This window comes from Bacillus cereus group sp. MS39 (assembly GCF_040448665.1).
Classification (GTDB): domain Bacteria; phylum Bacillota; class Bacilli; order Bacillales; family Bacillaceae_G; genus Bacillus_A; species Bacillus_A wiedmannii.
In genome coordinates, this window is the sequence record NZ_CP123058.1 from 2,528,963 (window position 1) to 2,586,633 (window position 57,671).

Below are 57,671 nucleotides of genomic sequence, written 5' to 3' on the forward strand. Positions count from 1 at the left end.
GCTTTATTAATAAAAGGAGCTTTAAATGTTGCTCATATAAATGCAGTGGAAATTGGTTATTTACCCGAAATTATCAATAATCCTTCAATAGCTATTATGATATTTATAGTAGGAAGTGTTTTCATCATACAAGACGAGCTGTTTCGTTTAGCGGTTTCATTCGGTGTAACGAGAACACAATATTTTATCGGAGCAATTTGTTATATTGTACTTCAATCTGCATTATTTTCATTTCTTCAAGTTATGCTTTTACAAGATTTAAAATATAACGTAGTAAATGTTAACTTTTGGGAGCAATTGGTACAACAATTTATTTTACAATTTTTATTTTATGTTACGACAGCATGTTTCTTTCAACTAGTAGTCGTGTTTAAGCAAAGATTTAAGTGGATCGGTCTTATGATTGGTGGGACACTTTTCTTATCAATGAATAGTGTACTTTATGGAGAAGCGGGGATAAAAGGTTTAATTTTTACAAACGATGCATCTTTAATCGACATTCCTTATTTTACTGTTATTTCAATCGGATTAACTATTCTTTATATCATAACTAGTAGTATATTTATTCGTAAAGTATCATTTGAACGAACGGTTTAAAATAGTACTAGATTATTATTTTAGAGAGAAGGAAAAGTAAATGGGAGACACTTCTTCACTAATTACAGTCTTTTTATGCATTGCACTGCTCATATTTTGGCGTCGTTATCGTTCTATGCACAAGCCAATAAAAGGAACAGGAAAACGTATTTTATGGCCATTACTATTTTTAACACCAGGTATTGTATGGTTTTTTGGGCCCGTACATCCAGCTATCTTACAAGTTATAATAGCAGCATTCATTGGAATTCTTTTCGCCGTACCACTTATAGTTTTAACAAATTATGAGCGAAGAGATGATGGGAATATTTATACGAAAAAAAGTGCAGCTTTTTTAATTACTTTTATTGCACTTGTTATTTTAAGATATGGTTCAAGACAATTTATTGTGGATTTAGATCAACAAACGATTGGTTTATTATTTTACGTAGTCGCAGTATCGTATATCATTCCGTGGAGAATTGCTTGTTATATAAAGTTTAGAAAAGTTTGGCGGGAAAATAGTAATCATGCTATATGAAAACTTCTCATTTGAGAAGTTTTTTATTTTTACATGTAAGCAAAACTATTTGTTGAAGTGCAAGGCTGTCATAGAATATGATACAAATTAAGATGAGGGAAAGTAGAGGGTATAAAAATGCGTACAATTTTAGTTTTTCTAAATAACATGTCCATCAATAAAATAGAGAACATTAGACAAAAACATGATTCTTTATTTGGATTAATTCCACCACATATAACAATCGTATTTCCATTTAAGAGTAATATTTCAAATGATGAATTAAAATCTCATATTTTTAATGTATCAAAAGGGGTAGGCAAAATTGAAATTGAGTTTGCAAATCGTATCACTAATGTAGGAAACTATTTGTTTTTAGAAGTTGAGGGAGGGAAAGAACAAATAGAAGAACTACATGATATGCTCTATACAGGACCTTTAATACAATTTTTGAAAGAAGATATTCCGTACATACCGCATGTAACAGTCGGGAGAAAAGAAAGTGTTGAGTTAGCTGCTGAAGTAGCTAAGGATATTCATAGTTTCCCTGAAAAGTTGCAATGTGTAATTGATAGAATTAGTGTAGAGCGAATTGGGAAGAACGGAGAATCAATTATTGAATTTGAAGTGCCGTTGAAAAAAGGCTGACAAAAGTCAGCCTTTTTTATTTGTAACATGGAGTAAAGCACCAATCGCACCGCTATTGCCACCATCTTGTAAAAGAATAGGTGTTTTATTTTGATATTTTGTGTAGCTACTAATAATATTTTGAAGGTGCACGTTATTACATAGAGTCGAACCAATATAAATAATATGGTTAATGTTTTTTGTTTCGGCGAATTGAAGGCTTAATGCAGTAACGACTTCACCGACAAGTCCTTGTACAGTAGCAAGTATATCTGAGTTATTATAATTTGATGCTGTAATAGCGGCTTTACCAAAATTGCTTGCAGTTAAGCTATTATCAATAGGTGAGAGAATTCCACCATAAATATCTCCAACCGTAATATCTAGTTCTTTTCTAGAACCTATTTTTGTTAAAGGGATCACATCTTCAAAATGATCTATACTTGTTAACAATTTTGAAAGTCCCATAATAGTACCACCGCCAACACCAGTTCCACCAGCTCGAATATATTTGTCATTATAAACGTAATGAATAGAAGTACCTGTACCGATATTTGTTAAAATAAAGTTGTTTATATCATATTTCTCTTCTTTTAAAATGTATCGGACACCTATAAGAGTAGCTTCAAATTCGTTTAGTTCTACTATTTTATATGAGTCTGAAAGTAGTTGCTGTAATTGTTTTGCTTTACCACCTGTAATACATATTTGTTTTTTACCAGTGTTTTTCTTAAGCCAATTTATTATTTTATCTTGTTCATTTGAATAAAATTTTTCAAAAGCTAATTGCTTTTTTTCGTTCAAGTAAGCAATTTTCGTTAATGTTCCTCCAGCATCAATACCGATAGTACTTTCCATCTTCCTGCTCCTAACCAAGTAATTTGTTTACTCTGTTCATGTTGGTGAGACGAATTTGTAGGAGATAGATACCCGGGTGAATTACATCGTCTCTATTCTGCTTGATATATTAATAGCTTTTCTATCGTTACAATCGGCTGGTTATTAACAGTTGCGGTGCCTTTACCGAGAACAAAACCTCGGCGATTGCGAGTTAGCTCATAATGTAAATCAAGTTTATCACCGGGATGTGCTTTTCCGTGGAATTCAACCCCATCTAATGAGGAGAGGAAGCCTAATCCTTGAGAGTCACTTGTATGTACAAATGCACTAAGTTGAGCAAGTGCTTCTACGATTAACATATGAGGCATATGTTTTTGACTATCATTTAAAAACCACTCATTATTTGTAATGAGTTTATATCCCGTAACGGATTCACCATGTTTTACATTTGTCACTTTATCAATCATTAAAAATGGATAACGATGGGGAAGAGTGTCTTTAATATGCATATGAAAATACCTCCAATGAATAATACCCCTGCTACAGTTAAGCAGGGGAGTTATCATTAATTTTTAACTAATTCATTTGCTTTTTCAAGAGAAAAAATACCGCTATTTCTAATGTTTTCCACAACTTGTTGTAACACCTCTTTATCTTGAACTAGTGCAATACGTACAAAGCCTTCCCCGTGAGGTCCAAATGCATGACCTGGTGTAACAACGACATTCGCATGATCCATTAATGCATAAGCGAAGTCTAGAGAAGTCCAGCCTTGTGGAATTTCAGCCCAAACGAACATACTACCAGCTGGCTTATCGACGTTCCAACCAAATGTTCGGAAACCGTCGACTAAAGTATCTCTACGCTCTTGATAAATACCGCGATTTTTCTCACAAAAAGCAGCCCCATTTCTCAGTGCAGCACATGCTGCTTTTTGAATGGGTAAAAACACTCCGTAATCTGTATTTGATTTAAACTGAGTAAGCGCACGAACTATTTCTTCGTTTCCGATCATATATCCAATGCGGCTACCCGCTAAACTATAACTTTTTGACAAAGAGTTGATTTCTACGCCAACTTCTTTAGCACCAGGTACAGAGAGGAAGCTAATTGGTTTATTACCATCAAAATAAAATTCAGCATAAGCGAAATCATGAACAACGATAATATTGTGTTTTTTCGCGAATGAGATTACCTCTTTAAAGAAATCTTCATGAGCCATTGCCGGAACGGGATTCCCTGGGAAGTTCAAAATCATCATCTTCGCTTTATCGGCAATTTCTTCAGGGATGGCTTCTAAGTTAGGTAAGAAATCATTTTCTTTCCTTAAAGGCATGTAGTGGGATGTTGCACCAGCCATTTGAATTCCTGTTTCATAAGCTGTATATCCTGGATCAGGAACTAATATAATATCTCCCGGATTCGCATAAACCATAGGTAAATGAACGAGTCCATCTTGTGAACCCATTAATAATAAAACTTCTTTATCAGCATTTAATTTAACATTATGAGTGTTATTATAATATTCAGTTACAGCTTCGTGAAATTCTTGAATACCACTTAATGTGTATCCATAGCTTTCTTTTTCACTTGCTGTATGTACCATTTCTTCTCTTACGAAGTCAGCAGGCGGCATATCAGGATTCCCGATACTTAAATCAATCATTTTGTGACCTGCTGCAATTTTTTCTTTTTTATAGGCCCCTAATTCACTAAATATAGAAGATTGGAATGCTTTCATTCTAGTTGCTAACGTGTAAGTCATCAAAACCCCTCCTAAAAACAGTGTTTTCTTTCCGCGTTTTTAATTATTCTGAAAACACATGGTTCCATTTTATCATTTTTTTATGAAAATTAAAACGATTGACAAATTTAGAGGGAGGATTAGTCTATTTTGAAAGGGGCGGTGTAAATAAGGTAGATCGGTTAACTGAACTGTCTATTATGTTTAGGAAGTTTTGTAGTTTTTGTGAAGTATATCCCGCATATTTTGGATAAAAAAGAACACGAAAACGAGGCCTAATATACCACTAAGCCAATAGTATGAATCTCCTGTCGTGAATTTTTTATAAAATGAAAATGTATTCCATAGGATTAGGATAATGGAACAGATTGTTGACACAATTAATGAACTTAAACTTCTCAAAAAAAGCACCTCACAGTAAAAATATTGTTATTGTATAATATTACATTTAAATTAAAAGATTTAAAAGAGGGAAACCTTTTGAGAAAGCTTTGTGAAATAAAATAACGCAGAAAATATTTTCTGCGTTTCATATGAGGTGTAATCATTTCTTTTTATATGTACATAATCTTTCCACTGCATAAAAGTATACATTTAATGTACCATCGACAACTTTTATAGTTTGATCTGATGTAAATGAGTTACCATAATCAATGTGATATACATTAGAATCTTTTATAAATGAACCTTTGTATAAATCTTCTTTTTTCTTCGTTGTTTGCATTTCCACTAAGTTTTGAACAATTTTTTCTTTCTTTTCTTCTTTTACAACTGTTTCAAATTTATAAGATGCAGGGCAAAGACCGTTTTTGTCGTCAATGATCTCCCAAGAACCGTATATATCATTATTGCTACATCCACTAAGTAGAACGATGAATATTGGAATAATTAATAGAACCTTTTTCATTTTGTACTCCTTTCTTTTCTTTATCAATAAACGTGCGAATACGATACGAACATTGTAATAAATAAAGTTTAAATTTTTATAAAGAATTATTTAATTTCATATAAAAATTTAGGGGGAATTGAAAAAGCATGAATCTAGTGTAAAGTCAGATTCATGCCTAGTGTACTATCTTATGTTTTGTTTTTTGTGGATAAATGAAGCGGAAAGAAGAATGACAATGCCATTTAAAATATATACATTTACAATAGAAAAGGTTAGGTTGACTGCTCCAAAACTAGCTTTATTGAATATAGAAGTTAAAGCTGAAGTAGTCAAAAAGATAATGGGAGTTAACAGTAAAAATATGAAACCTGCCACAATTCTTCTTTTAAAGTTATGTTGAGAAAGGGAAATAGCTAAAAAGTTTATGATGCTAAACAGAGCTAATACAAAAATAAAGATAATAAATAACTGCATACCATCAGACAATTTCGCACCTCCTGTATATATCATGTTAGTATACTGTATTCGAAAGTGAAAGAGGGTACTCCTTTAAATAATTACAATAAGCGTAATAAATAAGGTTTTATATAACAAAGACACATGGATTAATCTAATATGATTCATGCGTCTTTGTTTATGTTATAAATTCGCAGATTGCGAAGGTTGTTTTTCATATTGTTTCTGTTTAGATAATGAAATGAAAATAATTAATAATGAAATGACGCCGAAAATTAAGACCATGTACTGCAATCCAATCGTATCTAAGAAGAAGCCTGTGCCGAGTAAGACAATTTGGAACATCACTCTCTCAAACATATTACGGAATGAGAAGAGACGGCCGTGATAGCTTTTTTCCACTTTTGTTTGGAAGATTGTCGACATAATAGGGAAGAAGCAGCCGACACTAAAGCCAAACAAGCCAAATGATGTAAGAGACATCCATTTTATATCACTAAAGAACAATGATAGATGTGCAAAAGCAGTACAAACTGCGAAGAAATATAGTAACTTTTCAGGTTTGAAATGATCAGATAGACGTTTAATAACGAAGGCACCTAACATAAATGCGACGCCTTCAATTGTATATATAAATCCTTTAATTGTCGGATCATGTTGCATTTCACTAATGTTAATTACCATTAAATTAAATCCAGCTATAAATAATAGAGGGATAATACTTAATATAAGTGCTGTAAAAGCAATTGGAATTCCTTTTAAAATACGAAATACTTCCATAAAACTATTATCTTTTGCAGCTTGTTTACTTGGTGTTGTTGATTTTTTATCTTCAAATTGTAGGAAGAATGTTGAGAGGAATAATAAAGCGTATGCTGCCATTGAGAAGGCATACATATACTGTAAACTCATTACAACTAAAAGAATTCCACCTAGTGAAGTACCTGCAATACGAGCGATTGTACCTACATTCATATGTACACCGTTCATCTGTAATAATTCATGCTCACGTACGATAAGTGGAATTACAGATTGTAATGCAGGAAAATAAAATGCTGCTGAAATTTGAAGAGCAACCATAAATGCAATCATAAAGGCGATACTTTCAAATTGGATAGCGAAAAACATGAAAATAACACTAATAACACGACCGAATCCGGCATAAAGAAGAACTTTTTTCTTTTCATACTGATCAATAATGCGACCAGCCATAGGACCAACTAGAACACCTGCTAATAGTCCGATAAATAATATAACTGATTTCATGAAATCAGAAGGGACATATTTTTGCATAAATTCAAGGTTACCAAGAATACCAAGCCATAACCCTAAACCAGCAATAAACTCCCCAATTAATACAATCCAAACATTTTTATTACGCCACATAATATAAAACCTCTCCGTCTTTTAAAATGAAAAACTCGTATATAAAACCTCCTTATTTTATGTATAATTTATAACGAATTTTTTAGAGTCAGAGTCTATATTACGTGTTTCATGAATGGATTTCAATCTTTTTGATTTGTTAAAAAATTGATTTATTAGTTGGTGAAATAAGCAATAAAAATGTGAAAAATTAATGATGAAGTGTCTATTGAAAGTAAGGATACATATAAAAAAGCAAGAACGTACATAGTACGTCTCGCTTTTCTCAAGTACAAAATTAAATATTAGATTGGCTTAGCAGCATTTACGTTCTTGTCCAATAGCTAATGCGCTAAAAGATAGAGGACCAATAACTTCTGCACTTGCACCACTAGTTAGGTTTTCTACAGTTAATGAATATTGGTGTGTTCCACTGCCAACGTTTTGATCTATAGCTTGAAATGTTTGAGCATAGAATTGTTCAGAATCTGTAGATTCAATACCTACTTGTGTATTAAAAATTTCAATGTTATCACGGAAAATTCGGAATAAAATTTGTGAAATCTCAGTTATACCTTTTACGCCAACTGTAGCGATTAATTCTACTCGATTATTACGTGAATCTCTACTTGAAATTCTCAATTTCAAATTTGCTAGAATTGCTTTATTTGGAGAAGCTGGGATTGCAAAAGTTGTTTCACCAGTTTTACTTATAGGTTGAGTAGCTTGGTAATCAATGATATGAGTCATATTCGTCACCTCCTCATATACTAAAATATGAAAGTAGCAATGAAATAGCTTGGACAAATAATAGAATGTATTAAGAGAATGGAGCACAATTGTTGAAAAGAGGGAAATCGAATAAAGGCATCAAGAATATACCACAATTAGGTGATATTTTTCTTGATGCTTTTTGTAATTAAGCAGAATATTCTTCTTTACGCACTTCGAAAAATTCATTACGACGTAAGTAATTATAAACTTTCTCGGAAACCTCTTCTTCTTCAGACATTAAGAAACGATGATCAAAAGCATAGAATGATTGACCTTTAATTAATTTTACGTAGTATATTTTACACGCCTCCTCTAGCATAATTGGAACTTACCTAAACTTATGATGGCCTATATGCTTGTTAATCATACTTGGAGTTTCAAAGGATAGAAGCTAAACAAATTGAAAAAGCTTACAAAACTGTAATGCTGTTGTCACGTTTTCTGATAGTAAAAAATAACTAATTTCATCTATACTACAAATAAGTTACATAAAATAAGGGGGTAAAAAAGATGGATGAAGTGATTGGAGAAGTAGTAGCAGGTATTTGTGAATTTGTAGTTGAAGTAACGGCTGATGCTATTGGAAATTTAGTTTCTAGAAATAATGAGGAAAAAGAAAAGATATAAAAATATAAAGGCTGATTTCTAAAGGGAAATCAGCCTTTATATTTTTACATTATATTAATATTATTTAAATATTTGTTTGTTAGGATGGAGATGAAACCAATATAGGAGGTGATTAAAATAAATATGCCGAGTTTGGGATTAGATTTATCTAATTCCCGTTTAATTATGGCGAATGTAGACGAAAGGGAATATCATTTTATTATACGTGAACATCCAATTTTAGGGAAAATTATATCGCTACTTGAAAATGGAAAAGAATACGGCTTAATGGATAAACAAATCGCTAATAAAGATAAATTTATAAAATCGGAGCTTATTAAATTAGATTATTTTAACCTAGATGTTCTACAGCATACACCTGGATGGATATGGATCGGCATGGATCAATTTGGTTTACATGCTCGTGAGGCTACTTATAACGAAGTAGACGTTATTATGAAGTTGAAAGAGGATTTATATTATATAGATGTATATGAAAAAGTAAAAATGTAATAAATATTTAGTCGGGTTAGGGGACAAGTTCCCGTAGCCTTTTTTGTTTAGTATATTGATGATAGGACAGCATGGTAAGAAGTGAGCCGAAAAGAGGATTTGAAAATACATAAAGAGAACTTTAATTATTATATGAATCCTATATGTAAATAACAATAGAAAGAAGATGATAAAATGAGTAAAGAAGAGCTTGTAAAACAACAGTTTGGTAATAATGCGGAAAAATATGTGAAAAGTAAAATTCATGCTAATGGACCAGACTTACAATATGTGGTTCAACAAGTTGAGTCTCGTCATAATAAGCGTCTTCTTGATATTGCTACTGGCGGTGGACATGTTGCGAATGTATTAGCTCCATTGTTTAAAGAAGTAGTTGCCTTAGACTTAACAGAAAAAATGCTAGAGAATGCGAAAAACTTTATTATAAGTAATGGATATGAAAATGTATCTTTTGTCGCTGGAAACGCTGAAAGTTTACCGTTTGCCGATAGTTCTTTTGATACGATTACGTGCCGAATTGCAGCACATCATTTTACGAATCCAGCTCAGTTTATATGTGAAGTAAATCGTACGTTAGAACATAATGGATTGTTTATTTTAATAGATAATGTTTCACCGGAAAATAATGAATACGATACATTTTATAATTTTATAGAAAAAAAGCGAGATCCGAGTCATGAACGAGCGTTGAAAAAAACAGAATGGATTACTTTGTTAGAAAAAAACGGTTTACAAATGCAGTCATGTCTTACTTTTGACAAGAAATTTGAATTTGACTGGTGGTGCGATATGATGAATGTACCTTTGCAGAAACGCGTGAAGTTAACAGAATGTATGATGAAAACATCAGTTGAAATGCAAGAGTTCTTTAACATTCAATATGAAAATAATAAAATTATATCGTTTTATACTGAAATGGCATTGTTTGTATGCAAAAAAAGCGCGACATTAAAAAGATAAATTTCTTGCAGTCTTTTCAAAGTACGTTATACTTAGTACAGAGAAAATGAGAATTGAGGAAAAGTAATAATGATTCGCGTACGTATTGAAGGAACTGAAGAAGAAATGCTTGAATTTATGGAGAAAATGCCGGATATTCCTGGATTTGAAAAAACACATTTGAGAGAACCGAGAAAAGGAAATAATCCAAAATACGATTCAAGTAAAAATGTACTAGCATATTTATCTTATAAAAAGATCGAAGTCGCCAATAAATAGGCGGCTTTTTTAGTTTGCACCGTTTCACAGCCTTGTCTTTTTCACATAATAATAATAGTAGATTATGTTGAAGAGGGGTGAGGATAGTTAATAAGAAAATCATCTTTTTTGGAGACTTTGGTATTGACGATGCTGTGGCGTTAATTTATGCAAATAAAACATGTAAATTAGATATTTTAGGTATTGTTGCTGAATATGGAAATGTATCGCGAGAAATTGTAACGGAAAATGTGTATTTTTTAGAAAGATACTATGCTACAGAAGTAAAGATCATTGAAGGTGCAGCAAGACCAATGACAGCTGAAGAGCCATTATTCTTCCCAGAAATTCATGGGGATCATGGTTTAGGGCCAATTATTCCACCTGATATGAGGATTTGTAAACGGGAAAATTTTTGTGAATTAATTAAATTAATTGAACCTTGTCCAGAAGATATTGTTATCGTAGCGACAGGACGATTAACAACATTGGCAACGTTATTTTTATTATATCCAAATGTAATGGATAAGGTATGTTCGTATTATATTATGGGCGGTGCTTTTTTATTTCCTGGTAACGTTACTCCTGTATCAGAAGCGAATTTTTATGGAGATCCAATCGCCGCAAATATTGTAATGAAGTACGCAAAGAATGCGACTATTTATCCTTTAAATGTCACGCAAGAAGCACGAATTACTCCTGAAATGTTGGATATTATTAATAAAGAAGGAACAGGGCAGGCAAAGCTTATTAAACCAATGATAGATTTTTATTATGAGAACTTTTATAAAAAAGAATACCCGGGTATTACTGGAAGTCCGATTCACGATTTGCTTCCGTTTATTTCATTTATAAATGATGATATTTTTGAATATAAAAAATCTGCAGTTTGGATTAGTACGACAAATGACGTAACAAGAGGACAAAGTGTAGCAGATTTTAGAAAAATAGCTGAGCCGACAACGTTTGATAATAGGCCTATTCAAAAAATTGCGGTTGGTTTTAACTATCCGGCTTTTAAAGAAGAATTTATGCGAACGATATTAAAGCCCGATTGTCCTTAATTTGTGTAATACGAAAGGCATCAACCAGAAGACGAAAAAACTGGTCGTTCATTATTTTGAAATAATCTAATAGTTGATCTGTATGAATAACTAATGAAAAATGTAACATAACTAATGGTAAGCAATTGTTTCTAATTATATTTTGATTGGTGAAATATAAAGGAGGTTATCATATGATTTGGTCTTTAATCGTAGGTGGTATATTAGGATGGTTTGCAAGTTTAATTACTGGGAAGGACGTACCTGGTGGTGTAATTGGTAATATTATTGCTGGTATTATCGGTTCTTGGATTGGTTCGAAATTACTTGGTAGTTTTGGTCCAGTCATTGGCGGATATGCAATTATTCCAGCTTTAATCGGTGCGATCGTTTTAATTTTCATCGTAAGCTTCTTATTACGAGCAATGCGAAAATGAATGTACGGACTGTTTACATTTGTAAGCAGTCCTTTTTATATGTTATGCTAGCATTATACAATCAGGAGGTGTCAGCATTGAAAACATTTACAGTAAATTTCCATCAAGAAGATAATGCTAAAGCGACAACAGTACATAAATTAAGTGAAGAGGACTTCAACAAAGCAACAGAAAAAGGCACTCGTCATCTATTTGATTTAGATACAAACGTTGGATTCTTCGTATTCTTTGACGCAGAAGATGCAGAAGGTAATGATCAATACTTAATGTTACAATACGAAGGCGATCATGAAGAGCCAACTGCGTGCTACGGATTTGATTTAAAACTATACTATCAATTTTTAGCACTATACTTAAATGATCTTGAGTTCCAAGGTGAAACAGATGAAGAAGAGGAAGAGTATGGCCCAATTCATCATTTAGCTCACTTACTTTATCATATTGTTGAAGATGGTAAGTCAATCGAAGTGTAAAAATACATATGTAAAGCTGTCCTTTTTGGGCAGCTTTTTTTATTATTATGATGAATGTTATGATTTGCATAATGGTAAATGGATTTCTGATGGTGATAAATGGTTTGATTAAACAGAAAAAGCAACAAAGAAGACTCATCTTTCTTTGTTGCTTTTTCTACGTTTCAGGAAGGATTGCAGTGTAAATGACGAGAAGGGATATATAAGGAGATGGAAAAAATGATAAATAATACAATTCCAAGTTTTTTAAAATTATGGGAAAGTAACGATGTAGAATTAGCAGTCCTCAACCAATACTTTACTTCGCATCCAGAGATATTTGAAGAATACTTTAAGTATCATTGTCCACATACGAGAGAACGAGTTTCTAATGCCATTAAACGATATCCCGCAAAAATAGAAGAAATTCGTATCATTGCAGAAACATTACCGACTATTATTCAAGAGATAACGAATGAATATCATTATAAATATAACTTTGATGTAAATATGAATTTCCATCTATTTGTTGGAGGGTTTGGCTCTAATGCATTTGTAGAAAGGGAAATTATTGGGGACATATTTTTTGCGGCAGAAAAATTATCTCCAGATGTAAATCACCTTCGTGTTATTGTCGCTCACGAAATAGGACATATATATCATAATGTTATGTTACACAATGATGGAATGGATTGGACAAAAGCTGAGTGGACTGACGCGGCAGTTACTTTGTATCGTGAAGGTGTTGCAACATATTTATCAAAGCAAATTATAAAAGGCGTAAATGAATCAGTGTACTACTCATATAACAATGATGGTGAATGTTGGTTACAATGCTATATAGAAAATGAAAAACAAATAAAGAATCGTTTTTTGGAAGATTATATAGAAGGATGGACGCTCGAAAAAGAGAAAGAGTGGTTCCGGTTATCGGGAGGACAGTATTTTGGATACAACCGACTCGGTTATTTTTTAGGAACAGCTTTTGTAGAATATGTTGTACAAGCATTGGGAGAGAGTGAAGTATTTATTTTTTGGAACAAACACAATTTGAAAAGTGGTGTCATGGATTGGTTATCAAAAGGAATAAGATTATAATAGGGGGCTGAAATGTATGAAAGTGTATGTAAAGATAGCTATGTTATTTCTCGCTTTTACATGCATATTTGCATTAGTAGCATGTAAAGGGACAGACGAAAAAAAGGAAACAAACCCAACCTCTGAAAATAGTAAAAACGAACAAAATAATTCTTCTGAAGAAAAGAAAGAGCCTGAAGCAAAATCAAATAATGAAGGATCAGCAAAACCAAAGACAGATTCAAGCACGAAAGATACAGTAATAAATCAAAAATCAATTAACCACATTAAAGATTTGTTTGAACTAGCGAAAGAAGGAAAAGTACCTAATGTTCCGTTCGCAGCTCATACAGGAGATATTGAAGAAATAGAAAAAGCGTGGGGGAAAGCAGATAAAACGGAACAAGCAGGTAACGGAATGTACGCTACTTTTACAAATGAAAATGTTTCCTTCGGTTTTAATAAAGGATCACAAGTTTTTGATGTACGCTCCTATCATGCAGAGCTAAAATCAATTACATTACAAGAAATAGAGAAAGCATTAGGAAAACCAGCTTCAGTTAAAGTGAATGGGGAAGATAAAATATACGCATATAAAGTAAACAATCAGTTTGAGTTAAAATTCATTATTCCAAAATCGACTGGTAAGGTAAATCATATTTCGGTATTTTCGCCAGAGGATAGTATAAATAAAATGGCAGGGTAATAAAGAAGGCTATCACCAAAGGTCATCAAGACTTTTGTGATAGCCTTCTTTTTACTGTTAAAAGGATGAGCAAAGCAGCCTATAAAACATGAGGAGTATGCTCTGAAATGTCTTTTTTTATTTTATTACGCTCTAAATTTTGAACAAAAAGAGCCTGAATAATGCCCCCAATTATTAAGAAACAAGCACAAATATAAAATAGCATACTGCCGTTTAGTTTGCTTAATAAAACCGCACCAATAACAGGACCGCACGTTCGAGATATATCCCAATGTAAGCCGTAAATTGAAAAATACAATCCGCGTTTATCTGAAGGAGCGATTTCTGAAACGAATCGAAGTAAATGGTTTAAAGCAATACTTCCACCGATGACTAAAAAGAGTAATGTGAAAAATAGTGACGCGATTGTTGCTGAAAGCCCGTAGCCAAGTGCAGCTACTGTATAGCAGGCATAAGAAATAATGATGATTTTCGCCATGGAAAATCGTTCAGACCATTTCACGAGGAAAACTTGCAGAAAGATTTCCATAATAGCTTTGCATGTTGAAATAAAAACGAGTATGAGTTCGAAATCCGTAAAAGTATGTTTCACGAAAATAAGATAATTCGTCTCAGTTTGTGCATAAAAAAAGCTAATAGGAAGTGTAGAAACCATAAGTCCAAATACGGCGTAATGTTTGTGTACAAATTGTTTTGGAGATGATACTTCAAGCTTTTGCGTTGGTGTCGTCATTGCCGGAGCGGTTTCTGGAAGCTGCGTCCAAACAACGACTGCATATACTATAAGTACAATGCTTTGCACTGTAAATACATATTCAGGGTGAGTCTTATAAAAAATAGTACCGATTAAAGGGCCGATTAGGGTACCTATTGCTCCCATCGTTTGCAGAAGCGAGAAGATTTCTGCTTGCTGATTTTGTTTTGTTAAATCAGCTATTTGTGCACGTTGAGCAGGAATATATAAGGAACGGCCAACCCCATTTATGACATATAACAAAGCAAATATAAAAACGGATTGAGCAAAGATGAAGCTGCCGATTGCAACACTTTGTAGCAATAAGCCGAGTAACATAATTTTCTTTCGCCCATATTTATCAGTCATTCTTCCAGCAATAAGTGTAAATATAATGTCCGAAAGCGGTTGTAATCCGAAAATAAGCATAGTCATCATAATATTGCCGTTTAGCATCTTATTAACATAAATAATCATAATGATAGCTAACATTGATTCTGTTGTTCGAGTTAATAATTCACCGCACAGTCTAATGATGATTGGTTTATTGTAACGTAAAAAGAGATGATTCAATATTATTTCCCCCTTTCTATATTGAAATGATAAGATGAAAGGAGAATTGGAAAAAGGGTAAAAAGAATAGGGAATATTTTTCACCTTTTAGGGGGAATATGATGTTTATTTTAGATCAATACATTGAACTATGGGTTGCCTATGGGAAAGGGAAAAAAGAAGGAGAGCAATTAGAAGTAACAGTACAAATGATAGCAGAAATATTATTTTGTACGGAGCGTAATAGTAAATTAATTATAAAAAAATTAGAAGAGTTACATTGGATCACTTGGTTTCCAGGGCGCGGAAGAGGGAATCGTTCTAAATTAATATTTCAAAAGCAACCGATGACATTGATTTTAGACAGAGGAAAAGAACTAACGAAAAAAGGGGATGTGAAAAGTGGAATCTCATTTGTGGAACGATACAGCTCACAATTTCCATCAGTAAAGAAAGAGTATGAAGCTTGGGTAGATTCAATATTTGGTCATAAAATAGAAAGGACACCTGAAGGAAGAAAAGATGTACTTCGGTTGCAAGTACAAATGAATCTAGACATCGCTTTAGATCCGGTCTACGCTACGATGCGCTCAGAATGTCATATGGTTAAACATATTTTTGATACACTCGTATATGTGAATGAGGAAACAAATTGTATTGAGCCAAGACTTGCTTTTCACTGGCAATATAATGACGCTGAAAAGGTTTGGACATTTTATTTAAGAAAAGGCGTTCATCTTCATAATAGAAAACGACTTACCGCACATGATGTTATACATTCATTGAATCGATTTATGAAAGCGGAAAACAACCCACACGCATGGATGTTACAACATGTTGAAAATGTCCGTGCAGTGGATGAATTTGTTGTTGAAATTCAATTACATACGGAAAATAGGATGTTTTTACATATGCTAAGTGCAGAACAGTGTTCTATCGTAAATGAAGATGAAGCGGGAAACCTCATTGGAACAGGCCCTTTTAAATTACGCGAAAAGAATGCACATTTATTTGTTTTAGGAGTACATGATCTATATTATCGTGAAAGACCTTTTCTTGACCGAATTGAACTAATGAATGTAGAGCAAAATGTAAATACGTATGACGTGTTAGTAAAGGCGCAATATAAAGATAAAGAAAAGCCTAATAAAGAGTTGTCTCGGCTTGAATCGAACGTGACATATGTAACGTGCAATCTTGTAAAAGAAGGACCAATGCAAGATGAGCTGTTTCGAAAGGCACTACATAAAATCATTCATGGCGATAGAATTGTTCAAGAACTCGGCGGAGAACGTGGAGAAGTGGCAAAGAAACTAATATTAGCAAATGAAAGAAAAGTAGAGATTAAGGAAGAGATAGAATGCTTAGTGAAAAGGAGTATGTATCATCATGAAGTGCTACAACTCTACACATTTACAGGACAAGATCACGTAGAAGATGCACAATGGATTCAGAAAGAGTGTGCGAAGTACGGGATTCGTGTAGAAAATAATTTTCTTGAAGTTGAAGAGTTATTGGAAATCAGTACGATACAAAAGGCTGATATGATGCATGATAGTGCAACGATTAGCGAAAGAATAGAAGATAGTCTGCTATATATGTTTCTTACAAAAAATAGTTTTATTCATGGGCAAAGTAGCATGGACTTTCATAAAACATTGATCCCGTATTTTAAACAAGAACAATTAGAGCAAAGAGTTACATTGTTACGCAATATTGAAGACACTTTGTTACGTCAAATTCATATTATTCCTTTATACCGTAACAAACAACAAGTAACTTCTCACGAAAAAGTACAAAATATAATGATTAATTCACAAGGGTGGATTGATTTTTATGAGATATGGTTTACATGTTGATATATAAGGGTTTTTACGTATTTTATAGGATGCGTGAGAACCCTATTTTTGTGTGTGAAACAGGTTTGTTTTACACATTGTTACGCTACTTCTGGTAAAAGGGTATTTACAGCGTAACAGTGTTATGTTACATTGTTATCAGGAAGGAGTGTTATACAGTTGAGTACAGATTTAATTTCAAAAAAAGATTTATTAGAACTAACTGGTATTTCATACGGACAGTTATATAGGTGGAAAAGAAAAAATTTAATACCGGAAGATTGGTTTGTACGAAAGTCAACATTCACGGGTCAAGAGACATTTTTTCCGAAAGAAAAGATATTAGAGCGTATTGATAAAATCCAAACGATGAAAGAGGATCTATCACTTGATGAACTAGCGAATATGTTTTCACCGAGTGTGAGAGAAATTCTTTTAACAAAGGAAGACATTTTACGTAAGGGGATTGCATCAGAAACAGTTCTACAATTCTTCATAGAACAAACGAATAAAACAACAGAGTTTCAATTTGTAGATATTCTTTATGTGTACATGTTAGAAGAATTACTACAATCGGGAGAGATTAGTTTAGAAGAAGGAAAAATGGTCTTGCAAGTTTTACGTGAAAATTATGAAGCAATTAAACATAAAACTTGTGACTTAATCATTGTCCGAAAGTTAGGGATTTCTACATGTTTCTTAGTTTCAAACGTGGACGATTTAATTTTTGAAAAAGGCACCAAAATCGTTTTAAGCGAAGCGATTATGAAATATACCGAAGCATTAAAAACGAAACTGTTGTAGTGGAGGAGAAAGTATGCGTACAGATAATTTGATTATAAATGGTTACGGTTCATCGAATGGCGGCGAGTTTCATAAAGTGCAATTAAACGGAAAAGGAACTGTGCATGGAAATGTTGAATGTGAGCAATTTGAATGTAACGGTTACGGTGCAGTTACAGGCGATTTGAAAAGTAGTAGTGCACGAATTAGCGGATCAGGTAAAGTCGATGGCACAGTTCATGCTGAAACGATGCGAATTGATGGAAAAGCAACAATTACGCAAAATGTAAAGGCAAACAGTTTGAAAATTGCAGGAAAAGGTACGATAGGTGGAAATGTCACTGGTGAAGAATTTAAAGTCAATGGTCAAGCGACGATTGACGGTAATTGTGAAGTAGATACTTTTTCTTCAGAAGGACAATTTATAATTGGTGGATTATTAAGCGCAGATGAAATAAATATTAATATTCACGGTACATGTAGAGCGAAAGAAATTGGTGGTCAAACGATTAAAGTAAGACATAGATCAGGTACATTTAGTAGGCTATTTAAAACAGTATTTGGCTTGCAGTTAGAAGCAGAGCTGCTCGAAGGTGACAATATCGATATTGATTATGCTCACATAAGAACGGTAAGAGGAAATAATGTTACAGTAGGACCGAACTGTGAGATTGAACTGATTGAATATACCGGTGTGCTTACCGTTGATAAAAGCGCAAATGTAAAAGAAATTAAGCAGGTTTAATGGGAGGAGTAAGTAATATGGAACATCTACATAGTCTCACAGTAAATGGTTCCGGTAATTCAGCAGGCGGAGATTATAATAAAGTGAAGATTCGCGGTGAAGGAACAATTACGAATGATATGAGTTGTAATGAATTTAAAACATATGGCACGAGTGATGTACGCGGTGATATGAAAGTGAAAAATTATGTTGTGTATGGAGATAGCGAAGTACAAGGAAATGTAGATGCGGAATATGTAAAAGTATATGGTAATACACAAATTTATGGTGATGCACATATTGAAAAAACAAAAGTTAGAGGTATGATAGATATTGCAGGGAAGTTTTCAGGTGATTTTGTCGATGTAAAAGGTGCCTTAAATGTGAAGGGAGATATTGAAGTAGAACATTTATCATTAACTGGTGGTCTTGAAAGTGATGGATTACTAAATGCTGAAAATATTCAAATCTCACTTCGCTATGAAGGAAGTAAGGTAAGAGAAATTGGTGGTAAAAAAATTACGATTCGTAAAAAAGCGAGATTTCTTCCTTTTATTAGTCATGTTGGAAACCTCCAAACTTCAATTGTTGAAGGAGATGATATATATTTAGAACATACGATTGCTGAAGTAGTGAGAGGAAACAATGTTACAATTGGCCCTGGTTGTGAAATTAGTGTTGTAGAATATCATACTAGTTTTAATCAAAAGGGTAATGCAGTCGTAAAAGAACATAAACAAATATAAGTATTACGAGGGAGAGCACGGTTATGGTTGAGAAGAATAATAAGCTTGGATTTGTTGTGGCGGGCTTATTGCTAGGTATTTTAATGGCATCAATGGATAATACCATTGTCGTAACAGCGATGGGAACGATTGTTGGTGACTTAGGAGGCCTTGAAAACTTTGTATGGGTCGTTTCTGCCTATATGGTCGCAGAAATGGCAGGTATGCCGATATTTGGAAAACTATCAGATATGTATGGTAGAAAGAGATTCTTTATTTTCGGTTTAATCGTCTTTATGATTGGTTCGGCACTTTGTGGTACTGCTGAAAATATTACACAGTTAGGTATTTACCGTGCCATTCAAGGTATTGGGGGCGGGGCATTAGTGCCGATCGCGTTTACTATCGTTTTTGATATTTTCCCTCCTGAAAAGCGTGGGAAAATGGGTGGACTATTCGGAGCAGTATTTGGTTTATCAAGTATTTTCGGGCCATTACTTGGCGCATATATTACGGATTATATTAGCTGGCACTGGGTATTTTACATTAACTTACCGCTTGGCGTTTTAGCACTTATTTTTATTACATTCTTTTATAAAGAATCACGAGTTCATAGAAAGCAAAAAATTGATTGGTTTGGCGCAATTACTTTAGTTGGTGCAGTAGTTTCGCTAATGTTTGCTTTAGAACTAGGTGGACAAAAGTATGATTGGGATTCTAACTTTATTTTAAGTTTATTTGGCGGATTCGCTATTTTAATTATTGCATTTATTTTTATTGAACGTAAAGTAGAAGAACCAATCATTTCATTTGAAATGTTTAAACAACGTTTATTCGGAATGAGTACCATTATTGCATTATGTTACGGTGCTGCGTTCATGTCAGCAACTGTATACATACCGTTATTCATTCAAGGTGTATACGGTGGTAGCGCAACAAACTCAGGATTATTACTTTTACCGATGATGTTAGGATCAGTCGTAACAGCGCAGTTAGGTGGATTTTTAACGACGAAGCTTAGCTACCGAAACATTATGATTATTTCTGCGGTTATTATGCTAATTGGACTATTTTTATTAAGCACATTAACGCCAGAAACAAGTCGTATATTATTAACGATTTATATGATTATTATTGGATTTGGAGTAGGTTTCTCATTCTCTGTACTAAGTATGGCGGCTATTCACAACTTCGGTATGGAACAGCGAGGGTCTGCGACTTCAACGAGTAATTTCATCCGTTCATTAGGTATGACGCTTGGTATTACAATCTTTGGAATGATCCAAAGAACAGGTTTCCAAGATCAATTAGAAGAAGCATTTAAAGGTATGAGCGGGGGAATGAATACAAACGCTTTAGGAGATTCAAGAGCTATTCTATCAGAATCGGCAAGATTTCAAATCCCGCCGCAAATATTAGATAAAATTATTGACGCTCTTTCTAGTTCAATTGTTCAAACATTTATGTGGGCATTGGTACCAGCTGGTTTAGCATTCATATTTATTTTCTTTATGGGAAATGAGCGCATGGTAATTAAGAAACAACAAACGAATAAAAAGAGTGAAGCATCAAAAGCCTAATGAAAAAGCTCCTTTCCAATTGGAAAGGAGCTTTTTCGTATGTACGGATTTAGATTAGCCTTCGATAATTTCGTATTCTTCGTCTGCTAATAATAAGATTTGTGTTTTCTTACCTTTGTTTTGAACTTCGATAACATCGTATGCACCTAAGTCTCTTAGTTTGTTTTGAGAAGCGTTAACCATAACTTCCATAGAATCAATTAAGATATCTTCTTCAATGTATGATTCAGGCAATGCCATATCTTCTGTTTCTAATACACATGCATATAGATTTTGTAAGTTTTCAGCAGTTGGGTTTTGTTCCTCGACATCAATGATGTTCTTTACTGCATCCATATTTTCTTCTTTTGCTTGGTATACTTTAATTTTAGCCATTGTTTTATTCTCCTTTATAACGTAATCGTAGAGGCTACACCTTATTATAACGTTTTTTTCATGAAAGATGAAATTGTTATATGTATTTATAGGGAAATTTATGTGTTATTACTAATTATTAGCGTAAATTCATTATTAATTTGATGAGTAAGTAACTATATTCTTACGTTAAAGTTATATTGTCCAAGCTTTTCTCATATTCCGCTCATATTATATGTATTAGATAAAAACATATAGAGAAGGGATGGAGTGTAAGTGGATTGTGAGTCGAAACGTGATTGTGAATGTTGCCAAAATAGTATATGTGAATTTTTACAAAGTCTTGAACCTTATACTAAAGTTGAGAGTATCGTAATAGCAGGAAATGAAATTGTTGTATCTTATTTTCTTTCATTTAATAAGACGAAAGGTATCGTATCATTTGTACAAGAAGACAATGAGGTTATTTTTGTAGATTGTTCAAAGATTGATGCAATTCGAATAGGGAAAGTTTGTAGTTGTAAAACGAAAGTTAAATTTATTGAAGAGGATTTTAGTCTACTTGGAAATGTTTGTCCGAAATGTTTAACCGAGGGAAGTACACTCTTTTTTGACTTTCACAATCCAGAATTGAATTTATCACTGCAAGCAAAAACAATTGATGCACCTAGTTGTACTGAATTTATAGATGAACTTGGGAATGTCGTAAAGCAAATTACTATAATAGGTGAAGCGATTGTTTCTAAAGATTTTGTTCAAGTGCCTGAACGATTAAATTTCCGATTAGTTTTATCTGATACGGCGGCGAATCCTTTAAAGTTTGGAATACTGTTCATTAATTTCCCGGATCTTACGTTTATTATTCTTTTCGCATCGAGTGGGTATCTCAACATTTCGAACTGTTTGAGAATAGAGAGTGGAACTGGTAATGCTGAAATAGAAGAAATGAAAAAGATGATAAAGAATGATAATAATACGTACAAGTCAATTATTAAGCTGACTAAAATATATAAAAATGGAGCTACAGAATCCTTTACTTCTAAGAAGGAGATATAACGTATTTATAATTGATTAATCCTCTTACAAGATAGTGAGGGTTTTTATATATAAGAATTGAATTGTATTAACGAAAAAATTGCTTTGTTAATATGAATGTTAGTAAAGCAACTAAGAAAAGGGCTATTGAAGTAGCCCTTTTTTAACTATGTAAATAGTTGTTAGTAACTTTTAGTAAGATTAATTCATGATTGTGTTACTTACTAAATTCTTTTTGAGCTCCCATGTAGCTTCCGATAATATTTTGATAACTTGGAAGATGCTTAGCAAGTAATGATCCAAAGCCTTCAACATCATTTCGCCAGTCACGCTGTAATTCAGCTGCAACGCTAAACCAGTTCATTAGTTGAACGCCCCCATGGGCCATACGCATAAGAGCGGCATCAGCAACTTGCTTATTAAAAGTGCCCGATGCATCAGTTGCAACAAACACTTCATATCCTGCGTTTACAGCGGATAGCGCTGGGAATGCAACACAAACATCAGTAACGACGCCTGCGATAATTAGCTGTTTTTTACCTGTTGCTTCGATAGCTTTTACAAATTCATCATTGTCCCATGCGTTTATTTGTCCAGGACGCGCTATTTTAGGCGCATTTGGAAAAAGTTCAATTAATTCTTGCATGAGTGGACCATTAGGGCCATCTTCGAAGCTAGTTGTTAAAATAACCGGTAGATCAAAAAACTTAGCGGTATTTGCAAGAGCTAAAACATTGTTTTTGAACTCATCAGTGCCATAGTCGCGCACTAGGCTAGAAATTAGACCAGTTTGATGATCCACAAGAAGAACAGCGGCATCACTTTTTGAAAGACGAGAATAGAAATCAGACATTTTATAATCCCCCTTAAAAAGTTTATTTACAAATTAATCTTACAGTTATTTAGATGGGTTTGGTATACTTGAAAAAGTTTTTCAATAAATTGGATTTATTTAGATATAAAGATGTGTATTTTGAAACTGCAAAAGTGAATTTTACTTTTTTGATTAGATGTTATAATAATTTTATATTTACGAATATTTTACGATTATATATAGTTTAATATACTTTTGTTTATATATGAAAAGTAGAGTTAAACTGATTCCAAAGAAAGCGGGAATGTAAATGATATATGAAGCGAATATACATACAAGAGAAAAATTAGTTAATATGTTCAAAGATTTCAATAACGTTGTTTTACTTTCTTATTTACAAGGTCATATGGGTACCGCTTGGGTAAATGATCTTGAAAATCCAACAGTAGCGCAAGTTACGGTTGGGATTTTTACATTTTACGCTGGGGATTCAAAGATGAAAGAAACAGAAGAATTACTACGCAACATTCCTGATAGAATGTTAGTAATCGTAAATAGTGTAGAGTGGAAAATGCGTTTAGAAACATTTTACGGAAGAAAAATAGATAAGTTTTTACGCTATAAATTCAAACGTAATGCGGAAGTTTTTAATCGTTCAAAATTACAATCTTTTATATCGGCGCTTCCAATAGGGTATGAGTTAAGGAAAATAGATGAACATATCATAAATAAGCCTACTTTACATAAGGTATCTGAAGATTTTACAAGTCAATTTCAATCAGTAGAAGATTATATAAACCGGGGTATAGGGTATAGTATTTTGTATAAAGAAGAAGTTGTATGCGGTGCATCATCATATAGCATTTATGATAATGGCATTGAAATTGAAGTTGCGACTGATCACAATCATAGAAGAAAAGGGTTGGCAACTATAGTTAGTGCGGCGATAATCCTGGACTGTTTAGAAAAAGGGATATATCCAAACTGGGATGCAGCGAATACTACGTCTGCTAAACTAGCAGAAAAGCTAGGATATGTTTTTGATAAGGCGTATGATGCTTATTTTGTGGATAATAGATGAATGAGCAGAGATTGTACGATTTGTACAGAATAAAGAAGTTAAAAAGGGAAAGACAAATGACTAGAATGTTTTGATAGGCGTTGTTAAGAACCCCTATGGAAACGTTTGAGAATAAAATAATCAGTTCAATAATAAGGAGATTTTATAATCTAGTGAGTACAAAAACCGGCTTTTTTAGTCGGTTTTTATTTTTTTATAAAAGGGGACAATAGTCGTGATGTTCTGTTTTGTGGATATATTAAGTGAGTAAATGATTAATATTAAATATTCCCTTTGTCGATAAAATAAAAGAATCTTTAAAAATAAATTTTAGCATTCTTATTAATTCTATCTTATCTAGGTAGATATTCGTATAGGCTCCATATATTAATTTATGTATTTTTAACTATCAAGAGAAATTGATAAAAGTGACTATGATACAAACCCACGCATTAATAGAAACAGTACATATACAGTAAAGAGAGTTAAAAAACTCTAAATTTTATTATAAAGGAGATTATAAAATATGAGTGAACAATGTCCAATTAATGTACCATGTCAGGCAGTAGGACAAACCCAAACACCATTAAGTGATGCAGCTGCAACGCCAATTACTACTCCAGGAGCACCAATTGTAAAAATACCGGTTGTATTAGCAGAAAGAACGATTCAAATTGTTGTAGAATCTGATATTCCATTAGATCCTCCAGCGGTTGAAATTAAACGTATCTTAAAAAATGCATTTTTAACACAATGTAAGTTAGTTCCTGTAGCATTTACTCCAGTACCAGGTACACCTTACCGCCGAGTTACAAGAGCAAAGTTATTTGTACAAGGATATATTCGTAAAAACATTGAATATGCAAATGACGAGTGTAATGGAGTGCTATATGACCGCATTGCTAATGTTCCATTTTCTGGTTTTGCTGATTTAACAGCTGGTGATTTTCTATCACAGGCTATAGTGGCTGCTTCCTCAGATACTACTTCTCATTTTATTAATCCTAAAAATGGTGATCTACCACGTTTAGACAAATACTTCTTCGAAAATACAGTTTTTTATAATGAACAACCGTATTGCGAATTAGTCAGCGCTCAATTTTTTGAATTAGACTTTTCACCTTGTCCAACAGACCTAAACGAACCATTTGATACTCTTCGTGAAAAAATTGTACTGGATCTTACTTTAAAAGTTTTACAAGTACAACAAGTACAAGTATAAAACTAAAAAAGCATTGTCTTTGATAAAAAGACAATGTCTTTTTTATTATTATAAAACATATATAATGATGAAAATGAATACGTGTAAAATAACATATTTTCCTGAATTTTATTAGATGGGGGGGATGGTGATGAATAAGCCATGGATTGGTAAGGTGCTATGGGATGAAATTCACAAGTATAAAAATCTGAATAAACAAGATAATTCACGAGAAAGAATAGTAAAGAAAGAAGAAGAAGTATCTGAAGTAAAGAAAGAAGAAGAAGTATCTGAAGTAAAGAAAGAAGAGGAAGTATCTGAAGTAAAGAAAGAAGAGGAAGTATCTGAAGTAAAGAAAGAAGAAGAAGTATCTGAAGTAAAGAAAGAAGAGGAAGTATCTGAAGTAAAGAAAGAAGAGGAAGTATCTGAAGTAAAGAAAGAAGAGGAAGTATCTGAAGTAAAGAAAGAAGAGGAAGTATCTGAAGTAAAGAAAGAAGAGGAAGTATCTGAAGTAAAGAAAGAAGAGGAAGTATCTGAAGTAAAGAAAGAAGAGGAAGTATCTGAAGTAAAGAAAGAAGAGGAAGTATCTGAAGTAAAGAAAGAAAATGCAACATCTGAATCACAAATAGAACCATCAGTGCGTTCAATGGTAGTGAAAACACCATTTTCTATTATTTCTGAAGTGTCTAGTTTTAAAGTATTTCCAAAAATAAACATAAAAAATCAAGAAGCGTTTGTTTTTCAAAATGAAAAAGATGTAGGTAGGCGTGAATTAGATTCTAAGTTATTAACTACAGTACAACAGTATCATTCGGAGGCTTATTGTGAAATAGTTTCTTTTAATCTTCATGAAAAGAGAGTGCTTATGGAATTATATAATAAAAAAGTCATAGGGAATATTGAAGAGAATAAGGTAGAGACATCTTCATGGACCCCTATACATAGCATAATATTAGAGGGTAAAAATGAAGGAGAAGTAAATAATGTTATAACAGCCAAGCTACCAATAGAAATAGGAAAATATAAAGGTGAAATTATTTTACGAGAAAAAGTTGTATTTAAAGAAAAAGTCATAGGAATAAAAGAGGTGGAACAGGAGATTGTTTTGACAAAAACTGAATTCTTAGTGCCAAAAGTAATAAAAAATGGACAAAATACATTTACAGTTGAAAAAGGGAGCTTATTTGTAGAAGGCTATATTTATCAATGTATTGAATACATATCAGAACAAAGTACATTTCATAATAATATGTATCAATTAATGCAAAATATTGTACTGGAATTAGTCGTTCAAGTAATACAAGAACAGGAAGTACAAGTACGAATGAAATAAAAATGAATATATTCCCTAAATGCTACAAATGGTTTTCCCTCAATAAATTCAGTGTAATATTTATGAAGACTAATTTTTGCTAACGGGGATAGTTACTTTATTATATGAATCTATTTAGGTCTATGAAAAAATAAGTGCTAACATGTTTGAAAACAAACTTACTAACACTTATTAAAAACAGACATAAAATTTGGATTATATGTGGTTTGATTTAAGAATTTAATAAAAAAATTGATAATTGCTTGCTATAAACTGATGTGTAAAATAAAGTGTATTCACTTCTTTTTTACAAGACTCTCAACTTGAATAGTAATACATGTTTATCATAATTTTCTAAACACCAATTATATTTTTTTAGAATAATTGGATGGACAACTTCTTTCGTCATATCAACATCAATAAAGCCATATGTTTTATAAAAACTTTCTAGTTCTTCAAAAGGAATACAAAATACGTTTTGTATTTCTAATGCTTTCGCAGTCTGTACTAAGAATGAAACAAGTTTCTTAGCTAATTGTAGACCTCTAAATTTAGGGAGAACAAAAATCCCACCCATTTCTAAAGTATTTTCATCTAGTTGGACTAATCGTCCAACACCTGCATACTCATTGTTGTATGTAATGATTGCAACTTTATCTCTCTCTAAATCACTTTGTACAAATCCTATCGATTCATATTGATTATTAATCCATTCTAGGTCATTAGATGTAGCTAGTTGAATACTCATATGCATCCTCCTTTGGAAAACTTGCGTTATTTTCATTATATTGAATATAATATCAGGAAAAAAGTAGTTGGAATCGCATGATTTTCAATTACTGTTCAAGTTTTGAAGAATAGTGCATACAATATAAAGTGTTTTCCTTTCTTCATTTAAGTTTTACGTATATAATTTAAAAGTACTATTTTATATTTTATTATTTTATATTTATAACAGAATAGAGGTTTAAAAATGGGTGTTAAAATCATTACGGATAGTGCGGCGGATTTACCGGTAGAATTGCTGCAAGCATATGATATTGATTTAATTCCACTCCGTGTATATGATGAAGCAGAAACAGAGTATTTAGATGGAGTTACATTAGAGTCAGTTACATTATTGCAAAAAATGAGAGAAGGCGCAGTTTATAGAACGTCATTGCCTTCACTTGAAACTTTCCAAGAAAAATTTGTTTCTTATGCAAAAGAAGGTAATCCTTGTATATATTTAGCTTTTTCATCTGAACTGTCTGGTACATATCAATCGTCAGTTGTTATTAAAGAAGAAGTGAAAGAAACTTATGCTGATTTAGATTTAGAAATTATCGATACAAAATGTGCTTCGCTTGGTCAAGGGCTTGTCGTTTTAGAAGCTGCTAAAATGGCGAAAGACGGCGCATCAAAAGAAGATATTTTAAAACGTGTTGATTTTCTAATGAACCATATGGAACATATTTTCACTGTAGCTGACTTACAGTACTTAGTGAGAGGTGGACGTTTAAGTAAAGTCGCTGGATTTATCGGTGGTTTACTAAACATTAAGCCGATCTTAAACGTAGAAGAAGGAAAGCTTGTACCACTTGAAAAGGTACGTGGGAAAAAGAAAGTCCTTGGCCGAATTGTAGATATTATGGAAGAGCGCGGAAAAGACCTTAAAGGTCAAACAATCGCTATGACTCATGGCGATGACTTAGAAACTGCCGAAGCATTAAAATCATTAATTATGGAAAGATTCGGTTGTGAAGTATTTATCGTAAATACAATTGGTGCAGCAATCGGAGCACATACAGGACCTGGCGTTATAACGTTATTTTTCTTAAATGAAGTAGAGTAAAGGATTGATCATTTGATCAATCCTTTTTTCTTTAATCTGTGATTACCGGTCGATATGGTATTGGTGAAGATAAAATCATCGAAGTTTTGACTGTTCCAAACGGAATAACGATATCAATTAATTCTTCTAATTCCTTCATAGAGTGAACTGCTACTTTTAAGTAATAGCTACTTTCACCTGTCACTCGGTGACATTCAAGTATTCTATGTTCTCCGTATATTTTTTCCTCAAATTTTTTACAAGGAATCTTTAAATTTTCAATTCTTAAAAATGCTTGAATTGATTTTCCAACTGCATCTAATGATATCCGTGCGGTATATTTCTCAATTATTCCAGTATCTTGTAATCTCTTTAGTCTTTCGGTAACACTAGGGCGGGTGAGGTGTAAGTGCTCAGTCATTTCTGTAATTGTCATTCTGGCATCTTCTTGTAGTAATAGGGTTATTTTCTTATCAATTTCATCCATGAATTATGCTCCTTTACAAATACGAAAGTGAAATTCTGAAATAAATACATAATGTAAAATCTAATGCCAGACTACATACACTTTTGAATGTCAAATAGACTGACAACTTTCTATAATTAAAATATAAATGGAGGTGCATGTAATGTCTAATCATTTTAATGAAACAATTTCAATTAAAAAGGGAACTGCTTTATACGTCGGAGCGGTTCTAGGATCAGGAATTCTTATATTACCTGGTATGACAGCGAGTGTAGCAGAAGGGAATGCGATTGTTTCCTGGCTTGTTATGATAGCACTTAGTATTCCACTTGCGTTCACATTCGCTTTTTTATCGATTGAGCATCCAAGTACAGGTGGAATTGCTACTTTTTCAGAAAAAGCTTTTGGCAAAAATGTAGGTGCTATTATAGGTTGGTCTTTTTATATAGCAGGTAGTGTTGGGCAAATCGTTGTATCTTTGACTGGTGGCATGTATATAGTGAAGGTTTTTACGTTACCATCATATTTTTCGTACGTTATAGCGCTAATTATTTTAAGTATTTCAATTGGTTTCAATTTATATGGGTTACAAATAAGTGGATTGTTTCAAATATGTATAGGTGTATTAACTTTCATTATTTTAATCGTAACAATTATAAGTTCATTACCTTATATTGAAATGAAGCATATAAATGTACATATTTCTATGCAAAAAATAAACCCAATTTTAGAGGCATCATTATTAATTTTTTGGTCGTTTTTCGGTTGGGAAGCCATTGCGAGTTTAGCGCCAGAATTTAAAACACCTAGAAAAAGAAATATTATTTTATCCACAGGATTTGCGATTGTTATTATTGGAGTTTTATATATGGGTATTGCATTATCAGTAATTGGAACGAAATCCTATCATATTAATGTTGATAATACTACAGCTCTCGTGCTTGTAATTAAGCAAACTTTAGGCGACCAATTTGCATGGTTAATTGGATTTGTAGCTTTTATCATTTGTTTAGGGACGACAAATGCATTTATTGCAAGTATGGGGCGCTTAGGTTATTCACTAGGAAAAGAAGAAGTTGCACCTCGTTATTTAGCACATGTTAATAAAAAAAGAGAAACACCAACAAATGCAGTAAAAGTTGTTGGTTACATTGCAATAATAGGTTTGTTAATAAGTTTCGTTTTCCATATTAGCATAGATAAAATTGTTTTAATACCGAATTCGTTAGGGATTGTTACATACATTGTCGGTACTGCGGCTGGAATGAAATTAATAAAGAATAGGTTAGGTAAAATTTTTTCTATAGTAGCTTTTACATGTTGCGTAGTTGTTTACCCTTTTATTGGAGGAGTAGTACTGATCCCAGTAGCCGTAGCATTCATATGTTTATTTTATGTGCGTTTCAGTAGCAGAAGAAAAGAATATAAATAAGAATGAGTTTGTGGAAATCTAAATATTTAAAGATATTAAAATTTTTACATTTCGTTTATAATTGTGAGGGGAGAAATATCTGTAACTATTTGTAAAAATAGGAGGCGGCTATAAAAATGCAAGAAATTGCTAGATGGGATTTAAATCGATTGTATTTGAATGAGGATATTCTATTTCCGATTTTGGAGTTGAAAGAGCAATATTTTGTAACAAAAGATGTAGAGATTCTTTCAAAGCTTATACAAGCTATTGAAAAAGCAGAATACTATTTGTACTGTCAATCGGTTGAAGAAAGTGTTTCATCTGACCTTACTAAATTGACTGTGAAAGTGAAGGAACTAAAAAGTGAAGTACAGCAAGTAATACAGAAAAGTGAAATGGAAACTTCCAATAATCTTAATACTAATTTAATAAAAGATGAACTTGGTGCATGGGAAAATATGTACATACAATTAAGAAATAAGATAGAAATAGAGCACAATAATAAGCAAATATCATTTGGACAAGCGAATAATATTGCAATGAATAGTGATAATGAAAAGGAAAGAGTAGAAGTATTCGAGTTATTAACAAATGCCTTACATAAGGAAAAAGAAATTTTTGCTACTGTATTAAATCAAATAGGGAGAATACGTAATACAAAGAGTAATGAATTAGAATATGGAGGGATTTTAACGCAATCTCTACATGCGAATGGTATTACTGAAACTGTATTATTACAAATGTGGAATGCGACAGAAGAAAATCTAGATAAATTAGTTAGTGCTTTAAATGTGTATAAGAAAGGTAGAGCTTCGATTACATGGCATGAACTTATGACAGTAAAGGAAAATAATGAGGTTATTATTCCTTTTTCAGTAGCAGTAAAAAACATATATGATGCACTAAAAAATATAGATGAAGAATTGGCACAGTTCGCACAGAATGCAATAGCAAATGGATGGGTAGATGCTGAACCAAGAGATAATAAACCACCAGGTGGGTTTTGTGCTCCTTTTTTCAGTGAAAAAGAATCCCGTATTTCAATGCGTTATGATGGAACAATTGATAGTGTAAGAGTACTTGCTCATGAATTAGGACATGCTTGGCATTTTTATGTTATGAGTTTGGAACAATCTACTTCATTTTTAGATGATTACCTGCCAATGAGTACAGCAGAATCAGCGTCTATTTTCTTTGAAACCGTGCTCATAAATTATCTAATTCAAACAACAGATAGTATAGATATGAAAAAGTCATTGCTTAGTTGGAAAATAAGAAACAGTTTTAATTATGTAATGGCGATTCGAGCATCGTTTGAATTTGAGAAGAATTTTTATGAAAAGTGTAAAGAAAGTTCTGTAAGTGCTGATGAAATTGAGAAGTTATCTATAGCAGCGCAAGAAAAAGCATATGGGAATGCATTATCAGAATATCAGCCGTTTGTTTGGATGAAATATGTTCAGTTTTATATAGCAGATATTCCTTTTTATAATTATCCATACACATTTGGCTATTTAGCTAGTTTTAGTTTATTAGAGATGGCTCAAGAAACTAAAAGTACTTTTCATTCGAAATATAAAGAGTTTTTACGAGAAACAGGAAAAGCTCCAGTGGAAGAGCTTATGAAAAAACATTTTGAAATGGATATAACAAGCTATGAATTTTGGGATAAAGCTTTTAAACAAATTTCTAAAGATATCGATGAATATTTGCAGCTTACGTAAGGGGAGAGTATAGTGGATTACCAGCTTATAAAAGGAATACCTTTTTCAACTTTAGAATACGCAAAAGCTATAAGTTTATTAAAAGGTTGGCTACATGAACAACAAGAGAAACCAAGGTTTGTAGTAACTGCAAATCCTGAAATTGTTATGTCTGCAAAGGAAACCACAGAAAAATCAAAGCAGTTTAAAAAGATGTTACTATCTGCGGATCTAATAACAGCGGATGGGATTGGCGTCATAATTGGCTCGAAAATATTGAAGGGAACTTTGAAAGAACGTGTTACTGGGGCAGATATCACTCATGATTTAATAAAATATTGTAATGACAATGGATACCGTGTCTTTCTTTTTGGAGCCGCACCAGAAAGTAATAAAAAGGCATTATTAAAATTAAATGAGCAGTTCCCAGGAGCACAGTTTAAAGGACAGCATGGATTTGTAAATGTTGAAGAAATAGAAGAAGTAAAAATAAAAATCAAGCAATTCAAGCCGCATTTATTGCTAGTAGGACTAGGTTCACCAAAACAAGAAGAATTCATCTATGAAAACATACAAACGTTAAACGTTCCGCTATCTATTGGTATTGGAGGCATGATTGATATAATATCTGGTACTGTAAAAAGAGCACCGAAAATTATGAGGGATACTGGAACCGAATGGCTGTATAGGTTACTCTCACAGCCGAAACGGTTAAAGAGACAACTTGTACTTCCGAAATTTTTATTTTCGGTTATGTCTGAAAGAATTAAAGGGAGTAATTAATGAAGGGGACTACATACATGAACAAAATCGGCATTATCGGAGCAATGCAAATTGAAATAGACTTACTTTTAGAAAAACTAGTTATAATAGAAGAACAAACAATTGCTGGAATACCTTTTTACGTTGGAGAATTCATGGGAACAGAAGTAATTATTACACGTTCTGGTGTAGGGAAAGTAAATGCAGCCGCATGTACGCAAACATTAATTCATAAATTTGATGTAAATGCTATCATCAATACAGGTGTTGCTGGCGGGTTACATCCGGATGTAAAAGTTGGCGATGTAGTTATTTCAACGAATGTTACCCATCACGATGTAAGTAAAACTCAAATGAAAAACTTATTCCCGTTCCAAGAAGAATTTGTCGCAAGTAAGGAATTAGTAGAGTTAGCACGTAAAGCATGCAATTGTAGTTGTTTACATATTGCGGTTCATGAAGGAAGAATTGTAAGCGGTGAATGTTTTATTGAAGATTCAAACCTAAAAGCGAAGTTAATAGACGAATATGCACCGCATTGTACAGAAATGGAAGGTGCAGCAATTGGACATGTTGCCTATATAAATGATATACCGTTTCTCGTTATAAGATGTATTTCAGACAGCGCAGACGATGAAGCACAAGTCTCTTATGATGACTTCGCGAAAACGGCAGCAAATTATTGTTCGGAAATTATCGTTGAGATGCTGAAAAATATATCAAGTAAAACTGTATTGTAATTCAAAAGGAGAGAGTAAAATGTTACAAGCATTAATTTTTGATATGGACGGAACGTTATTTCAAACAGATAAAATTTTAGAATTATCGTTAGATGATACTTTTGATCATTTACGTTCATTGCAATTATGGGATACGGTAACACCTATTGATAAATACCGTGAAATCATGGGTGTGCCTTTACCGAAAGTTTGGGAAGCGTTATTACCAAATCATTCTCTTGAAGTAAGAGAACAAACAGATGCATTTTTTTTAGAAAGATTAATTGAAAACATTAAGAGTGGAAAAGGTGCATTATACCCGAATGTAAAAGAAGTGTTAGCATATATAAAAGAAAATAATTGTTCAATATATATTGCTAGTAATGGTTTAACTGAATATTTACGAGCAATCGTATCTTATTATGATTTAGACCAATGGGTTACTGAAACATTTAGTATTGAACAAATAAACTCACTTAATAAAAGTGACTTAGTAAAAAGTATTTTAAACAAATATGATATAAAAGAAGCAGCTGTAGTTGGGGACCGGTTATCTGATATAAATGCAGCCAAAGATAATGGCTTACTTGCGATTGGATGCAATTTTGATTTTGCACAAGAAGATGAACTTGCTCAGGCGGATATAGTAATAGATGATTTACTTGAGTTGAAGGGAATATTGCCTACTGTGCAGAGATTATAAAGTGTGTGCAGTTTTTTGCCAATTCCTATATATCTTATTACACGGAGGAAATATGCTGAAAGATAATTTTAACATTAGTAATATTCCCGCGGTTTTGTGGGGAGATAAAAGTGAAAAAGTTTTTATTGCAGTACATGGAAATATGTCAAATAAGGAAGATGCAGTTATTCAAAAATTAGGTGAAGAAGCTAATCAAAAAGGTTATCAAGTATTAAGTTTTGATTTACCTGAGCATGGAGAAAGAACAAATGATAATACTCCTTGCAAAGTACAGTTTTGTGTTAGTGAATTATCTATAATTATGAATTACGCAAAAGAACATTGGAAAGAAGTAAGCGTGTTTGCATGTAGTATAGGAGCTTATTTTAGCCTTTTAGCCTATCAAAATGATGTGATAGAAAAGGCATTATTTTTATCACCAGTAGTTAATATGGAACGAATTATCGAAAATATGATGAAATGGTTTAATGTAACACCAGAACTTTTGCAAAAAGAGATGACTATAGAGACACCTATTGGTCAAAAGTTATATTGGGATTATTTATGCTATGTAAAAGAACATCCTATTAATAAATGGAATATAGATACATATATTATGTACGGAGCAAAAGATGAACTGTGCGAATTTGAAACTATTAACGATTTTACAAAAAAACATTGTTGTGAATTAGAAGTCATGGAGACGGGGGAACATTACTTTCATACTGCAGAACAGTTAAAGATATTTGAACAGTGGTTACACAAACATATCAATTAGCAAATTATAATGTATCTTGAGTCTGTTAGAGAAGGATGGCAAATATATAAACTAATATAATATTTGAGAGATATTATAAATGTATTTACTTAAACGGCTTTATTCATGATTTTTGTGTACAAATAGCTTTAAATGTATAGAAATTAGACAATTATATTATCGATTTATATCTGAAGTGAAGAATAGCCATTCTACGAATTGAATAAAGTAACAATCATAAAAATGCTCAGAACAAAAGATTCTTGAGCATTTTTATGTATTTTCATATTAAGGGGGGAATTTACTTGAAAGACATACATATTCAACAAATTGAAGATTTAATGATATACGAATACGACTATCTCATTGAAGAAAGTAAAGAAGAAGGATTTAATTTCCTAATAAGACTAATAAGTGAATATGAAAATAAAATAAACACCTTTAATAAAACTGGAGAATGTTTACATGGTATCTTTCAAGGGGAAAAGTTAATTGGAATAGGAGGGCTGAATGAGGATCCATATACAGAAAACAATAAGATTGGTAGGGTAAGGAGATTTTATATTGCAAAAGAATACCGAAGGAAAGGATTAGGGAGGTTACTGTTAGTACGAATTTTAAACGATGCGAAAAAATATTTTAATATTGTTGTCTTACATACAGATACAGAACAGGGTGACAAATTTTATACTTCGAGTGGATTTGTGAAAGGGACAAAATATGTGGGAGCGAGCCATTATTTGAACTTATATAAAAGGATGTAATGAATTATTATTTATCCCTCTAATAGAACTTTTGTTCTATTTTTGTGTAGATTGATGTTATAATTTATATGAATCTAATATTAGAATGGGGAATTGGATGATGGGAGAAAATAAAATTATTAATGATTTCAATGAATATTCAATTTGGTTAAATACATTGAAAGGTATGAAAGAGGAATTGTGGGTGGCTCCAATATCAGAGGGGAAATGGACTGTTAGCGAGATCATATCACATATTATGAACTGGGATGACTATCTTTTACGTGAGACATTATCGTCAGTGAGAAATGGACAGGGAATGGAGTTCCCTGATTTTGATACATATAATAAATTAGCATCTAATTATGCTAAATCAGGTATATCTAAGGTGAAACTTCTTGAAGAAGCAAAAGCTAAAAGAGAGTTACTTGTAAAAGAACTTAAATTACTGCCTGATGAAAATCTAAAGAAACCTTTAACAGCCAATGGGGTATCACATTGTCCTCATACTGGAACGCCGTATTCTCTTATATATATTATTAAAGAATTTATAGATCATGATAACCATCATAAAAGACAGGTTATTCATTTTTTAAATGAAAATGTAGTTGCTAACTGATAAATAAAAGATCCCGCAAATGATATTTGTGGGATCTTTCTTACATTATAATTTAACATTCATTTCTTTCAATAACCCCTTCGGATCACCTTTCACATAATAAAAATGCGGATTATTTTCATCATCGTAAAGCATAATATAAGGTTTTTGATTAAGCGGGAGGAGAATAAGTACTTCATCAATTGTTGTATGTAACCATTGATTTGTAATAGAAATTGGTTTAGATAATGGGATTTTTATCATGTGACCATCTTTTGGAACGACGTTTAAGTTTTTGAATGGGCCAGTAATGGATTTAGCGTATTGAACAGCTTCTTTTTGAATAGCTGGATCTAAAGATTGTTTTTGAACGACCATTTCTTTTTGACAATCAAACACTTCAATTTGTTGATTTGTATTTGCGAACACATTTGTTGATAATAAGAAACAAAGAAGAGTAATGACCCCGATTTTTTTAATCATAATACAACACCTCGTTTTTACTATACCCTTAAAACGTTCAAATATTTTTCTGTCACATTGATGTAACAAAGAAGTTGTATAATACAATTGGTTTTTGTTTAATAGCAATGGAGGATAATGTATGAGAGTATTAATAGCAGATGATGAACAAGATATGTTAAGGATTTTAAAGGCTTATTTCGAGAAAGAAGGCTTCGAAGTTTTATTAGCAAAAGATGGAGAAGAAGCACTTCAAATATTTTATGATGAAAAAGTTGATTTAGCTGTTTTAGATTGGATGATGCCGAAACATAGTGGTATTACTGTCTGTCAGGAAATAAAAAAGAATTCAAGCGTAAAAGTGTTAATGCTTACAGCGAAAAGTGAAAGTGAAGATGAATTAGCAGCACTTCAAAGTGGCGCAGATGAATATGTAAAAAAACCATTTCATCCAGGCGTATTAATAACTAGAGCGAAAAAACTTATACAGCATGATGATGTCATTCAAATTCAAGATTTGAAAATAGATTTCACTAAAAATAAAGTTTATAAAAATGACAAAGAGTTAGATATTACAAAAACAGAGTTAGAATTGATAAAGTGTTTTTTAAATCATAAAGGCATGATTTTAACTCGAAAAAAATTGTTAGATATCGTATGGGGATTTGACTATTTCGGAGAAGAGCGAACTGTTGATACACATGTAAGAAGATTACGTAAAAAAGTAGGAGAAAATATTATAAAGACGCATCGTGGTTTAGGATATAGTTTGGAGGAGCAGAGTGAATAAACTTGGAAAAAAGCTATTTCTCAGCATTTCTTTAACTGTTATTCTTATTTTTACAATCTCTTTATTATTAATTAACTATCTTTTACCGAAATATAATATTTACAAAACGCGAGAAAGTTTAGAAGGTATTACAGCACAAATACAGTCCATACCGAGCAAACAACTGGATGAAGCAATTACTAGCATTGAAAATAAAGGAAATGTTACGATTGCGTATACATCAATTAACAATTCGGAAGATCGAATTAATGATGAGTTACGTATGCAACTTACAAGGAAAAGGGTTGCCCTTAATAAACTTTGGATTACAAAAGAAGAAGTAATGAAAGTAAAGAACTTCGGGCAAGCGAATAAAATATATGATCAAGAAAAGATTAAATCTAGTTTTTTTGTGAAATACATTGCGAAAGACGATATGTTAATTTTAGTAGGAGTTTCGATCGCACATTCTAATGAAATAATAAAAACGTTAAATTCATTTTATTTTTACATTTTTGGCATTACGATTTTTCTCATTATCGTACTTGTATGGATACTTTCAACGACAATCACCAGACCATTGAAAGAATTAAGTAATGTTGCAGAAGATATTTCAAATTTGAAATTTGAACGAGCGAAAGTGAAAACAAATGATGAAATAGGGGACTTAGCTAATAGTATTAATATCATGAGTGAAAAACTAAATGAAGCGCATGAAGATTTAACAGATCGAAATGAACATTTAAAACGATTTATGGGTGATGTGACGCATGAATTAAAGACTCCAATCGCATTAGTGAAAGCATATTCTATGGGAATAAAAGATGGTTTAGATGATGGTACATACATAGATACAATCATTAAACAAACTGATCACATTTCAAACCTAATTGAAGAGTTATTACGATTTTCTAAACTAGAAAGAGATGTTTTACAAAAAGAAGAATTCGATATTAAATCACTAGTCCAAAGTATATTAGATAAGCATAAGATTGAACTGGAATCGAAAGAAATCAATTTGCAAGTGAACTATAATGTTAGCGATGTAGTGGTTAATGCTGATATAAATAAAATGAAAATGGTGTTTCAAAATTTAATATCTAATGCGATAAAATATACAGCAAATCAAAATATAAAAATTACTTTAGAAGATAGAAATGAAAATATATATTTTCAAATTCAAAATGGTATGAATGCTGAACAAATGAAAGATATCGATAAAATTTGGGAACCTTTTTACGTCTTAGAATCTTCTCGTAGTAAAGACCATTCAGGTACAGGGTTAGGCTTAGCGATAGTGAAAAGTATTTTAGAGAGACATGGTTTTGACTATGGAGTCTCTACTTTAGATGGAGAGATACGATTTTATATTAATATAGAGAATGATTAATTCAATACTTTTAGAAGCATCGTCTATTATTAGGCGATGTTTTTTATAGATTATATGAGAGCAGTAAATCAGAATATATAACCTCAAAATCTCGTTTGAAGAGTGTTCTACAAATTTTTCAAGTTGTTGCATAAAATATAAACTGAATTTTCTGTAATTTTAGTGTATAGTAAAAGGAGAAATATATGGGGAGGCAAGGGTATGGGGAAAAAGAAAATAGCAACACTATCAGCAATATTATCTTTATCAATTACGTCAGGAGTTTCTAGTATGACTGCGTATGCAGACAATAAAGAAAAAAACTACATAAATGAGAATGACGTGAAGTTAAATGGAAATGTTTCAGAAGCGTTACGTTCAAACACGAAGATAGAATTAGAAAATGGAATGACAAAACCGATTTATTCGCTTGATGAAGCAATTATTGAAAATTTATTTGTGGAAACAGAAGTTGATAGTGATCGAGATGGAAAAAAGGATCGTGTATCAGTAAAAGTTATGCGTCCAAAAACTGATTCGAATGTGAAAGTTCCTGTTATTTATGAAATGAGTCCATATCGATCTGGCTTAAAAGATGTTCCTGTATATAATGTAGATGAAGAATTGTATGCGTATGAAGGGAAACCGTATGGAGCTGTTAATCTTGGTTCATACGGAAATTATTATGTGCCAAGAGGCTATGCAGTCATTTTAGGTGAAAGTATAGGAACTGGAAAATCAGACGGATGTCCAACTACTGGGGATGAGCAAGAAATATTAGGGACGAAATCTGTCATTGATTGGGTGAATGGACGTGCGAAAGCATATACAGAAAATGGTGAGGAAGTTAAGGCTGATTGGTCAACAGGAAATGTAGGGATGACAGGAGTATCTTATAATGGTACGTTACCGAATGCTGTTGCGACGACTGGTGTTGAAGGGTTAAAAACAATTATTCCAATCGCAGCGATTAGTAGTTGGTATGATTATTATCGTGCAAACGGTGCAGTCATTGCGCCTGGTGGATACCAAGGAGAAGATACAGATAACATGGCAGAAGCAGTTCTAACAAGAGAAAATCCTGAAGTTTGCGGACAAGTAATAAAAGAGCTAACAGCTGGACAGGACCGGAAAACTGGTAATTATAATGATTTTTGGGATAAACGTAATTATGTAAAAGATGCTAAAAACGTAAAAGCGAGTGTATTTGTTGTTCATGGTTTAAATGATTGGAATGTAAAGACGAAGCAGTTTGCGCAGTGGTGGGAAGCACTTGGAGAAAATGATGTCCCTCGTAAAATGTGGTTACATCAAGGTGGACACGGTGGAACATCAACAAATGATTGGCAAAGAACACAAAATAAATGGTTCGATTACTGGTTGTATGGAATTGAAAATGGGATTATGAATGAACCGATGGTGGATGTACAACGTGAAAATAAAACTTGGGATAAAATAAAAAATTGGCCGGATCCAGCAGCTGTACCGTCAAAAGTTCGTATGTATTTAAGTAACAAAGCAGTTAATTTGCCATTAAGTATGGGCTCTGCAAATAAAGTTTTCTCATTCGTGGATGATGCAAAAATGAAATCAAATCAATTAATAGCAAACCCAGAATTAGAAGTAGCCAATCGATTAGTGTATACAATGCCTGTACTTCAAAAAGATACGCGTATAAGCGGTACACCAAAGATTTCAATTACAGGAAATATTGATCGATCTGTATCAAATTTAACTGCTTTACTTGTTGATTATGGTGGAGCAAAGCCGGAAATTGTAACGAGAGGCTGGATGGATCCACAAAACTTAAAGAGTATAGAAAATTCAACAGCGATTCAACCGGGCAAAGATTATACATTCACATGGGATATGCAGCCTGATGATTATGTATTTAAAGTGGGGCATCAAATAGGGGTCATTTTAATCGCTAGTGACTATGATTATACGATTAGACCGAAAGCAGGCACGAAGCTTACAGTAAAATTAAGTGAAGTGACATTACCGATTGTGAAATAAATGATTTTTAATGAAGAGCTTACTATATAGTAAGCTCTTTAAACTTTGAAATATAAATGCATTACCAATACCATGAGTTTAATATGAATTTTTATTAGCAGAAACAAAAATACTTATGATAAATAAAACAATCGCATTTAAGATTAAAAGTCCACTAAACGTTAACCCAGCAGCACCTCCAGCGAATCCATCTCCAACTTTTTCACCAATTACATGCAAAGTGGTGAAGAAAACGATGGGGGAAGAAAGAATGAAAATGCCACTGGTAATTCTCCATATTTGCCTATATTTCTTTGCAATAAAGAAAATTACAGCATTAAAAGCAATAAGAAGTAAAAGAAATATAATGAATGAATTCATCATATCCTCCTTCCGGTAAAATTCCGAATTTTCATTTTTATATTTTCATCTAGAAGGAAATATTATACAATATGATTATATTCTATGGAAAGCGAGTGATATATTATGACAGTCAGCTCTTTCGAATTTTTATTAAAAGTAAAGGTACAGGAAGATTAATTGAGTTGAAATCTTCCGTACTTAAAAACGGAGGAGAAAATAAATGTTTAGTTTTTATAGTACACTTTGCACGGAACTTTATGATTACACAAAACCTGTCGGTTATTCTTTAAATGGTGATATTGAGTATTATCAAGAACGTTTAAAAAATGGTAGAGGAAGAATTCTAGAAGCAGCAGTAGGATCAGGTCGGGTCATCATCCCGCTTCTTGAGGCTGGTTTTACAGTGGATGGGATAGATTATTCACCTGAAATGTTAGATTCTTGCCGTATACGCTGTACAGAGAGAGGTTTACATCTTAATTTATATGAAGGAAGCTTACAAAAATTTTTACTGCCGCATAAATATGAGGCAATTATCATTCCGACTGGATCTTTTTGTTTAATTGAAGATCGAGATGATTCTATAAACGCATTGAAATGTTTTTATGAACATCTTAATCCTGGGGGACGATTAATTGTAGATATTATGCTTCCGCATGACTGGAAGACTGGAGAGATTCATACATCGACTTTTTCTTTACCAAGTGGAGACGGAATTACATTAGAAAATAAATCAATTGAAATAGATTGGCTGAACCAAGTTACTCTATCATATTTAAAATATGAAAAATGGAGTAAAGGACAGTTAGTACAAACAGAACTACAGCGCTTTGCGATGCGCTGGTATGGGATAGACGAGTTCAGACTTCTGTTAGAAAGTATAGGTTTCTCTAACATTACTTGCTCTGCTGACTATGTTTATGAAAAAGAACCGTCAAATGCAAATCAAATGTTTACTTTTGAAGCTGTGCGAAACGAAAAATAAAAGAACTATCTATGAAAATAAGGTAATTGATATAATATCGATTGCCTTATTTTAATTGTATATTGCTTACATGTTATTACGTTTCATTGTCCAAGCATTCTGCTACTAACTACATATACTATTTATGTTAAAGTCAGCTACTATTTTATATAGGGCTGTTATTTTCCTATAAATGCTATTTTAGTGAAGTGGGAGGAATCAATTTGGAAAACGTAGAACAAGATAGAATTGAAAATCAAGTGTATTCAAATCGTGTAGTAAGATCAGAATTTGATGCGAATTGGGAAACATGTATATCAAAAAGCGGTTATGTAATTTATGTAGCAACAAGTAATAATGCTGAAGTAATAGTACTTCTTGCAGACGGTTCAAGTAAGTTATTAATTTTCGAAAAAGGTGGTAAAGTAGTAGTAGGCGGCGGTGGAACAAGTCATTACAGTAAGCCGCATATTGCAAGAAATATTTAAGGTAGAACATGTTAATTGAGAAGAAACTGGATAACGGTTAGTCAGTCCTGTTTAGAGCATGAATGACTAACCGCTTTTATTTGTTTAAATCATTTTAGTAGAACTTAATTTATTACAAATACTTTTGGATGATCAGAGAAGTTTGAAGGGAATTGTACGGATCAGTATTTGAAATATAATGTAGGGTTTGGAGAATCCTATAAGCAATATAAAAAAGCATTTCCTATTTCGGGAAATGCTTTTTCTATGTTATAGTATAATAGTGTTTTAAAACGATGTTATATTAATATACTTCAAATTTTGTTGTGTATTATTTTTATATTAAATCAGTTGCTTAAGTATTTTTTTATATAAGGAGTAATAATAAGAGAAATGAAAAATATAGACTTTATACTAGAAAGTGATGAGGCATTAAAACCATCTGAACGATTAGTACTATTATTATTAGAGAAGCATAGAATGTTATATACGAACGATCTATTGGCATTATCTAATTTATCATATAAAACTTTAACGGATTCATTAACAGCGCTAGTTTTAAAATCATATGTATTAAAGGAAACAGGTAAGGGAAGAAGACAGAATTGTTATAGATTGGTATGATAAGGTTGCTGATTTTAGAGAGTTCATATTAATGTTTTTCAAATGTAAGGAGAAATTTTATTTTTGTTTTCAAATGAAAAAACGAACCGCGATGCGTACTTAAATATTTGGATTTCATTTTTGTTAATGATGATTTTATAATTATTGAAAATAGAAAAATAAAATAAACTGCATAAAAAAGAAATAAAAAAACAATCCGTTTTAAAAATGGATTGTTTTTTTTATTGAAATAATATTATTTGATATGTTGAAAGTATGAATGATTATTCTACTTCGCTTGTATACTTTTCAGGTAATAATTCCATTACGTTACATTTTACCAGTTCACCATTATATGAAAGTATAACGTTCGTATTTATTCCGTAATCACTTATTAATTCTCGACACATACCACATGGAGCAACAACCCAACATTTTTCTATATCTTCATGAGGGTGTGGGTGAGCAACTGCGACAATGGTATCAAATTCATGATCACCTTCTGAAATAGATTTTCCGATCGCCATAGCTTCACCGCATACTGTTATTCTTCCAACATTCGCTTCAACATGCACTGCTGCATAAATATTACCTGCTTTAGTTCTTATAGCTGAACCGATATGATGACGACCGTATTTATAGTTTTTTTCGATTACTTTTTCAGCAGCTTTAATTAAATCATAGTCTTCACTATTTAAAGGCATTACTTGTAACATAATCTCTCCTCCATATTAAACATGATTAGTGTTATTTCAAAAAAATTTAATATTTAAAATAACAGATAATTATTGGAGAGATAATATTATTATGTAAACTATAGTTTTAACAGGAAAATATCATAATCAATAGAACATATAGAAGAAGGGGAAACTTAAATATTTTGAAAGATGGGAGAACAGCATATTATATTGCATTAGAAAAAGGACATGATCACCTTTTACATCATTTAAAACAGGAAGTGAACGTATGATAAATAAATGGAGTGTGGGCATATTTTTATTTAACGAGGTAGAAGTGTTAGACTTTGCTGGGCCATTTGAAGTTTTTTCTGTAACCGAAGCGGATGAAGAAAAACCATTTACTGTGTATACAGTTAGCCAAAATGGAGAAATGATTACAGCAAGAAACGGATTAAAGGTAAAGCCAGATTATAGTATTGAAGATTTACCACCAGTTGATATTTTAATCATTCCAGGTGGTAAAGGTGTTCGGGAAAATGAAGTGCAAAATGATATTATAATAAATTGGGTTCGTCAGCAAATGAAAGAAGTAAAGCTAATGACTTCAGTTTGTACGGGTGCGCTATTACTTGCGAAAGCCGGTTTACTAGAAGGCTTAAAAGCAACAACGCATTGGGCTAGTATTCAAACTTTCAAAAAAGATTATCCGAATGTAGAAGTAATGGAGAATGTGAAATTTGTAGATGAAGGACACATTATTACATCTGCAGGTATTTCAGCTGGTATTAACATGTCATTTCATATTGTGAAAAATTTGTTAGGTGTGGAGATTGCTGAGGAAACAGCTAAAAGTATGGAATATGATATTGATTTACAAAATTAAAAAGCCCAGGCCGGGCTTTTTTATATTGATTGAATATAGCTAATCTCCTCATCACTCAAAATAGGGCGAACAGACGCATTTGCATTTTCTTGTGCTTGTTTTTCTGTTTTTGCACCTGGGATTACAACACTCACTGCTGGATGAGTGAGTATATAGCGAAGTGCAAGTTGCCCTAAGGTCTGATTTTTATTTGAGAGCAACCGAAGTTTCTCTACCTTTTGTAAGTCTTCTTGAAACCAATTTTCATTTGGCCAATCTTTGCGTAAATCTCCATTTGGAAAAGTTGTTTTATTTGTGCATTTTCCAGTTAAAATACCCATTTTTAACGGCCCACGAATAACAGCTCCTAGATTTTTTTCTTGTAAGAATGGCAAAATATCATTTTCTGGTTTTTGATTCAATATATTGTAATCAATTTGTACGATGTCAATTTCATTGTTTTTATTGAAATGACGAATGTATTGTAAATCATGTGTCGAAACACCGACTGCTCTTACTTTTCCATCACGTTTTAATACTTCAAATGCACGTAAAAATGCTTCTGTTTCTCTACGATTATGCCACCAAATATGACAAAAATAAAGATCAATGTAATCTGTTTGAAGACGTTGTAAACTTGTTTCAAATACGGCGATAATTTTTTCGGGAGTATCATATACAGGCTCTCCATTCGGATCGTAGTGATGTCCGATTAAACCGCCTTTCGTTGATAGGATAATATCATTACGATGTCCTTTAATTGCGGTAGACACTAACTTTTCACTATGTCCTAAACCATACACATCTGCAGTATCAATAAAATTCACACCACACTCAATTGCTTTTTTTATAGCGGTTATAGATTGTTTATCGTTAACAGGTCCCCATTCATCACCACCGATTGCCCATGCCCCAAAACCTATTTCAGAGACAGTTATTCCAGTTTTACCTAATGTACGGTAATGCATATTTTTCCCCCTTGTAAGCATGTTATAACATCGATATGTAGGTAAGGTATTTTGTGTGTAAAAAAACTCTTCTACAATAGTAGAAAAAGAATAACAGAAACTACTATTTTATGGCAGCATACATAAAAAAATGCAATGTAAATATGGAAATGTCGTCGAATGCTATCTTTAATTGGTTAATTTGTAAGATATTTTTGTGAAGGAGCTTATTTTATAAGAATAGAATTATAGTTAGTAAGGGATTATGCCGAGGGTAGTGAAAATATATGTGTTAGGGGGATTTCATAATGAGGAAACTCAAGCGAATAAATGTTCCTAATATAGAAGAGCAACTATCACAGCCTAATGAGAAGCGAGCAATTAATAAGAAAAAACTAAGACGATTTATATTCATGTTTATATTTATTGCGGCGGCTACTTTGTACCTTCAATTTATTTTAACGAAACAACAAGAAATAATCGTAGAAAAAAAAGATACTATAACGAATCAAAAAAAACAATTGGTCTCTTTAAAGAAAGATCAGGATTTTTTAAAGACTAACATAGAAAATTTAACAGACGATGAGGAAGAAATTTTGAAGTTTGCGAGAAAAGAATATCAATTTTCTAAGTCAAATGAAACTATATTTGTGTTGCCGAAGTAGTGTAATAGAACAGTTAGCGATTGCTAGCTGTTTTTTTATGTCTGAATGGCATGGTACAAGTAACAATCACATATTGTAAAAATGAAGAGTTTAAGCTGTTTTTATAATTATGGAATATACACCGGAATAAATGTTGTTAAAATTCTGTCAATTGTATTATAATACAAGGTAAGCGGATATATTTTTTAATCAACGTTGAGTTTATCACTCATACGACTATTAAGAAAACCGTTATCCCGTATTAGAAAGGAAGATAGCTGTGTACGCTTCAAATACAATTTATATCGTAGGGGATGCGAAAGCACCTCAAAATAATCCTATTACCGAAAAGTTCAAAAGTTATTTTGTAGCGTTTGTACTTGTTAAGGAGACAGGGGAAATTGTAGATGCAGATTGCTCAGCGACAATTGCATTAACATCACAATTCGTTAAATATTTGTTTCTACATAAAAATATTAATGATCCACTATTGGTAACAGAAATAAAAAATAGATACTTCGGTTCGTCTCAAAAAGCACTACTTGTAGCATTAAAAGATGCACAGAAAAAATATAATCAAATCGCTGCTTTGTCTACCCATTCCTAGACAAAATCCAGCCATAAGAATCTTCTTATGGCTGGATTTTTTTATTTTACATTAACCTCCTATATGAAAAGCAAGCGAAAGAGGAGATTAATTGCCCGTAAAAAACTAATCTATTTTGTGGATTAAGGTTACACTTTGTCAGACAACGAAAGGATGAACAATATGAAAATTACCGATGTAAAAGTAAATCGTAGACGTGTAAATCTTCATACACCGTTTAAAACGGCGCTTCGTACCGTAACTGAAATAGAAAGTATAGATGTATATATTTATACAGATGCAGGAATTGTTGGGAAGGGTGCTGCAACCGCAACACCAGTTATCACGGGGGATTTCGCTAACGGAATTGAAGAAGCAATTTTAGGACCGATGCGTTCCTGTTTAATTGGTCAAGATATTATTCAATTTCAGCAGTTACTGCAGCACATTCAAATGAGTTGTATTGGAAATCCAAGTGCGAAAGCGGCGGTAGATATTGCTTTATATGATGTGTATTGTCAACACCAAAACGTTCCACTTTACGCATTATTAGGCGGGAAGAAAGAAATTCATACAGATATTACGGTGAGTGTAGATGAGCCTTTTATTATGGCGAAAGAGGCAAAGCAACATGTAGAAAAAGGATTTCAAACTTTAAAAATTAAAGTGGGAAAATCTGCTCATTTAGATTTAGAACGTATTGAAGCAATTCGAAATAGTGTACCAAAAAATACGACGTTACGATTAGATGCAAATCAAGGGTGGAATCCAAAAGAAGCGGTTACGATCATTAAAGAGATGGAAAATCGAAATTTAAATATCGAATTTATTGAACAACCTGTTCATGCGAAAGATTGGGATGGATTAAAGTATGTCAAAGATCATGTACAAACGCCCATTATGGCAGATGAAAGCATATTTTCAGCGAGTGATGCATTGAAAATTGTTCAAGGAGGATATGCAGACTTGCTCAATATTAAATTAATGAAATGTGGTGGCATACGTGAAGCGTGGCGTATTGCCGATGTTGCCGAAACAGCTGGTGTAAAATGTATGGTCGGAAGTATGATGGAATCTTCACTTTCTGTTAGCGCTGTAGCCCATTTAGCTGCTGCACATCCTAATATTCATTATTTCGATCTGGATGCACCGCTTTGGTTAATGGAAGAACCGGAAGGAATGACGTATTCTGGATCAAAGGTAAACCTTCAATCGACAGTGAATAGTAAATCTTAGGAGAAGAGATTAGTAAACTATCTTTTAAGGGGGATATGTATGAAAAAAGTAGGAACTGCATTTTTAACAACTTTATTTATATTTTCATCGTTTACATCAGCAAATGCTGAAGAGAAGAAAGATAGTAAGGCATTTATCGATGTATCTGCCGCAACACTTTGGACCGCGCCTGATTCATTACGACCAATTGATGTACCAAGCGCTACAAATCCAGTTGATTTATGGAAGTGGACGAAATCAATGACGCTTGATGAGAAACTTTGGTTAACAAATGCAAATAAATTAGAAACGCAAGCGCTATTAGGTCAAGAAGTAACGGTTGTTGATAAAAAAGGGGACTGGGTGAAAGTGTTAGTCCATGGTCAACCAACACCACGAAATGAAGAAGGGTATCCAGGATGGATGCCTGAAAAACAATTAACATATAATCAGGAATTTGCAGATAAAACAAACGAACCTTTCGTTTTAGTAACGAAACCGACAGCTATTTTATATATAAATCCTTCTGAAAAACATAAATCGCTTGAAGTGAGCTATAATACGCGACTTCCTTTACTTAGTGAAGATACAATTTCATACCGCGTATTGTTACCAAACGGGCAGAAAGCTTGGCTACGAAAAAATGACGGAACTGTTTATCGCTCCCAAAATGATATTCCAACTCCGACGGCTGATGATTTAATAAACACAGGGAAAATGTTTTTAGGATTACCATATATATGGGCTGGTACAAGTGGTTTTGGATTTGATTGCTCTGGATTTACACATACGATTTATAAATCACACGGTATTACAATTCCGCGGGATTCTGGTCCGCAATCGAGGAATGGAGTTGCGGTTGATAAAGAACATTTACAAAAAGGAGATTTAATCTTCTTTGCACATGACCAAGGAAAAGGTAGTGTTCATCATGTAGGGATGTATATTGGTGATGGGAATATGCTTCACTCACCGAGGGCTGAAAGATCGGTAGAGATTATACCGCTAAACACACCAGGATATATAGAAGAATACGCTGGTGCTCGTCGTTACTTACCTTAAAAAATAGAGGGGGTTTTCAAATGAAAAAAGTTGTTCGTTACTCATTAGTTAGTACCCTATTAGTTTCTTCAATTTTAGTTGGCTGCGCAAAAGAAAAAACAACGACAAAGCCGAAAGATGAGAAGAAAGTATTACAGTTACTAGAAACGGGTGAAATTCCGTCGTTAAATTCAGGGAAAGTAACAGATGCAGTATCATTTAACGTTTTAAATAACGTAATGGAAGGATTATTCCGCTTATCGAAAAATGATGAAGTGATTGAGGCTGGAGCACAAAAATATGAAGTGAGTAAAGATGGAAAAACATATACATTTCACTTACGTGACGCGAAATGGTCTAACGGAGATCCAGTAACAGCACAAGATTACGTATACGCTTGGAAGCAGCTTATTAATCCGGATACTGCTTCTCAATATGCATACATTGCATACGATGTGAAAAATGCGGAGAAAATAAATAAGAAACAACTAGGGTTAGAGGAATTAGGAGTGAAAGCGACGGATGATAAAACGTTCGTTGTAGAGTTAGAACATCCTGTACCGTATTTTACGAAACTACTTATTTTACCATCATTCTATCCAATTAACGAAAAATATGCGAAAGAACAAGGTGATAAATACGGATTAGAAGCAAATAAAGCAGTGTATAACGGGCCATTTACATTATCTGATTGGAAGCATGAAGCGAGCTTTACAATGAAGAAAAACGATAAGTATTGGGATAAAAAAGAAGTGAAGTTAGATGAAGTAAACTATCAAATTGTTAAAGAAATTTCAACTGCGGTAAATTTATATGAAACAGATAAAGTTGAGAGGGCTGTCATTTCAACTGAATTCGTAGATAAATATAAAAATAATAAAGAGCTAAAACAATATACAGATCCGGTTATGTACTTCTTCCGATTCAATGAAAATGTACCGATTCTTAAAAATAAAAATGCAAGACTTGCGCTAAGTACAGTGTTTGATAAGAAAGGACTTGCGACTTCATTTTTAAATGATGGTTCGGTTGCTGCTAACTATTACGTACCAAAAGGATTTTTAAAAGGTCCAGACAAAAAAGATTTTAGAAGTACAGCAGGTGAGTTTAATAAAACTGATGTAAAACAGGCGAAAGAATATTGGGAAAAGGCGAAGCAAGAGACAGGTACAAATGAAGTAACGCTTGAGTTATTAAACTATGACTTAGAAAACTTCAAAAAAGTAGGAGAATACATTAAAGAAGAGCTAGAGAAAAACTTACCAGGCTTAAAAGTAAATGTAAAATTACAACCACATACGCAAAAACTGGCGTTAGAGAAGAAGAAAGAATATGAAATGTCATTATCACGCTGGTTACCGGATTATCCAGATCCAATGACTTACTTAGAAGTATTCCTTTCTGGAAGCAGTGTGAACAATACAGAATATGCAAACCCAGAATATGATGCGTTAATTAAGAAGATTAAAACAGAATTAGGTAATGATGAAAAAGCTCGTTGGAAAGCAATGCAAGATGCTGAGAAAATGTTACTGGATGATGCAGTAATTGCACCGGTATTCCAGCGCGGGTTATCATACTTACAAAAGCCATATGTGAAAGATTTATATGTACATCAATTCGGTCCAGCTACAAGTTTAAAATGGGCAGATGTACAAAAATAAAATTATGGAGAAACAGACTTCACATGTGTGATAGTCTGTTTTTTTAGTTAAAGTCGGGTAAATAGTACATGGTATAATGTACTAGTCTGTATAAAATTTTGGAGGGGAATAAAGGTTTATGTTTGTAGAAAAGAAAGTAATACATACCAAAAGGTTATTCATGAGAAAGCCCATTATAGAAGATGTTGATCAATTTTATAGCATATTAAAGGAAGAAGTTGTTGGCAAATGGCTTGCTAAATCAAGAGGAATGTCAAAAGAAGAAACAAATGATTATATCAGGAAACTTATATTACATTGGGAACAGCATAATTTTGGTGTATGGTTGTTATTCAATAGTGAAACAGGGAAGCTTTTAGGACATTGTGGTTTAAGAAAAGTAGATGAAACAGGCGAAATAGAAATTATGTATTTACTTGATCCGGAGTATTGGGGAAATGGATATGCGTCAGAAGCAGCAGAGGCTTCTATTCAATATGCAAAAGAGACGATGAATGTAAAAAGAATAATTGCTAGAGTAAAAGTAGTAAATGAAAATTCGAAAAAACTTTTACGAAAATTAGGTTTTACATATACTCATGATGTTGATCATAGTGGGCGCTTATTATCATACTTTGAACTCCATACATCATTGGATGAATTATAGACATTTTCTATGTATTTTAACTGATTAAAAATAAAATTATTACTAAAATTCTAGTGTGAAATTTATGTAGAATCTTGTATAATTAACGTGTTTCTATGGAAACATTTTCTTGTGCTATTTATATAGGACTTAATAGGACAAGGGAGGAAATACATACATGTATATAATAGATAAATAGAATGGAACATGTATAGAGAAAAAGGAGAAAAAGATGACGTGTCAAAAACAAGGGTTACAATTTAATAGCGAGAGAAAGAGGAATAACAGATGAAGATGAAGCATGCGTTTGGTCCCATAATTTTAGCGTGTGTGCTTTTTTTCATTATCATACTAATCCCATCGAAAAGTTTAGTATCACTTATTAGTGATAAGAAGGTAGAAGATGCGGCAACTTCCTTACAAAAAGAAAAATTACAAAGTGTTTTCTTACAGCAAAAAATGTTAGAGAATTCGCAGTATTTACCGATGTACGGTTCATCTGAATTTTTACGAATGGATGCATATCATCCATCTAATTACTTCAAAGTGAATCCCGCAGGTTTTACGCCATATTTAATCGGGATTGGCGGTACACAAAGTTTAGCTCATATATTAAATATGACATCTACAATGGATGAATTAGAAGGTAAAAAGGTAGTCTTTGTTCTATCACCACAGTGGTTTACCAAAACTGGTGTATCACAAGGGGATTTTACTAATAATTTCTCCAAACAACAAGCATATCATTTTATTTTTAATGATGAAATAAATGTTGAAATGAAGAAGAAAATTGCGAAACGACTATTAGATTATAAAGTTGTTCAAGAAGATGATATATTAAAAAATTCATTACAGGGTATTGTATATAACGATACAAAACATAACATAAAAGCAGGTTTAGTCAAACCACTTGCTTATATGCATCGAAATATCTTAGATCATAGAGATTTATTTAACTCTATATTTAAGATTGAGCCGATGAAAGAAAAAACAAATATGGGATTACGTTCAATTTCTTGGGTAGATGCACGTAAACATGCGGAGGAAGAAGGGAAAGCGGAATCTACTACAAACGCATTCGGAATTGAAAATCCGTATTATTATAAGAATAATCTGAAGAAAAAACTAAAAGGTCTAAAAAACTTTAGAGCAAATGAATCGTATGAAGAATCACCAGAATATGATGACTTACAAATTGTTTTAGATATTTTTAAAGAGAAAAATGTTAAGCCACTCTTTATTTCTGTACCTGTAAATGGACCGTGGTATGATTACGCTGGTTTCCCTAAAGAACGCCGTGAAGTGTATTATAAAAAAGTTCGGGAACAAGTTGAGAAAGCAGGATACCCAGTAGTTGATTTTTCTGGCCATGAATATGATAAGTATTTCTTAAAAGATACAATTCATTTAGGTTGGAAAGGCTGGATTTACTTTGATGAAGCAGTGCAAAACTTTTATACTGAGAAATAAGTGTGGAGAAAAAGGAACGGCTATAAGCTGTTCCTTTTTTTTAGTATAGAGGATTTTGATTTGGACAATTCGGAAAGGCATGTATATCTTGAATTTGTCTAAAATCATAATGTTTCATTGCGAACTGTGCTTGATAAAGGTATTCATACACATATAATTGACCATCATGTGCTGAACATAATACACCAGAGGTTCCTTGCCCATTGATGAAGGAAATACCGATAGGGCGTCCGATTAAGTATTGTATTTTTTGTTGCCAATGCATAGGGGAACCACTCCTTTTTGAAATAATATACGAAATGAATGAGTGAATTGTTGCTTATCCATGTAATTATGGAGGCTTTTTATACAATTTCTAGAAGACATAAATATGAATGAATTATAAGTGGGAGAAAGGAAGGAATAATGGAGAAAGAAAATATTTTGGAAGAAAAGTTAAATTTAATAGAATGGTGTCAAACGTTGAAGGGATTAGCTGATGATATATGGTTTCAATCTTTTAAAAAAGATTCGTGGGCAATTGCGGATGTGATTTCACATTTTATCGTTTGGGATGTGTTATTAATAAAGCATAGAATTCCATACTTTAAATGTGGACAATCTGTACCAAATGTTCCAATAGATGTTGAGGAAATGAATAAGGGAGCAATTAAATATGCGAGATCTGGTATTTCAAAAGAAGAACTATTAAATCAATTTAGTGTTACTCGTAAACAATTAGTGGATGAAATTGAGCGAATTCCCACCCAATATTTTTATAATGACTACCAATTGGGCACTAAAAAAGTGAGATTAAATAATTACTTTTCATCACTCATTCAGCATGATTTAAATCATAAAGAAGAAATAATGCAATTTCTAATACATAATCAAACCTATAATAAAAACCGCTAACATCCGTAATGAATGAATAGCGGTTTTTTTATTTATATTTTTACGCAAGATTTTTACGCTTTTTTGTCCATTTTTTTATAACGAAGTATAAAAGAATAAGTAAGACGCCACCAATTGCGAATGATTTCACATACGGTCCAGCAATATCATTAATGTTCTCCCAATTTTCACCTAGTTTTTCGCCTAAGTAAATGAAAATGATAGACCAAGGGATGATTGCGATTGCTGTTAACGTAGTGAAACGTAGGAATGACATTTTTGTAATACCAGCAGGAATTGAAATCGCATGACGTACTACTGGAATAAAGCGTGCTGTAAAAATTACGCCAGTTCCGTAACGATTAAACCAATCCTCAGCAGCGTCTATTTGTTTTTTGTGAATAAAAATATATTTTCCGTAACGTTCTAAAATAGGGCGTCCACCGTATCGTCCAATCCAATAAATAAAGATTTGAGCAATAACACCGCCAATTGTACCAAATACAACTGCGCCTAAAAATGAGATACTACCATTAAATACTAAGTATCCCGCATAAGCAAGGACAATCTCACTTGGAATAATCTCAATCATAAGTCCAAGCATAATGCCCCAATAACCTAATCCTTCAAAAAATGTTAATACTGAATGAATAAAACTACTAACCATTGATGCACCTTCTAATTTATGAATTTTTGAATAGATGCGCCTTTATTTAATAACATAAAAGGTTCACTATGTGTATATTATACCTTATTTATATAGGGGATTGCTATTTCAATTCTTTTATGTCTCTCATAAGTATTATAGTAAAGCATATAAGCCCAGTTTTCATGAAGAAATAATGAAAAGATTATTAAAAATTTCTCATATTTCAATGATAATAGACTGAAAATTAAGTATAATAGTGAAGGTCTTTAATTTACAAAAATAGGAGGGGAACGTATGTATATTACAGATCCGATTTATGGACCAATATTTATTCAGGATAGATATATCCTTCAATTGATAGATACAAAAATATTTCAAAGATTGGCCTATATTAAACAACAAGGACATACTTATTTTTTACATGAGAACGCAATACATACGAGGGAAGAACATTCGATAGGTGTATATGTACTAGTAAATAAAGTGATAGAACATCTTACTGAGATTGGTGACATACATTTGTCGGAATATGAACGAAAGCTAGTATCTACTGTAGCCCTTCTACACGATGTTGGACATGGTCCATATTCACATTGTTTTCAGCAAATATCGGGTGAAGATCATGGTGATTGGACGGTACGAATCATTCAAGAGGACGAAGAAATACGCACGATTTTAAATCAGACCCCTGGATTATTAGATGATGTAACGAAAGCTTTAACAGAAGATGGAGTTTTTCCAATTATAGATGAACTATTATTTAATTCATTAGGAATGGATCAATTAGATTTTTGGAATAGAGATTTATATTATTCTACGCTTGAATTAGAGGGCTTACGAATTGAAGAACTGATTGCTAGTATGCGTTTTATTAACGGTAAACTTGTAATTGAAGAATCGGGAATCCCTTTGATCGAACAACTAATGAAAATGAAAGAGGGACTTTATAATAATGGCTTTGGTCATCCGTTTGTAATAGGAAAAGATTTATTGTTGCAATCCATTTTTCAAAAGATAACTGAGAAAAATCTTAAGTTCTATACTACTGAATTACAAAATTTCTTTCATAAAGAAGAGGATTTATTAGTAGAGGACTTTCTCCCATTACAAGATGAAATGATTTTACATGAAATTCAGTGCTTTGCAAAATCAGAGGACAAACAATTAGTGGCGTTAATTCAGCTTTATTTTTCAGGTGCTAAAAGTTTATCATTTGAAAAAGGACTGGAGGGTGATTTTAAAAAGGAAAATACCAAATTAGCGGTAATAACTGAGAAAAAGGCATACAGTTCATATGTAGGTGGTATTTACGTTTTTAGTGAGGGGCAGTTAGATGATATTTTAGAAAAATCCCCTTTTATTCGAGAGATAGTAAGGTTACCTAAAAAAGAATATGCATATTCCATTTGAGTTGATTTAGAAGCTTCAAAATACTTTGTGGGGAATAAACAATATAAATATTCTCTTTTCACGTAGACAGGTACTTCACTTTCAAATAACGAATTATAATGTTAATGAAATTTTTATAGAAAATTAGCGTGATGAGGGTGAAAATATGAAAGAAGCATTATTAGAAAAGGCCTCATATCTACATAGAGCAGAATTAGAACAATTACATATAGCTATATTAGTTTCCGAGAAAGCTCATGAAGGACAATTTCGTGTTTCGGGTGAGCCGTATATTACTCATCCATTTGCAGTTACAGAAATTTTGCTAGAGTGTAAGGCTGATATTATAACTTTAGTTGCAGCATTACTACATGATGTGGCGGAGGATACAGATTATACAATTGAGTATATACGTGATATATTCGGTAAAAAAGTGGCTGATATTGTAGAAGGATTAACTAAAATTGATAAAAAACAAATCCCTAATAAAGAAGAGTATGAAGCAATAAATTTAAAGAAATTATTGTTAGCTACACAAGGAGATATAAGAGTAGCTATTATAAAAGTAATAGATCGTCTACATAACATGAGGACTTTACAGGTAAAAGCTGTAAAAAAACAAGTTCCTTATGCAAATGAAACACTCAAAATTTTCGCTCCGATTTGTAAAAGGCTGGGGCTATTTCATATTCAACACGAGTTAGAAGATTTAGGTTTTTATTATCTTAATCATTCTAAATATAAGGGCATGAAAATACTTTTACAAAATTATGTTAAGTTATTAGAGGGTTTGTCTCAAAATATAATGCAAGATATAAATAATTTTCTAAATCCACCTTTAATATTTGAAGTTAACTATGAAGTAAGTCCTATTTATACAGCTTATTCTCGTCTCCAAGATATTCAAGACATTACGGTGGTGTCAAAAATAATCATCACGGTCTCAAGTAATTTAGACTGTTATAAAATATTAGGAATTATACATCAACTGTACAAACCAATTCCTCATCAATTTGAAGATAACATAGCAATTGAAAGTGATGTATTAAACAAATACTTAAAGACCAAAGTGGTAATCAATAACCATGAAATAATGATATGTATTGAAACAAAAATAAATCAGGAGATACGAGATAAAGGGGTATTTCATATTCTTACAAAAAGTATAACTGATAAGGAGATGCAAAATATAATTCATAAATTGATGAATCATTTTATTAAGACAAATGATCTAGTAACTCAAGATGCGATTGAATTTTATGATTTAGTATCATATGAACTATTCCAAGATAACATTGTTGTATTTACTCCTAAGTTAGATTCCGTGAACTTACCGCAAGGTGCTACTGTAATTGATTTTGCTTTTGCATTAAACCCTGAGATCGCTAAGTATATGTCAGGTGCTAAAGTTAATGGTATAAATAAATCGATAATAACGAATGTTTCACATCTAGATATAGTTGAACTTTTGGTAACTGAAAATATTAGTAATGTGAGACAGGGTTGGTTAAGGTTTGCTAATAGCTCAAAAGCTCAAATCGAAATTTATAAAGAGTTACAAAGATGAGGGAATTAAATTTATCGAGAAAACTTGTTCGAAATATAATAGAATGAAATGATCATTTTTGAATTAATAATAGGCGATTATGGTTTTTTATAATTAATACCTAGAGAAACAAGCATCAACCTGTTCTAAGTATGTAACAGATTGATGCTTGTTTTCGTTATAAAAAAATAGAAGCATTTCTGCTCCTATTTTTTACGGTTTCACTTCTAAATTTTGTAAAAATAAAGTTGCTGTTACGTAACGTTTTGCTAACATTTGTACATAAGCGGTATGCACA

At 32.5% G+C, this 57,671-nt stretch carries 67 protein-coding genes and 1 pseudogene (2 of these 68 running past the window's edge); 47 read left to right on the forward strand and 21 right to left on the reverse strand.

From position 1 onward, the window contains the following. From QEP67_RS13345 to QEP67_RS13355, 3 genes are all read left to right on the forward strand, one after another. On the forward strand, positions 1 to 597 hold the 3' portion of the coding sequence (locus QEP67_RS13345) for a DUF4052 family protein (protein ID WP_000153896.1). The gene continues 75 nt to the left of window position 1, outside the view; the window shows 597 of its 672 coding nt (coding positions 76-672); its start codon lies off the left edge, out of view; it ends in the stop codon at positions 595 to 597. Positions 598 to 637: 40 nt separating this feature from the next. After that, complete coding sequence (locus QEP67_RS13350; RefSeq protein WP_000502969.1) at positions 638 to 1,117, forward strand: cytochrome c biogenesis protein CcdC; 480 nt, start codon at positions 638 to 640, stop codon at positions 1,115 to 1,117. Between the two features lie 117 nt (positions 1,118 to 1,234). Then, positions 1,235 to 1,744, forward strand: coding sequence for a 2'-5' RNA ligase family protein (locus QEP67_RS13355; protein WP_001259230.1), 510 nt, complete (start codon positions 1,235 to 1,237; stop codon positions 1,742 to 1,744). A 6-nt stretch (positions 1,745 to 1,750) separates the two neighbouring features. Here QEP67_RS13355 and coaW read toward each other — a convergent pair whose 3' ends face one another. The 9 genes from coaW to QEP67_RS13400 form a co-directional block, all read right to left on the reverse strand. Continuing rightward, positions 1,751 to 2,581 (reverse strand): type II pantothenate kinase, encoded by an 831-nt coding sequence (gene coaW / locus QEP67_RS13360; protein WP_000446250.1) that lies wholly within the window; start codon positions 2,579 to 2,581, stop codon positions 1,751 to 1,753. A 92-nt stretch (positions 2,582 to 2,673) separates the two neighbouring features. Continuing rightward, the gene (locus QEP67_RS13365; RefSeq protein ID WP_000547647.1) at positions 2,674 to 3,072 is read right to left on the reverse strand and encodes a 3-hydroxyacyl-ACP dehydratase FabZ family protein; all 399 of its coding nucleotides are present in this window, start codon (positions 3,070 to 3,072) and stop codon (positions 2,674 to 2,676) included. A gap of 56 nt (positions 3,073 to 3,128) precedes the next feature. Continuing rightward, positions 3,129 to 4,328, reverse strand: coding sequence for an LL-diaminopimelate aminotransferase (locus QEP67_RS13370; RefSeq protein WP_000222685.1), 1,200 nt, complete (start codon positions 4,326 to 4,328; stop codon positions 3,129 to 3,131). 183 nt (positions 4,329 to 4,511) lie between these two features. Continuing rightward, on the reverse strand, positions 4,512 to 4,709 hold the full coding sequence (locus tag QEP67_RS13375; protein ID WP_071742403.1) for a DMT family transporter: 198 nt from the start codon (positions 4,707 to 4,709) through the stop codon (positions 4,512 to 4,514). 142 nt (positions 4,710 to 4,851) lie between these two features. Then, positions 4,852 to 5,214: a hypothetical protein gene (locus QEP67_RS13380; protein ID WP_000756858.1), complete on the reverse strand. Its 363-nt coding sequence runs from the start codon at positions 5,212 to 5,214 to the stop codon at positions 4,852 to 4,854. A gap of 165 nt (positions 5,215 to 5,379) precedes the next feature. Next, on the reverse strand, positions 5,380 to 5,682 hold the full coding sequence (locus QEP67_RS13385) for a hypothetical protein (RefSeq protein ID WP_071742405.1): 303 nt from the start codon (positions 5,680 to 5,682) through the stop codon (positions 5,380 to 5,382). Positions 5,683 to 5,835: 153 nt separating this feature from the next. Then, positions 5,836 to 7,038 carry an MFS transporter gene (locus QEP67_RS13390; protein WP_000269247.1) on the reverse strand — a complete coding sequence of 401 codons (1,203 nt, stop codon included), beginning with the start codon at positions 7,036 to 7,038 and terminating at the stop codon, positions 5,836 to 5,838. Positions 7,039 to 7,332: 294 nt separating this feature from the next. After that, complete coding sequence (exsC, locus tag QEP67_RS13395) at positions 7,333 to 7,767, reverse strand: exosporium protein ExsC (protein ID WP_000148801.1); 435 nt, start codon at positions 7,765 to 7,767, stop codon at positions 7,333 to 7,335. 169 nt (positions 7,768 to 7,936) lie between these two features. Further along, the gene (locus QEP67_RS13400; protein WP_071680000.1) at positions 7,937 to 8,089 is read right to left on the reverse strand and encodes a YqbF domain-containing protein; all 153 of its coding nucleotides are present in this window, start codon (positions 8,087 to 8,089) and stop codon (positions 7,937 to 7,939) included. A 452-nt stretch (positions 8,090 to 8,541) separates the two neighbouring features. On the opposite strand from QEP67_RS13400, the gene QEP67_RS13405 reads away from it, so the two are divergent. The 8 genes from QEP67_RS13405 (at position 8,542) to QEP67_RS13440 (ending at position 13,822) form a co-directional block, all read left to right on the forward strand. Beyond that, on the forward strand, positions 8,542 to 8,910 hold the full coding sequence (locus QEP67_RS13405) for a hypothetical protein (protein ID WP_001139549.1): 369 nt from the start codon (positions 8,542 to 8,544) through the stop codon (positions 8,908 to 8,910). Positions 8,911 to 9,084: 174 nt separating this feature from the next. Beyond that, entirely contained in the window at positions 9,085 to 9,870 is a 786-nt protein-coding gene (locus QEP67_RS13410; RefSeq protein ID WP_000031342.1) for a class I SAM-dependent methyltransferase, read from the forward strand. Between the two features lie 69 nt (positions 9,871 to 9,939). Further along, positions 9,940 to 10,128, forward strand: a complete 189-nt coding sequence (locus tag QEP67_RS13415; protein ID WP_000621878.1) for a DUF3970 family protein — start codon at positions 9,940 to 9,942, stop codon at positions 10,126 to 10,128. A 77-nt stretch (positions 10,129 to 10,205) separates the two neighbouring features. Next, positions 10,206 to 11,171, forward strand: a complete 966-nt coding sequence (locus QEP67_RS13420) for a nucleoside hydrolase (RefSeq protein ID WP_001223688.1) — start codon at positions 10,206 to 10,208, stop codon at positions 11,169 to 11,171. A gap of 173 nt (positions 11,172 to 11,344) precedes the next feature. Next, entirely contained in the window at positions 11,345 to 11,587 is a 243-nt protein-coding gene (locus QEP67_RS13425; RefSeq protein ID WP_000638299.1) for a GlsB/YeaQ/YmgE family stress response membrane protein, read from the forward strand. A gap of 77 nt (positions 11,588 to 11,664) precedes the next feature. Next, positions 11,665 to 12,060: a hypothetical protein gene (locus QEP67_RS13430; RefSeq protein WP_000847587.1), complete on the forward strand. Its 396-nt coding sequence runs from the start codon at positions 11,665 to 11,667 to the stop codon at positions 12,058 to 12,060. A 219-nt stretch (positions 12,061 to 12,279) separates the two neighbouring features. Further along, positions 12,280 to 13,137, forward strand: a complete 858-nt coding sequence (locus tag QEP67_RS13435) for a hypothetical protein (protein WP_000609527.1) — start codon at positions 12,280 to 12,282, stop codon at positions 13,135 to 13,137. Between the two features lie 16 nt (positions 13,138 to 13,153). Further along, the gene (locus tag QEP67_RS13440; protein ID WP_000870480.1) at positions 13,154 to 13,822 is read left to right on the forward strand and encodes a YjgB family protein; all 669 of its coding nucleotides are present in this window, start codon (positions 13,154 to 13,156) and stop codon (positions 13,820 to 13,822) included. A gap of 79 nt (positions 13,823 to 13,901) precedes the next feature. Here the strand turns inward: QEP67_RS13440 and QEP67_RS13445 are convergent, their stop codons facing one another. Further along, positions 13,902 to 15,128, reverse strand: a complete 1,227-nt coding sequence (locus tag QEP67_RS13445) for an MFS transporter (RefSeq protein ID WP_001015913.1) — start codon at positions 15,126 to 15,128, stop codon at positions 13,902 to 13,904. 101 nt (positions 15,129 to 15,229) lie between these two features. Here QEP67_RS13445 and QEP67_RS13450 point away from each other — a divergent pair, with 101 nt between their 5' ends. From QEP67_RS13450 to QEP67_RS13470, 5 genes are all read left to right on the forward strand, one after another. Next, on the forward strand, positions 15,230 to 16,966 hold the full coding sequence (locus QEP67_RS13450) for an SgrR family transcriptional regulator (protein WP_000470222.1): 1,737 nt from the start codon (positions 15,230 to 15,232) through the stop codon (positions 16,964 to 16,966). Positions 16,967 to 17,125: 159 nt separating this feature from the next. Further along, on the forward strand, positions 17,126 to 17,749 hold the full coding sequence (locus tag QEP67_RS13455; RefSeq protein WP_000102251.1) for a YhbD family protein: 624 nt from the start codon (positions 17,126 to 17,128) through the stop codon (positions 17,747 to 17,749). Positions 17,750 to 17,762: 13 nt separating this feature from the next. After that, on the forward strand, positions 17,763 to 18,473 hold the full coding sequence (locus QEP67_RS13460) for a polymer-forming cytoskeletal protein (RefSeq protein WP_064470061.1): 711 nt from the start codon (positions 17,763 to 17,765) through the stop codon (positions 18,471 to 18,473). Positions 18,474 to 18,490: 17 nt separating this feature from the next. Then, positions 18,491 to 19,198, forward strand: coding sequence for a hypothetical protein (locus QEP67_RS13465; RefSeq protein WP_016087477.1), 708 nt, complete (start codon positions 18,491 to 18,493; stop codon positions 19,196 to 19,198). 23 nt (positions 19,199 to 19,221) lie between these two features. Then, on the forward strand, positions 19,222 to 20,757 hold the full coding sequence (locus tag QEP67_RS13470; RefSeq protein ID WP_353706615.1) for an MDR family MFS transporter: 1,536 nt from the start codon (positions 19,222 to 19,224) through the stop codon (positions 20,755 to 20,757). 54 nt (positions 20,758 to 20,811) lie between these two features. Here QEP67_RS13470 and QEP67_RS13475 read toward each other — a convergent pair whose 3' ends face one another. Beyond that, positions 20,812 to 21,132, reverse strand: coding sequence for a hypothetical protein (locus tag QEP67_RS13475; RefSeq protein WP_001062728.1), 321 nt, complete (start codon positions 21,130 to 21,132; stop codon positions 20,812 to 20,814). Positions 21,133 to 21,387: 255 nt separating this feature from the next. Between QEP67_RS13475 and QEP67_RS13480 the strand changes: the two genes are divergently transcribed. After that, positions 21,388 to 22,167, forward strand: coding sequence for a BC_2878 family exosporium-associated protein (locus QEP67_RS13480; RefSeq protein ID WP_000340391.1), 780 nt, complete (start codon positions 21,388 to 21,390; stop codon positions 22,165 to 22,167). Between the two features lie 196 nt (positions 22,168 to 22,363). Here QEP67_RS13480 and ycaC read toward each other — a convergent pair whose 3' ends face one another. Further along, entirely contained in the window at positions 22,364 to 22,999 is a 636-nt protein-coding gene (ycaC, locus tag QEP67_RS13485; RefSeq protein WP_001279445.1) for an isochorismate family cysteine hydrolase YcaC, read from the reverse strand. 271 nt (positions 23,000 to 23,270) lie between these two features. Between ycaC and QEP67_RS13490 the strand changes: the two genes are divergently transcribed. The 3 genes from QEP67_RS13490 (at position 23,271) to QEP67_RS13500 (ending at position 26,554) form a co-directional block, all read left to right on the forward strand. Further along, positions 23,271 to 24,041, forward strand: a complete 771-nt coding sequence (locus QEP67_RS13490; protein WP_000638713.1) for a GNAT family N-acetyltransferase — start codon at positions 23,271 to 23,273, stop codon at positions 24,039 to 24,041. Between the two features lie 505 nt (positions 24,042 to 24,546). Next, a complete protein-coding gene (locus QEP67_RS13495) occupies positions 24,547 to 25,242 on the forward strand; it encodes a CsxC family protein (RefSeq protein WP_001294978.1) in 696 nt (231 codons plus the stop codon). 130 nt (positions 25,243 to 25,372) lie between these two features. Continuing rightward, positions 25,373 to 26,554, forward strand: coding sequence for a BC_2427 family protein (locus QEP67_RS13500; protein ID WP_353706616.1), 1,182 nt, complete (start codon positions 25,373 to 25,375; stop codon positions 26,552 to 26,554). Positions 26,555 to 26,840: 286 nt separating this feature from the next. Here the strand turns inward: QEP67_RS13500 and QEP67_RS13505 are convergent, their stop codons facing one another. Further along, positions 26,841 to 27,281: a GNAT family N-acetyltransferase gene (locus QEP67_RS13505; RefSeq protein ID WP_000027155.1), complete on the reverse strand. Its 441-nt coding sequence runs from the start codon at positions 27,279 to 27,281 to the stop codon at positions 26,841 to 26,843. 225 nt (positions 27,282 to 27,506) lie between these two features. On the opposite strand from QEP67_RS13505, the gene QEP67_RS13510 reads away from it, so the two are divergent. Further along, positions 27,507 to 28,367, forward strand: a complete 861-nt coding sequence (locus QEP67_RS13510) for a DegV family protein (RefSeq protein ID WP_000538275.1) — start codon at positions 27,507 to 27,509, stop codon at positions 28,365 to 28,367. Positions 28,368 to 28,398: 31 nt separating this feature from the next. Here QEP67_RS13510 and QEP67_RS13515 read toward each other — a convergent pair whose 3' ends face one another. Continuing rightward, positions 28,399 to 28,833 (reverse strand): Lrp/AsnC family transcriptional regulator, encoded by a 435-nt coding sequence (locus QEP67_RS13515; protein ID WP_000343328.1) that lies wholly within the window; start codon positions 28,831 to 28,833, stop codon positions 28,399 to 28,401. A gap of 142 nt (positions 28,834 to 28,975) precedes the next feature. Between QEP67_RS13515 and QEP67_RS13520 the strand changes: the two genes are divergently transcribed. From QEP67_RS13520 to QEP67_RS13555, 8 genes are all read left to right on the forward strand, one after another. Then, on the forward strand, positions 28,976 to 30,244 hold the full coding sequence (locus QEP67_RS13520; RefSeq protein ID WP_000064914.1) for an amino acid permease: 1,269 nt from the start codon (positions 28,976 to 28,978) through the stop codon (positions 30,242 to 30,244). Between the two features lie 116 nt (positions 30,245 to 30,360). Further along, a complete protein-coding gene (locus tag QEP67_RS13525; protein ID WP_064472802.1) occupies positions 30,361 to 31,950 on the forward strand; it encodes a M3 family metallopeptidase in 1,590 nt (529 codons plus the stop codon). 12 nt (positions 31,951 to 31,962) lie between these two features. Beyond that, positions 31,963 to 32,712: a WecB/TagA/CpsF family glycosyltransferase gene (locus tag QEP67_RS13530; RefSeq protein ID WP_000386252.1), complete on the forward strand. Its 750-nt coding sequence runs from the start codon at positions 31,963 to 31,965 to the stop codon at positions 32,710 to 32,712. 17 nt (positions 32,713 to 32,729) lie between these two features. Next, positions 32,730 to 33,431 (forward strand): 5'-methylthioadenosine/adenosylhomocysteine nucleosidase, encoded by a 702-nt coding sequence (locus tag QEP67_RS13535; RefSeq protein WP_001033370.1) that lies wholly within the window; start codon positions 32,730 to 32,732, stop codon positions 33,429 to 33,431. Between the two features lie 19 nt (positions 33,432 to 33,450). Next, positions 33,451 to 34,113 (forward strand): HAD hydrolase-like protein, encoded by a 663-nt coding sequence (locus QEP67_RS13540; protein WP_000938418.1) that lies wholly within the window; start codon positions 33,451 to 33,453, stop codon positions 34,111 to 34,113. 52 nt (positions 34,114 to 34,165) lie between these two features. Next, positions 34,166 to 34,870, forward strand: a complete 705-nt coding sequence (locus QEP67_RS13545) for an alpha/beta hydrolase (protein WP_000910326.1) — start codon at positions 34,166 to 34,168, stop codon at positions 34,868 to 34,870. 284 nt (positions 34,871 to 35,154) lie between these two features. Continuing rightward, positions 35,155 to 35,613, forward strand: a complete 459-nt coding sequence (locus QEP67_RS13550) for a GNAT family N-acetyltransferase (RefSeq protein WP_000651673.1) — start codon at positions 35,155 to 35,157, stop codon at positions 35,611 to 35,613. A 100-nt stretch (positions 35,614 to 35,713) separates the two neighbouring features. Next, the gene (locus tag QEP67_RS13555; protein ID WP_000504415.1) at positions 35,714 to 36,211 is read left to right on the forward strand and encodes a DinB family protein; all 498 of its coding nucleotides are present in this window, start codon (positions 35,714 to 35,716) and stop codon (positions 36,209 to 36,211) included. Between the two features lie 45 nt (positions 36,212 to 36,256). Here the strand turns inward: QEP67_RS13555 and QEP67_RS13560 are convergent, their stop codons facing one another. Next, the gene (locus QEP67_RS13560) at positions 36,257 to 36,673 is read right to left on the reverse strand and encodes a hypothetical protein (RefSeq protein WP_000591785.1); all 417 of its coding nucleotides are present in this window, start codon (positions 36,671 to 36,673) and stop codon (positions 36,257 to 36,259) included. Positions 36,674 to 36,794: 121 nt separating this feature from the next. On the opposite strand from QEP67_RS13560, the gene QEP67_RS13565 reads away from it, so the two are divergent. The 3 genes from QEP67_RS13565 (at position 36,795) to QEP67_RS13575 (ending at position 40,806) form a co-directional block, all read left to right on the forward strand. After that, positions 36,795 to 37,442, forward strand: coding sequence for a response regulator transcription factor (locus QEP67_RS13565; protein ID WP_001264414.1), 648 nt, complete (start codon positions 36,795 to 36,797; stop codon positions 37,440 to 37,442). Next, positions 37,435 to 38,811, forward strand: a complete 1,377-nt coding sequence (locus tag QEP67_RS13570) for a HAMP domain-containing sensor histidine kinase (RefSeq protein ID WP_001037284.1) — start codon at positions 37,435 to 37,437, stop codon at positions 38,809 to 38,811. The genes QEP67_RS13565 and QEP67_RS13570 overlap by 8 nt, the downstream gene beginning before the upstream one ends. A 201-nt stretch (positions 38,812 to 39,012) precedes the next feature. After that, a complete protein-coding gene (locus QEP67_RS13575; RefSeq protein ID WP_000516712.1) occupies positions 39,013 to 40,806 on the forward strand; it encodes a Xaa-Pro dipeptidyl-peptidase in 1,794 nt (597 codons plus the stop codon). A gap of 78 nt (positions 40,807 to 40,884) precedes the next feature. Here the strand turns inward: QEP67_RS13575 and QEP67_RS13580 are convergent, their stop codons facing one another. Next, positions 40,885 to 41,166 carry a hypothetical protein gene (locus QEP67_RS13580; protein WP_001083951.1) on the reverse strand — a complete coding sequence of 94 codons (282 nt, stop codon included), beginning with the start codon at positions 41,164 to 41,166 and terminating at the stop codon, positions 40,885 to 40,887. Positions 41,167 to 41,368: 202 nt separating this feature from the next. Here QEP67_RS13580 and QEP67_RS13585 point away from each other — a divergent pair, with 202 nt between their 5' ends. The 3 genes from QEP67_RS13585 to QEP67_RS13595 all read left to right on the forward strand — a co-directional run bounded on the left by QEP67_RS13585 (position 41,369) and on the right by QEP67_RS13595 (position 43,203). After that, complete coding sequence (locus QEP67_RS13585; protein WP_000490931.1) at positions 41,369 to 42,133, forward strand: class I SAM-dependent methyltransferase; 765 nt, start codon at positions 41,369 to 41,371, stop codon at positions 42,131 to 42,133. Between the two features lie 203 nt (positions 42,134 to 42,336). Next, positions 42,337 to 42,600, forward strand: coding sequence for a hypothetical protein (locus QEP67_RS13590; protein WP_000432423.1), 264 nt, complete (start codon positions 42,337 to 42,339; stop codon positions 42,598 to 42,600). 372 nt (positions 42,601 to 42,972) lie between these two features. Continuing rightward, positions 42,973 to 43,203 (forward strand): hypothetical protein, encoded by a 231-nt coding sequence (locus QEP67_RS13595; protein WP_000789031.1) that lies wholly within the window; start codon positions 42,973 to 42,975, stop codon positions 43,201 to 43,203. 263 nt (positions 43,204 to 43,466) lie between these two features. Here the strand turns inward: QEP67_RS13595 and QEP67_RS13600 are convergent, their stop codons facing one another. Next, positions 43,467 to 43,898: a cytidine deaminase gene (locus QEP67_RS13600; protein ID WP_000942285.1), complete on the reverse strand. Its 432-nt coding sequence runs from the start codon at positions 43,896 to 43,898 to the stop codon at positions 43,467 to 43,469. 170 nt (positions 43,899 to 44,068) lie between these two features. Between QEP67_RS13600 and QEP67_RS13605 the strand changes: the two are divergent. Both QEP67_RS13605 and QEP67_RS13610 read left to right on the forward strand, forming a co-directional pair. Next, positions 44,069 to 44,152: pseudogene (locus tag QEP67_RS13605) on the forward strand (ankyrin repeat domain-containing protein); the annotation flags it as partial. Further along, positions 44,149 to 44,745: a DJ-1/PfpI family protein gene (locus QEP67_RS13610; RefSeq protein ID WP_000608992.1), complete on the forward strand. Its 597-nt coding sequence runs from the start codon at positions 44,149 to 44,151 to the stop codon at positions 44,743 to 44,745. The pseudogene QEP67_RS13605 and the gene QEP67_RS13610, both read left to right, overlap by 4 nt. Before the next feature lie 20 nt (positions 44,746 to 44,765). Here QEP67_RS13610 and QEP67_RS13615 read toward each other — a convergent pair whose 3' ends face one another. Beyond that, positions 44,766 to 45,692 (reverse strand): aldo/keto reductase, encoded by a 927-nt coding sequence (locus QEP67_RS13615; protein ID WP_353706617.1) that lies wholly within the window; start codon positions 45,690 to 45,692, stop codon positions 44,766 to 44,768. A gap of 287 nt (positions 45,693 to 45,979) precedes the next feature. On the opposite strand from QEP67_RS13615, the gene QEP67_RS13620 reads away from it, so the two are divergent. From QEP67_RS13620 to dltD, 7 genes are all read left to right on the forward strand, one after another. After that, on the forward strand, positions 45,980 to 46,336 hold the full coding sequence (locus QEP67_RS13620; RefSeq protein ID WP_001228711.1) for a septum formation initiator family protein: 357 nt from the start codon (positions 45,980 to 45,982) through the stop codon (positions 46,334 to 46,336). A gap of 259 nt (positions 46,337 to 46,595) precedes the next feature. After that, entirely contained in the window at positions 46,596 to 46,922 is a 327-nt protein-coding gene (locus QEP67_RS13625; RefSeq protein ID WP_000271317.1) for a DUF3870 domain-containing protein, read from the forward strand. 153 nt (positions 46,923 to 47,075) lie between these two features. Further along, positions 47,076 to 48,137 carry a dipeptide epimerase gene (locus QEP67_RS13630; protein WP_122974079.1) on the forward strand — a complete coding sequence of 354 codons (1,062 nt, stop codon included), beginning with the start codon at positions 47,076 to 47,078 and terminating at the stop codon, positions 48,135 to 48,137. Between the two features lie 39 nt (positions 48,138 to 48,176). Further along, positions 48,177 to 49,178, forward strand: coding sequence for a C40 family peptidase (locus QEP67_RS13635; RefSeq protein WP_000755437.1), 1,002 nt, complete (start codon positions 48,177 to 48,179; stop codon positions 49,176 to 49,178). 20 nt (positions 49,179 to 49,198) lie between these two features. Further along, positions 49,199 to 50,821: a peptide ABC transporter substrate-binding protein gene (locus tag QEP67_RS13640; RefSeq protein ID WP_061673365.1), complete on the forward strand. Its 1,623-nt coding sequence runs from the start codon at positions 49,199 to 49,201 to the stop codon at positions 50,819 to 50,821. A gap of 118 nt (positions 50,822 to 50,939) precedes the next feature. After that, positions 50,940 to 51,467: a GNAT family N-acetyltransferase gene (locus tag QEP67_RS13645; protein ID WP_000497408.1), complete on the forward strand. Its 528-nt coding sequence runs from the start codon at positions 50,940 to 50,942 to the stop codon at positions 51,465 to 51,467. Between the two features lie 267 nt (positions 51,468 to 51,734). Then, positions 51,735 to 52,916 (forward strand): D-alanyl-lipoteichoic acid biosynthesis protein DltD, encoded by a 1,182-nt coding sequence (dltD, locus tag QEP67_RS13650; protein WP_000782316.1) that lies wholly within the window; start codon positions 51,735 to 51,737, stop codon positions 52,914 to 52,916. 40 nt (positions 52,917 to 52,956) lie between these two features. Here the strand turns inward: dltD and QEP67_RS13655 are convergent, their stop codons facing one another. Continuing rightward, positions 52,957 to 53,181 carry a hypothetical protein gene (locus tag QEP67_RS13655; protein WP_000558706.1) on the reverse strand — a complete coding sequence of 75 codons (225 nt, stop codon included), beginning with the start codon at positions 53,179 to 53,181 and terminating at the stop codon, positions 52,957 to 52,959. Positions 53,182 to 53,321: 140 nt separating this feature from the next. Here QEP67_RS13655 and QEP67_RS13660 point away from each other — a divergent pair, with 140 nt between their 5' ends. Continuing rightward, a complete protein-coding gene (locus tag QEP67_RS13660) occupies positions 53,322 to 53,810 on the forward strand; it encodes a hypothetical protein (protein ID WP_000410110.1) in 489 nt (162 codons plus the stop codon). A gap of 40 nt (positions 53,811 to 53,850) precedes the next feature. Here QEP67_RS13660 and QEP67_RS13665 read toward each other — a convergent pair whose 3' ends face one another. Continuing rightward, positions 53,851 to 54,456: a DedA family protein gene (locus QEP67_RS13665; protein ID WP_000254813.1), complete on the reverse strand. Its 606-nt coding sequence runs from the start codon at positions 54,454 to 54,456 to the stop codon at positions 53,851 to 53,853. 276 nt (positions 54,457 to 54,732) lie between these two features. Here QEP67_RS13665 and QEP67_RS13670 point away from each other — a divergent pair, with 276 nt between their 5' ends. Beyond that, a complete protein-coding gene (locus QEP67_RS13670; protein WP_000275978.1) occupies positions 54,733 to 55,848 on the forward strand; it encodes an HD domain-containing protein in 1,116 nt (371 codons plus the stop codon). A gap of 145 nt (positions 55,849 to 55,993) precedes the next feature. Next, positions 55,994 to 57,394 (forward strand): HD domain-containing protein, encoded by a 1,401-nt coding sequence (locus tag QEP67_RS13675; RefSeq protein ID WP_000656618.1) that lies wholly within the window; start codon positions 55,994 to 55,996, stop codon positions 57,392 to 57,394. A gap of 192 nt (positions 57,395 to 57,586) precedes the next feature. Here QEP67_RS13675 and QEP67_RS13680 read toward each other — a convergent pair whose 3' ends face one another. Beyond that, on the reverse strand, positions 57,587 to 57,671 hold the final stretch of the coding sequence (locus tag QEP67_RS13680; RefSeq protein ID WP_000447225.1) for a DUF1836 domain-containing protein. 680 nt of this gene lie beyond the right edge of the window; only the last 85 of its 765 coding nucleotides appear in the window; its start codon lies beyond the right edge, outside the window; the stop codon is at positions 57,587 to 57,589.

Coding starts and splice junctions, on each gene's coding strand:
- QEP67_RS13505 (WP_000027155.1), bottom strand. CDS start 27,281: ATGAGTATTCAACTAGCTACATCTAATGACCTAGAATGGATTAATAAT.
- QEP67_RS13475 (WP_001062728.1), bottom strand. CDS start 21,132: ATGGCTAAAATTAAAGTATACCAAGCAAAAGAAGAAAATATGGATGCA.
- QEP67_RS13465 (WP_016087477.1), top strand. CDS start 18,491: ATGGAACATCTACATAGTCTCACAGTAAATGGTTCCGGTAATTCAGCA.
- QEP67_RS13675 (WP_000656618.1), top strand. CDS start 55,994: ATGAAAGAAGCATTATTAGAAAAGGCCTCATATCTACATAGAGCAGAA.
- QEP67_RS13515 (WP_000343328.1), bottom strand. CDS start 28,833: ATGGATGAAATTGATAAGAAAATAACCCTATTACTACAAGAAGATGCC.
- QEP67_RS13665 (WP_000254813.1), bottom strand. CDS start 54,456: ATGGTTAGTAGTTTTATTCATTCAGTATTAACATTTTTTGAAGGATTA.
- QEP67_RS13600 (WP_000942285.1), bottom strand. CDS start 43,898: ATGTTACAAGTAATGCCTTTAAATAGTGAAGACTATGATTTAATTAAA.
- QEP67_RS13565 (WP_001264414.1), top strand. CDS start 36,795: ATGAGAGTATTAATAGCAGATGATGAACAAGATATGTTAAGGATTTTA.
- QEP67_RS13540 (WP_000938418.1), top strand. CDS start 33,451: ATGTTACAAGCATTAATTTTTGATATGGACGGAACGTTATTTCAAACA.
- QEP67_RS13425 (WP_000638299.1), top strand. CDS start 11,345: ATGATTTGGTCTTTAATCGTAGGTGGTATATTAGGATGGTTTGCAAGT.
- QEP67_RS13450 (WP_000470222.1), top strand. CDS start 15,230: ATGTTTATTTTAGATCAATACATTGAACTATGGGTTGCCTATGGGAAA.
- QEP67_RS13535 (WP_001033370.1), top strand. CDS start 32,730: ATGAACAAAATCGGCATTATCGGAGCAATGCAAATTGAAATAGACTTA.
- exsC (WP_000148801.1), bottom strand. CDS start 7,767: ATGACTCATATCATTGATTACCAAGCTACTCAACCTATAAGTAAAACT.
- QEP67_RS13410 (WP_000031342.1), top strand. CDS start 9,085: ATGAGTAAAGAAGAGCTTGTAAAACAACAGTTTGGTAATAATGCGGAA.
- coaW (WP_000446250.1), bottom strand. CDS start 2,581: ATGGAAAGTACTATCGGTATTGATGCTGGAGGAACATTAACGAAAATT.
- QEP67_RS13670 (WP_000275978.1), top strand. CDS start 54,733: ATGTATATTACAGATCCGATTTATGGACCAATATTTATTCAGGATAGA.
- QEP67_RS13370 (WP_000222685.1), bottom strand. CDS start 4,328: ATGACTTACACGTTAGCAACTAGAATGAAAGCATTCCAATCTTCTATA.
- QEP67_RS13555 (WP_000504415.1), top strand. CDS start 35,714: ATGGGAGAAAATAAAATTATTAATGATTTCAATGAATATTCAATTTGG.
- QEP67_RS13640 (WP_061673365.1), top strand. CDS start 49,199: ATGAAAAAAGTTGTTCGTTACTCATTAGTTAGTACCCTATTAGTTTCT.
- QEP67_RS13595 (WP_000789031.1), top strand. CDS start 42,973: ATGAAAAATATAGACTTTATACTAGAAAGTGATGAGGCATTAAAACCA.
- QEP67_RS13495 (WP_001294978.1), top strand. CDS start 24,547: ATGAGTGAACAATGTCCAATTAATGTACCATGTCAGGCAGTAGGACAA.
- QEP67_RS13575 (WP_000516712.1), top strand. CDS start 39,013: ATGGGGAAAAAGAAAATAGCAACACTATCAGCAATATTATCTTTATCA.
- QEP67_RS13635 (WP_000755437.1), top strand. CDS start 48,177: ATGAAAAAAGTAGGAACTGCATTTTTAACAACTTTATTTATATTTTCA.
- QEP67_RS13440 (WP_000870480.1), top strand. CDS start 13,154: ATGAAAGTGTATGTAAAGATAGCTATGTTATTTCTCGCTTTTACATGC.
- QEP67_RS13415 (WP_000621878.1), top strand. CDS start 9,940: ATGATTCGCGTACGTATTGAAGGAACTGAAGAAGAAATGCTTGAATTT.
- QEP67_RS13520 (WP_000064914.1), top strand. CDS start 28,976: ATGTCTAATCATTTTAATGAAACAATTTCAATTAAAAAGGGAACTGCT.
- QEP67_RS13500 (WP_353706616.1), top strand. CDS start 25,373: ATGAATAAGCCATGGATTGGTAAGGTGCTATGGGATGAAATTCACAAG.
- QEP67_RS13545 (WP_000910326.1), top strand. CDS start 34,166: ATGCTGAAAGATAATTTTAACATTAGTAATATTCCCGCGGTTTTGTGG.
- QEP67_RS13350 (WP_000502969.1), top strand. CDS start 638: ATGGGAGACACTTCTTCACTAATTACAGTCTTTTTATGCATTGCACTG.
- QEP67_RS13615 (WP_353706617.1), bottom strand. CDS start 45,692: ATGCATTACCGTACATTAGGTAAAACTGGAATAACTGTCTCTGAAATA.
- QEP67_RS13355 (WP_001259230.1), top strand. CDS start 1,235: ATGCGTACAATTTTAGTTTTTCTAAATAACATGTCCATCAATAAAATA.
- QEP67_RS13470 (WP_353706615.1), top strand. CDS start 19,222: ATGGTTGAGAAGAATAATAAGCTTGGATTTGTTGTGGCGGGCTTATTG.
- QEP67_RS13610 (WP_000608992.1), top strand. CDS start 44,149: ATGATAAATAAATGGAGTGTGGGCATATTTTTATTTAACGAGGTAGAA.
- dltD (WP_000782316.1), top strand. CDS start 51,735: ATGAAGATGAAGCATGCGTTTGGTCCCATAATTTTAGCGTGTGTGCTT.
- QEP67_RS13490 (WP_000638713.1), top strand. CDS start 23,271: ATGATATATGAAGCGAATATACATACAAGAGAAAAATTAGTTAATATG.
- QEP67_RS13585 (WP_000490931.1), top strand. CDS start 41,369: ATGTTTAGTTTTTATAGTACACTTTGCACGGAACTTTATGATTACACA.
- QEP67_RS13390 (WP_000269247.1), bottom strand. CDS start 7,038: ATGTGGCGTAATAAAAATGTTTGGATTGTATTAATTGGGGAGTTTATT.
- QEP67_RS13630 (WP_122974079.1), top strand. CDS start 47,076: ATGAACAATATGAAAATTACCGATGTAAAAGTAAATCGTAGACGTGTA.
- QEP67_RS13645 (WP_000497408.1), top strand. CDS start 50,940: ATGTTTGTAGAAAAGAAAGTAATACATACCAAAAGGTTATTCATGAGA.
- QEP67_RS13365 (WP_000547647.1), bottom strand. CDS start 3,072: ATGCATATTAAAGACACTCTTCCCCATCGTTATCCATTTTTAATGATT.
- QEP67_RS13620 (WP_001228711.1), top strand. CDS start 45,980: ATGAGGAAACTCAAGCGAATAAATGTTCCTAATATAGAAGAGCAACTA.
- QEP67_RS13435 (WP_000609527.1), top strand. CDS start 12,280: ATGATAAATAATACAATTCCAAGTTTTTTAAAATTATGGGAAAGTAAC.
- QEP67_RS13405 (WP_001139549.1), top strand. CDS start 8,542: ATGCCGAGTTTGGGATTAGATTTATCTAATTCCCGTTTAATTATGGCG.
- QEP67_RS13525 (WP_064472802.1), top strand. CDS start 30,361: ATGCAAGAAATTGCTAGATGGGATTTAAATCGATTGTATTTGAATGAG.
- QEP67_RS13510 (WP_000538275.1), top strand. CDS start 27,507: ATGGGTGTTAAAATCATTACGGATAGTGCGGCGGATTTACCGGTAGAA.
- QEP67_RS13560 (WP_000591785.1), bottom strand. CDS start 36,673: ATGATTAAAAAAATCGGGGTCATTACTCTTCTTTGTTTCTTATTATCA.
- QEP67_RS13580 (WP_001083951.1), bottom strand. CDS start 41,166: ATGAATTCATTCATTATATTTCTTTTACTTCTTATTGCTTTTAATGCT.
- ycaC (WP_001279445.1), bottom strand. CDS start 22,999: ATGTCTGATTTCTATTCTCGTCTTTCAAAAAGTGATGCCGCTGTTCTT.
- QEP67_RS13660 (WP_000410110.1), top strand. CDS start 53,322: ATGGAGAAAGAAAATATTTTGGAAGAAAAGTTAAATTTAATAGAATGG.
- QEP67_RS13380 (WP_000756858.1), bottom strand. CDS start 5,214: ATGAAAAAGGTTCTATTAATTATTCCAATATTCATCGTTCTACTTAGT.
- QEP67_RS13655 (WP_000558706.1), bottom strand. CDS start 53,181: ATGCATTGGCAACAAAAAATACAATACTTAATCGGACGCCCTATCGGT.
- QEP67_RS13460 (WP_064470061.1), top strand. CDS start 17,763: ATGCGTACAGATAATTTGATTATAAATGGTTACGGTTCATCGAATGGC.